This window comes from Pseudomonadota bacterium, from assembly GCA_016195085.1.
Classification (GTDB): domain Bacteria; phylum Pseudomonadota; class Alphaproteobacteria; order SHVZ01; family SHVZ01; genus JACQAG01.
In genome coordinates this window covers 1-57671 of record JACQAG010000012.1, presented here as the reverse complement: position 1 = coordinate 57671, position 57671 = coordinate 1, and the positions used below count along the sequence as shown (strand labels likewise).

Below are 57671 nucleotides of genomic sequence, written 5' to 3'. Positions count from 1 at the left end.
CTCACGCCGACCGCGGCACCCTACGACGGCATCGCCAACACCTACCCCTATGTCGGCGATACCGCCCCCTACTCCAACAACCCACCGTCGGGAGCGGCCGTCAGCGCCCGCGTGGCACCCAACACCGATCTCGGCTATACGCTTCGCGGCGACGATCCGGCGATCGCCGCTATCCAGCAGGGCCTCTATACCCTGGCTGCGACCCAGCTCCCGGCCGGCGCGTCGACCGCCACGGGGCAGAGCTTCTTGAGCTTGCTCGACGCCGCGAGCGTCCGCATCGATCAAGGATTGAACGCCGCCGCGGCCGCCCCCGCCGGGGTGCCGACCGTGGCGCCGCCGGCGACGGGCCTCAATGCGGTCATCGGCAGGCTCGCCATCGCGGAAGGCGGGCTGCAGACCCTCTCCAAGCAACAGAGCAGTACCGCGATCGCCGTCGACCAGCAGCTTGCGAGGACGCAAGAGGTCGACCCCGCCCAAGCCATCACCGACCTCAAGAACCAGGAAAGCCAGCTGAAGCTCGTCTACAAGGTTGAAGCCGAGCGTCGGGGCCTTACGCTCGATAAATTCCTCTGACATCACCATCCGCATCTCGAGCGTGCCCGCTCGGCACCGCAGAGGCGCGGACGTTGAAAACCATCGATCTGCGACCCAGGTCTTGGTCACCGAGAAACGTTTGAGGGCAGCGTCGCCAATGCATTCCCGCATGCCTCAGTTGTCCGCCATCGGGTTCGACGCCGATGACACGCTTTGGCACAATGAACGCTTCTTCAAATTGACCGAGGCGCGCTTTGCAACGCTGCTGGCCGAGCATGCGGAGGCGGACGACATCGCCCGCAAATTGCTGGAGTCGGAAAGGCGGAATCTGCAGTTCTATGGTTATGGCATCAAGGGCTTCACCCTTTCCATGATCGAGACCGCCATCGAGGTGACCCAAGGGCACGTGCCTGCGTCGGTCATCGGAGAGATCCTCGCCGTCGGTCGGGACATGCTTGGTCACCCCGTCGAAACCTTCCCCTATGTCAGAGAGACGCTCGAAGAATTGGCTGGGTCCTATCGAATTTTATTGATCACAAAGGGTGATCTCTTCGACCAAGAGCGAAAGCTGGCGCAATCGGGGCTCGGCGAGCTGTTCCATGCGGTGGAGATCGTCAGCGAAAAGAATGCATCCACCTATGAGCGGATATTCAATCGGCACGGCGATGGCCCAAGCCGAAGCATGATGGTGGGCAATTCGCTGAAGTCCGACATCGTTCCCGCCATCGAAGCGGGGAGCTGGGGCGTTCACGTACCGCACGCGCTCACCTGGGCACTCGAGCATTGCGAGGCGCCGGTTCAGGAGCCGCGTTTCCGGCGTCTGTCCCATCTGGGCGAGTTGGTCGACCTCGTCGCGGAGCTTTCCAGCTCATCCTGATCGTGGGCGCAGGCGCGTCAGGCACTCAGGCGGCGGCGACGCCCCTAGCCGAAAGCGGCGAGACGCTCAACCAGAAGCTCCAGGCCGTTGATGACCTCGAGCGTGGTGCCGTAGGGCCTGCCCTTGGCACGCAGGCGCACGATGGCGCGGAGCGTGGCAATCTGCAGGCGGATGACCTCGACCTGATCCGGGGCGAGGCCGGTCGTCTCATCCAGGACCTTGACGATCAGCGTCGCCACTTGGGAGACGGCGGGATAGCCGAAGCTGCCGCCTTCTCCGCGGAGGTCGTGGGCGATCTCATAGGCGCGTTTGGCGGCAAGCCTGTCGGCGGGATCGGCAATGAGAGAGCGAAGCTCCGCGCTCAATCGGTCGAGCGAGGATTGGGCGATCTTGGCGTAGTCCGACCGCTCCAAATGCCGCTTGGCCGCAGCTTCAGCCTCTCGCATGGCTTTGACCCCGCCGCCGGGAATGCCCTTGCCGACCTTGTCGCGCAAGGAGCTTGGCGGCATGACGAATTCCGCCATGGTCCATACATCCAAGCGGGGGACGTGGTGCGCCCCGAGCTCAGTCGAAGGCGCCGATCACTGACTGCATCTTCTGCTTCAGCGTCTCTGCGTTGAAGGGCTTGACGATGTAGTTGTTGACGCCCGCTTGCTTGGCGGCGACCACGTTCTCGGTCTTGCTCTCGGCCGTCACCATGATGAAGGGGACGCCGTTCAGCTTGCCGTCGGCGCGCACTTCCTTCAGGAGCTGGAGGCCCGTCATCGGCTCCATGTTCCAGTCGCTGATCACCAGGCCGGCGGGCTTCGCCCGGAGCTTGCCCAAGGCGGCGGCGCCGTCTTCTGCCTCGCTCACATTCTTGAAGCCGAGCTGGTTCAAGAGATTCTTGATGATACGGCGCATGGTCGCATAGTCGTCGACGACCAGGACTTCCATTTCCTTGCTGACTGTCATAGCACGTTGCTCCTTCTCGAAAACCGCTCGTCAGGTGAGTAAAATCGCTAACTTCAGGAGGTTACCCATTCGGGCGTCGGTGGCCCATCAGACAAAAGTATGAGGTGATGCGCCGTGCTGCCGTCTTGGCCCGCGGCAGTCGCCGCTTCCGGCCTTACGCCGCGGCGCGGATCGGCGTGGCGACGGAGAGGGCTTGACGGGTGAGGCAGTAAACGCCGCGCTCGCCGGGAACCGGCGCGAATTGATCGGTGATGCCGAAGACCGTCTCTGACCCGCCGAGATACAGCAAGCCGTCCATCGGCAGCCGGCGCGCGATCTGCTCCAGGATCTTCGCCTTGGTCGGCTGATCGAAGTAGATCAGCACATTGCGGCAGAACACCACATCGAATTGGCCGAGGGGCGCCGGATCGTCCAGGAGATTGAACTCGTGAAACCGGGTCATTGGACGCAGCGTCGAGGCAACCGACCACTTCTCGCCGTCTTGGACGAAATACTTCGCCAGCATCGGTGCCGGCATGCCGCGCTGCACCTCGAACTGCGAATAGACGCCGCCGCGGGCACGCTCGACCATGGCTTTCGAGAGATCGGTGCCGAGCACGTCGACTCTCCAGCCCTGCAATCGGTTCGCTTCCTCCGCCAGAACCATGGCCAGGCTGTAGGGCTCCTGGCCGCTCGAGCAGGCCGCACTCCAGATCTTGAGCTGCCGGGCTCCGGCGCGGGCCTCGATGAGCTTCGGCAGGGCCACGCGCCGAAACTGGTCGAAAGGCTTCACGTCGCGAAAGAACAGGGATTCGTTGGTCGTCATCGCTTCGACGATCTCGTCCAGAACACTCGGCACCTCACGAGAGCGGGCCCTGGCGACGAGGTCGTCGAGGCTCGCCTGCCCGAGTCTGCGGGCGATCGGCATCAGCCGGCTCTCCAGCAGATAGACCTTGTCCGGGGTGAGGACGATTCCGGAGCGATCCTTGACCAAACCGGCCAGGAATTGGAACGCATCGGTCTGCATGAAGCCTCGCTCCATTCAATTGCTGGGGCCGGTCGCGGCCCGACACTTGGATACCGCAAAAAGCTTACGGGCATGCGGCTCAGCCCGGTATCCAACGAAGGTATGAGGGAGCGCGACGGCGGATTGGAATCGATGAGACATCGGACGTATCGCCCGCGCTTCGTTCGCAGCCGCTCAGGCAGCCTCGAGCCCGGCGCGGCGGCGCATCCATGCGGAAAGCTCTGGAATCGGCAACACGGCGGTGCAGAGCCCCGCCGTCGCCACGGCCCCGGGCATGCCCCAGACCACGCTGGTCTTCTCGTCCTGGGCTGCGAGCGTAGCGCCGGCCTCGATCAGCGCGCGGCCACCGGCAAGTCCGTCCTGGCCCATCCCGGTGAGCACGATCGCCAGCGCCCGCGCGCCCCACGTCCTCGCCACGGCCCGAAACATCGGATCCACCGCCGGACGGCAGAAATTCTCCGGCGCATCCTTGACCAGGCGCAGCACGATGCCGTCCGCCCGCCGTTCGGCAAGCATGTGGAAGTCTCCCGGGGCGACGTAGATCCGCCCGGGGAGAATGCTCTCCCCGTCCACCGCCTCGGCCGCTGGAATTCCGCTCGAGCGGGCCAGATGCTGGGCCAAAATCGTGGTGAAGGTCGGGGGCATGTGCTGGGTGATGAGGATCGGCACCCGCAAATTCTGCGGCAGCCGCGCCAGCAGCGTCTGCAAGGCTTGCGGACCGCCGGTCGAGCTGCCGATGGCAATGATTTCCGGGGAGATCGTATTTGCTTGCCGGAGCGCGATCGGTGTCTTCGCCGGATGAGTCGTCGGACTGGAGCCCGGTCCGCCTCCCGGCCGCGGCGGCAGCTTCTGCCTCGTGGACGGATCACGCTCGGCTCGCGGCCGTGACCGGCCCTCGCCGTCGCGCCGTGCGCCGGCCAACGCCTTCACCTTGAGGATCAGCCCCTGCTTGAACTCGTCGGTGCCGCGGATGGCGCCGGCAGAGGTCGGTTTCGCCACATAGTCGGAGGCGCCTGCCGCCAATGCTTTCAAGCTGGCTTCGGCGTTTTGCAGGGTCAGCGTCGAGGCCATGACGATCTTCAGGTCCGGATCGATCTCCAGAAGCTTCGGAATCGCCGTCAATCCGTCCATGCGCGGCATCTCGATGTCGAGCACCAGAACTTCCGCCGAGGCACCGCCATCCCGTTGGTGGCGAAGCGTGCCGATCGCCATCAGACCATCGGCCGCAGAGGCGACCACCTTGATCTCGGGATCGGCCTCCAGGATGCGGGCGATCAGGCCGCGAATGACCGCGGAGTCGTCGACGATCATGACGCGATAGGGCTCAGTCATGGCGACGGAGGGCGGCATGGCGATTGTCTCTGCAGGTCTCACGCGGACAGGCCCTTCCATGAAAGCGCCATGGGCCCGCCATCGTCTGGCGCGCCCCATGCGCTTTGTAGGACCCGGTGCCAAGCGGCGATATCATACGTTCGTATAGATCACTCCGGCCGCATGCTTCGGCATCTTCGGTTCTCCGAATTCCACAATACGGAAGAGGCCCGCCATGCGCATGCTCGGTCAGCTCGGCATCAGCGCGAAGATCTGCAGCGCCGTCGGCATTCTGGCACTCATCGCGATCTCCGTCTGCGGCGTCGGTCTGCAGGCGATGCAGACCTATAATCATAAGGTCGCAGAGTTGGCCAACTTGTCGAGCCGCGCCCTGTTGGCCGACAAGATCAACGGCCTCATTCTGGCCGTGGTGATGGACTCCCGCGGGATGTACATGTCCCGCGATTTGCCGGAGCAGGATAAATACGCCAAGCCGCTGGTCGTCAATCTGAAGGCGATGGAAGAGCGCTTGGCCGAGCTCGAAGCGATCACTCCTGCCGTGGAGGGCTCGATCACCCTGCCGGCGATGCTCAAGGGTCGCGAGTTCATCAAATTCCGCCGCGAGATGGTGGCCATCGGGCGCGTACAGGGACCGGCCGTCACCCGTGAGATCGGCGACAACGAAGCGAACCGGACCAATCGTCAGGCATTGAACAAGGAGATGGAGAGTCTGGTCAACCACCTCGACGGGCAGATGCTGGTGGTGCCCGAGGCACTCGCAAGCTTCTATAACGGTCGCGTTATGCTGCTGATCGTGGTGTCGGCAACGGGCATCGGTCTCGGCCTTGCGCTTGCGATCTGGGTCGCTGCCGGCGCGGTGACGCGGCCGATTCGCCGGCTGAACCACTGCATGCGCACGCTGGCCGCCGGTAATACCGCGGACGAGATCCAGTTCACCCAGCGCGGCGACGAAGTGGGCGAGATGGCGCGTGCCGTCTTGGTCTTCCGGGAGAACATGATCAAAGCGACGTCTCTCGAGAGCGAACGCGCGAGCGAGCGGGAAGCCAAGGAGAAGCGGCGTCAGGCCGTCGACCGCATAGTGAACGGCTTCATTGAAGAGGTCGACCGGGTGACCAATCGGCTCTCCGGCTCCTCCGATACGCTGAAGGGAGCCGCCGCAACTATGGCCGGGACCGCCAAGGAGACGGCGAAGTGTTCGACGGTGGTGGCGGCCGCGGGCGAGGAAGCGACGCGAAATGTCGCGACCGTCGCCTCGGCGATCGAGGAACTCTCCGCATCGATCCGCGAGATCAGTGCCCGCGTGCAGGACACCGCCGCCAAGGCTGGAGAAGCGAGCGACCGGGTCAAACGCACGACCAGCACCGTTAGCAGCCTAAGCGAAGCCGCCCAGCGGATCGGCGAGGTCGTGAAGCTGATTGCCGATATTTCCAGCAAGACGAACCTGCTGGCGCTCAACGCGACGATCGAGGCTGCGCGCGCCGGCGAGGCCGGCAAGGGCTTCGCCGTGGTTGCGAGCGAGGTCAAGGCGTTGGCCACGCAAACGGCAAGAGCCACCGAGGAGATTTCCCAGCAGGTCGCCATGATCCAATCGGCGACCGGCGAGGCGAGCGCCGCGGTCACCGGCGTCGCCGAAACCGTCGATAACGTCAGCGGCATCTCGCAAGCGATCGCCTCGGCGGTCGAGCAGCAGGGGGCCGCCACCCAGGAGATCGCCAGCAACGTTCAGCAGGCTGCCACCGGCACCGGCGACGTTTCGCTCAACATCGCCGAGGTCGCCAAGGCGACCGAGGCGACGCGCGAATCGGCAGCGAAGGTCTTGGAGGCCGCCGAGAGCGTCGGCGAACAATCCACCGTCTTGCGTCGCCAGGTCGAGTCATTCCTGGTCGAGCTCAAAGCCGCTTAGCGCGACCACAAACGTCCCCACGCCCATCATCGGCGCCCGCGGCCGCACTGCCACCACGGTGAACCCGGCGCTTGCATGCGCCATGCGCGCACCGGAATTCGACGACGAAGGTCCGGTAACAATTCGCTCATACTTTCGACTGATGGCGAGTGTCGACGCGATCGACGATCTTGAAATCAACCTTGGTTTGGAGAGCATAGATGAGCCTCGCATTCGATCTCACGCCGGCGCAGGGTGGTTCCCCCACGGCACAGAACGCGGTTGTGTGTCAGGGACAACCGACTCCATTCGGCGCCGGATCTCTCGCCGAGGCGGACGACACGGGCGATATCCGGCAATCCATGTTGCGCCGGCTCGTCGTCCTCGATGACGAGTTGCTCATCTGCGACCTCGTTGCGGCGATCGCGGAGCTCTCCGGCTTCGAAACCGTCGCGACACAGACCGTCGATGAATTTTCTCATGTCATGACCGAGGGCGCGGCCCCCGATGTCGTCGTGCTGGATCTCAATCTCGGGATGACCGACGGCGTCAGCGTTCTGCGTCACCTTCGTGAAATTGCCTGCGAATCATCGATTCTGCTGTTGACCGGCTGCGAGGAGAGGGTGTTGCAGTCCGCCGTCGCCTTCGGACGTACCCTCGGCCTCACCATGCTGGCGCCGATGCGGAAGCCGTTCGATCCCGCCGAGCTGCAAGGCGCCCTGGACCAATACGCTTTGACCCATTCGGCCGTAACCGAGCCGGAGCTGAAGCAGGCGCTCGAGCGCGGCGAGCTCGTCGTCCACATGCAGCCGGTGGTCGAGATTGCCACCGGTCGGGTCGTCGGAGCCGAGGCGCTGGTCCGCTGGCGGCATCCGGTTCGCGGGCTGATCCATCCCGACAGGTTCATTCCGTTGGTCGAAGAGAGCGCGCTGATTCTCCCGCTTACGCTCCAGGTCGCGCAGCTCGCGATCGGGTCGATTTCGGTTCTGCCCGGCGAGCCCTCGGTCGCGATCAACGTACCGCCCACCTGCCTAGGCGATCAGCATTTTCCCGACCAGCTCGTGCAGATCGCCTTCCGCCATGGGATGAAGCCGTCGCGCGTGACCGTGGAGGTGACCGAGACGGCGGCGATGGCCGATCCCGCATTCACCACCTCGCAGGTGACACGGCTCAGAATCAAGGGCTTCCACGTGGCGCTCGACGATTTTGGCACGGGCTATTCCAGCTTGCGCGAGCTGCACCGCATGCCCGTCTCGCTGATCAAGGTCGACCGCTCATTCGTCGGCTCGATTCTCCGCGACAAGGCGGCGCAGGTTATCGTCAAGTCGATCATCGGCCTTGCCAACAATCTCGGCCTCGGCGTGATCGCCGAGGGGGTGGAGAACCGCGAGACGATGGAGATGCTGCGGTCATTCGACTGCAAGCTGGCCCAGGGCTACCACTTCGCGCGACCGATGGCCTCCGACGCCTTCGGCGGCTGGCTCAAGATCTGGGAGGCCCGGGGCGTCGAGCTGACGGTCGCCTGAACAATTCCGATCACCGCATCCGATCATGGCATTCACGACATGCTTGAAGACAGCGACATCGAAGTAACCGCGCTTAGGCACCGCAGGAGGGCCTTGAACGCGACGAACCGGGTCATCCTCAGGGCCTATTCCGCCATCGTGCTGCGGCTGCACCAACGCGGCCTCGCCGGGCCCGTCGCGCGCAAAAGCGCAATCCAAACGACCGCGGATGCCGTCTCGAGGATGACGGGTGTAACGATCAGTGCGAGCGATGTCGAAGAGGCGATCGCTCGGAATTGATGGAGAAGGCCTATCATGAGCGCCCTCGCCTTTGACCACAGCGCCGGGATCGGACCGCCGGCACCGGGCAAGATCCCGTTCCGCACCAAGCTCAAGGCCTGGTGGAACGGCTACGACCCCCTCGATCTTTGCCCGCGTCCCACGCCGCCACCCGCGATCACCATGGCGCCCGCCGCTCCCCCGGCGGCGCTGGCCAATGATGCAACGGAATCTGCGGCGGCGAAAGTCAGGGTGTGGACGGCCAGCCGCATCCACGTGGTCGAGCGGCTGTGGGGCGACGGCTTCCACACGCCTGGTGGCGGCGATCACATCCTCGAGCTGGTAAAGCCGATGGCGCTCAACGAGACCATGACGCTTCTCGACCTCGGCTGCGGTCTCGGCGGAGGGGCACGAACCATCGCCAAAACCTTCAATACCTGGGTTACCGGCATCGAGTGGTGGAAGGAGCTGGCGGTCGCCGGCGTCGAGCGTTCCACCAAGGCCGGCATGGAGAAGAAGGCAGCGGTGCAGTTTCACGCGGGCGACCGGCTGACGCTGAAACCGAAGAGCTTCAATGCCATCTACTCCAAGGAGGCGCTGTTCACGGTTCCGGACAAGGCGAATCTGCTGGAGGTGATCGCGGGCGCGCTGCGGCCTGGCGGCCAGCTCTGCTTCACCGACTACGTGTTGCCGACGAACGAGGATCCATCGCCGCGCATCGTGGAATGGCAGGATCGGGAGCTGGCCGGCGCCACACCCTGGTCGGTCGAAGGATACGCCATCGCGCTCCAGGCGCTCGGCCTCGACCTGCGCATCGCCGAAGACATGAGCGAGCGGCATCGCACGCTCATTCGAGAAGGCTGGGACCAGCTGCAGATCGCCACCGAGGGCATCGTCATCAGCCAGGAGACAATGCCCATCCTCATTCGCGAGGCGGAGATCTGGGCAAGACGCATGGCGCTCCTGCGCAAGGGCGAGCTCAAGCACTACCGGTTCTTCGCGATCAAGCCCGGCAGCTAGCCCCTATTTCTCCCCGGGATCGGCGCCTCGCCGGCGCTCAGGCGCGCATCGATGCCTTGATCAGGTCTGCGGCCTTCTCGGCGATCATGATGGTGGGCGCATTGGTATGCCCCGACATCATGCTGGGCATCACCGAGGCATCGACCACGCGCAAGCCGGCGATGCCGTGCAGCCTGAGCTCGGGGTCGACCACGGCCATCGGATCCAGCCCCATCCTGCAGGTGCAAGCGAGGTGACCGACGCTGAGCCCGGTCCGTCGCGCATAGTCGACGATCTCCGCATCGCTGTCGACGCCGGGTCCGGGGTTGGTCTCGGGGCCGCGAAATCCGTCGAGCTCGGATGCTTGGGCGATGCGTCGGCCGATGCGCACCGCTGCGACCAGCACGCGGCGATCGGTCTCGGCGGCAAGATAGTTCGGCAGGATCGCGGGCGGCACCGCCGGATCGGCGGCGGTGATGTGGATAGAGCCCCGGCTCTCCGGGCGAAGCTGGAAGGCCGCCATCGACATGCCGGGCTCGCGCTCGAGCCTGCCGATGCGTCCGCCGTCGAAGCTCCAGGGAGTCATTGTCAGCTCGAGATCGGGAGCGTCCAGCTCGGAGCGGGACCGGATGAAGGCGCAGAGCTGGGCGGCGCAGACATCGAGCACGCCGCGCCGGAAGACCAGATACTTCAGCGCCTCGCCGAACAGCCTGAGACCGCGGGTACGCTCGTTGAAGCTGACACGCCTGGTCAAGCGCCAGGTGAGACGCGCCAGATAGTGGTCCTGCAGGTTCTCGCCGACGCCGGGTAGATCATGGACGACGGCGAGGCCGAGGCTTCGCAGCCGATCGGCTTGACCGATGCCCGAAAGCTCCAGGAGCTGGGGCGAACCGACCGCGCCGGCGGCGAGAATGACCTGCCGCGAGACTCGCGCCTGACGCCGCTCGCTGCCCTGGCGATAGGCGACGCCGACCGCCCGTCTAGCCTCGAAGAGAACGCGTTCGGTGAGGGCACCGGTCTCGACCCTGAGATTTGAGCGGCCCCGCGCCGGCTTCAAGTAAGCCCTGGCGGTGCTGACGCGCCGGCCCCGGCTGATCGAGCGCTGGAAGTAGTCGATGCCCTCCTGGTCGGCCCCGTTCTGGTCCGAATTGCGTCGGACGCCGTGGCGCTCGGCGGCGGCGAGCAACGCCTCGCAAACGACCGGCCGATCCTTGACCCGGCTCACCCGGAACGGCCCGTCGCCGCCGCGATAGGCATCGGCTCCGCCCTCGAAGCATTCGAGCTTGCGGAAATACGGCAGCACCTCGTCAAAGGACCAGCCGCGATTGCCCATCTGCGCCCAGCTGTCGTAGTCGGAGGCCTGGCCGCGGGTGAAGCCGTGTCCATTGATGGAGCTGGAGCCGCCGAGCACGCGTCCCCGGGGTAAAGCCAGCGCCCGATTGTCTGTGCCCGGCTCTGGCGCGCTCGTGTACATCCAGTTGACGCTGGGGTCGCGAATGGTCTTGGCGTAGCCGAGCGGAATATGGATCCAGGGATTGCGATCCTCGGGGCCCGCCTCCAGGAGCAGGACCCGATGCGAGGGATCTTCGCTGAGACGCGCCGCCAGCACGCAGCCGGCCGAGCCCGCCCCGACGATGATGGTGTCGAAGTCCATGGTGGCCGGCGAGATCGGAGTCAGGCGGCGATCCCCTCCTTCAGCATCTCGCCGTGGATGTCGTCGAGCGCTTGCCGGAAGCGCCGGAACAGCTCGCCGAATTCGCTAGGCTGTATGATCAGCGGCGGCGAGAAGGCGATCGAGTCGCCGGCCGTGCTGGTCCGAACGATGGCGCCCAGCTCCTGCGCGCGCACCCTGACCCGGTTCTTGATCTTGAGCGCCGGCTCGAACGACCGCTTGGTCTTCTTGTCGGCGACCAGCTCGACCGCGCCCATGAGGCCGACGCCGCGGGTGTGGCCGACCAGCGGATGGTCGGCGAAGCTCGCGATCTGCCCTTGGAAATCCGGCGCGATCCGCCGCACATGGCCGAGGAGGTCGCGCGTCTCGAACACCTCCAGCACCTTGAGCGCGACCGCAACCGCAGCCGGGTGTCCGGTGGTGGTGTGAGCATGGGCAAAAAGGCCGAATTTGCGGCTCTGCGCCTCCATGGCCGCGTAGATCGGCTCGGAGACCAGGAGCGCCGAGAGCGGCAGATAGGAGGAGGTCAGGCCTTTGGCGACCGTCATCATGTCCGGGCGGATGGCGAAGGTCTCTGAGCCGAACATGTTGCCGGTGCGCCCGAAGCCGGTGATGACCTCGTCGGCCAGCATCAGCACGTCGTAGCGTTTGAGCACGGCCTGGATCTTCTCGAAATAGGTCCGCGGCGGTACGATGCAGCCGCCGCCGCCCAAGACCGGCTCGGCGATGAAGGCCGCGATCGTCTCGGGCCCCTCGCGCTGGATCATCGCCTCGAGATTGGCGGCCAAGCGGCTGGCATACTGCTCCTCGCTCTCTCCGGGCCTGCCGTCGCGGTAGTAGTGCGGCGTGTCGGTGTGGAGGAAGCCAGGCAGCGGCAGATCGAAACCTTGGTGCATGACCGGAATGCCGGTCATCGAGGCGGCAACGCCGGTGATGCCGTGGAAAGCATGATGGCGAGCGATGATCTTCTTCTTCTTCGGCCGGTCGACGGCGTTGTTGTAGTACCACACGAGCTTGGCCATGGCGTCGTTGGCCTCGCTGCCGGAATTGCCAAAGAAGACCCGCGCCATCGGCGCCGGCGCGATGGCCTTCAGCTTCTCGGCGAGCTCGCCCAGGATCGGCAGCCCCTTGTCGAACAGGTTGTGATACCAGGGCAACTCCCTCAGCTGCGCGCAGGCCGCTTCGATCAGCTCCTGATCGGAGAAGCCCAAGGCCGCGCACCACATGCCGGCCGCACCCTCGATGTATTCCTTGCCTTCGTCGTCATAGACGTAGACGCCTTTGGCTTTGGTCACCATGACCGGCGGCTGACGCTTCAACCCATCGAGATCGCCATAGGCCTGCAGCACATGGCGTGCGTAGCGGGCGCCGAGGGAATTCACCTGATCCGTCATGGACGCCATGGCCGGTCGCACTCCTCTCTTTCAAGATCGAGACGAAACGAGCGGCGGGCATTCTAGCCGGTCTTCGCCAAAGGGGCTCGCCCGAGAAACGGGCTTGGCGAGAAAGGCTTCGACGCCGAAGGAGCGCGCCTTCAGGACGTTGTCCTTGACCGGATTGGCAGTGAGGATGATCACCGGGGTGTTTTGCATGCCCAGCTGCGGGTCGGTGCGGATAAACTCGACCAATTCCAGCCCGCTGACCGGCGCCATCTTGATGTCGCAGACTTCGGCGGATCGACAGTGCTCCGCCTTGGCGGAAGCGGAGGATCAGGAGCCGTGTCTGGTCGAGGATCCACGCATGTAGTGGCGTTCAGGCTGGTAGGAGCGCAGGAAACCCAACCGGATCCACACCATCAACCGACGCCCGAGCCGAACCATGTTCCCCTCCTGCCATCACCCGGCCCGATGAGCCTGACCCGACGCGCCGTCCCAATGCTGTGACCGGCATCACACCCCTTCAGAATGCCGGGCGAAGCAGGCAGATTTGCGGCAACGCCAGGGCAGACGGATGAAACAGTTCATTATCGGCAAGACCTCGCGGAACCCTGGCCCTCAGGGCTACGCCGGGCCATCTTGCGAGCGCGCCGGGTCGAGCCGGGAAAGATCTATGGCAGCCTCGAGGAGGCCCGGGCCGATGCTCGGAAGCTCGCTTCCGTCAACCCCGTCGGGTTCGTCGTCTATCGGGTCAAAGGCCGGAGATATTTCCCGCAGCCGAGCTAGAGCGCGACCATCGGCAAAAAATCACCGACCGCGGCGGGCTCGACCGGATCGACCTTCCGGCCGATCGAGGCCGACCCCTGACCGGGTCCTGTCGACGGACGCTCCCTGAGGGCATGCTATGTCTAGGGCATCGGCGTCCCGTTCATTGAAGGCGACCGAGATTGCCAGGAGCGACCCGGACGGCCTATGTTTTGCCAGAAACACGGGTTCATCTGGGGAATCCCGGATAATCAAATTGGATGCGTGAGGCGCCGCCGACCGAGCCCCTTCGGCGGAGCGGCGATTGGGAACCGAATGACTGCTGCTGGGGGGCCAATGCTTGGAATCGGCGTCGTTGGCGCCGGAATCGTCGGACAAGTGGCGCATATCGCCAATTACCGGCAGTTCAACGATTGTCAGATCGTCGCCTTGGCCGACCTCAGAGCCGAGCTGTGCAGACGCGTCGGCGAGCGCTTCGGCATCCCGCGGCTCTACCGGTCGCATCTCGAGCTCTTGCAGGATCCGGCGGTCGAAGCGGTCGTTGTCGTTACGAATCGACCCGCGACCGGCCCGGTGGTCCTGGACGCGCTCGAAGCCAGCAAGCAGGTGTTCTCCGAGAAACCGATGGCCCACACGCTGGCCCAGGCAACGCGGCTGGTCGAGGCGGCCGAGGCGCGCAACCTCCGCTATGCCGTCGGCTTCATGAAGCGTCACGATGCTGGCCTGCAGACCGGCAAACGTCTCTTCGACGCGCTTCTCGCAGATGGCTCGCTCGGCAAGCTCGTCTTCGCCCGCTGCTACTGCTTCACGGGCGATTTCGCGGCCAATGTCGACGACTACGTCATGACCGCCGAGCAACGGCCCGAGGGGCTCAAGATCTGGCCAATCGCGCCGGACTGGATGCCTGAGGCGTGGGTTCGGCCCTATGCGCAGTTCCTCAATGTGTTCGTCCATGACGTGAACACCTTTCGCTACGTCATGGGACGCACGCCTGAATTGCTCGACGTCCGATTGGGCCAACCTACCGGCCATATCGTGACCTTTGATTTCGGCACATGCCTTGGCGTCATGGAGCTCGGTGAAACGAGCGTTCCCGGCTGGCATGAAGGACTCGAGATCTTCTTCGAGAAGGGGCGGCTGCTCATCGAGTTCGCGGCCCCGCTGCTGCGCAACGCTTCCGCGCAGGTGACGTTGGAGCGCGCCGGCGGCGCACGGGAAACGATCATGCCAGCCATCGACTGGAGCTGGGCCTTTCGTCGGCAGACGGAAGCCTTCGTAAAGGACGTTCGAACCGGGAGCCTGCCGCTTGGCAACGGTCGCGACGCGCTCGAGGACCTCCGCCTGATCGAGGAAATCTGGCGCCGCCACCTGGCCGCGGAGGGCAAGCCCACCCCGAGTCTGCCACTTGCTGGCGTCAGCGCACCAGACGTGAGCCGCTTAAGAAGTGCCTGATCGGCCGCGCTGCCGACCTAAGGGCATCGACGCGCACGCCTCATTACGGCCTGGCCGCGCCCCAACCCATGGCGAGGTCGAGCATTGCGCCGAGCAGCGTCAAGCGCCCGGAAAACGACAGTCGATCTCGGCAGCTTCCACCGTCAGTGGCAAAGGGGCCATCTGGTTTGCGACCTATAAGGGCGGGATGAGTGCGGATTTATTTGTCGCAATGCTCAAGCAGGTTGCCTCAAGCGAATTGCTCCAAGAACGTTTCGAGGCCGACCTCATCGGTATCCAGAACAACCGAGCCCTCGTCCGATCGTTCTTCAAGGCTCCGTATTTCGCCTATATTGCTGACCGGTGAGTAATTCGCATCGCCTCGGCGTTCGAGGCTCACAAGAAAGCCGGGTTCTTCCACCCCTGAATGCCATCGCAGAAGTACATATCACCATAGCTCGTGCCGTGCATCTTGTGCCATGGCATATCCCAGACGTTCACCCATCGGTTCTGGACGAAGGTCGCTTTGATTGCGCGCTCGATGTCCTCGCCATGGGTGCCGACATGGACGCGCTTCACTTTGCGATTGAGCATGTCCATGCTGTCGGCGATGATCGCCAACTCCGCGCCTTGGACATCCATGTCGAGCAAATCCACGCGCGAGCGGTCGCCGAGAAGGTGAGACAGCGGCGTGGTCGGGACTCGAATGAACACCTGCCCCTCTGCCGCAGGACTCTCATAGTATTCGAGGTCGGGGAAGAGCTGGTTCAGGTCGGTCTTGAGATTGACACGCTGGAAGCCGGAGCCGTCCGGCTTCTTCAGGCGTGCACCATAGTCGTGATCCTGATTGCCAGGCCAATTGGCGTTGTAGATGGGGAACATCACTGGTTCGGCGCCGTCGGAAACCGCGCCCCAGAGTAATCTATGGGTGGCGGTGTCGAGGCCATTGTCCTTGAAGTTCTGCTCCAGCCAACGGAAGCGGGTCGGGCTCGCCTCGACCGCAGTGAAATGCGCCGCAAGGCCCGACTTGGTCTTATGACGTCGGATCGCCGCGGCCGCATTGACCAACCATCGGCCATAGCCGGCGCCGAGCTCCATCATGACGAAATCGCCCTCGGCCTGATCGATCGCCTCCAAGGTGTCGATCCATTCGAAATAATCTTCGCTCAGCATCTGCGGCAACGACGGATCCGGGTCGGTCTTGAGCGCTCGACCGCTGACACTGAAATTCAATGTCTGCAGTTTTGGAATCGGCGGCATAGCCGCCTCATACTCGTTTCTGGTCTTCGCGCCGACGAAGTTATCGACGAACGTCCCATCGGTCTTTTGCGGCGTCCGCACGAATCGTTCGAAGATCGGATGATGGGCCGGGGCCAACGCTTAGATCCTTCGCCGCCTGAAACGAACTACCGAGACGCGTGCGCCAATATGCCAAACGTTGTCCTAATCTGCTATAATCTATAACAAATGGAGTGTGTTGTCGTCGCCGAGGCGACTTCGGCGGAGCCACGCGACCGAGAATGGGATTGCTGCCTCAGGGGACGATTGCTCGGTGACAACCCGCGATGCGCTTCGGCAGCGGTTGTCATTGGAGCCCAGCCATCTCGATGCCATCGTCGCCTACTGCTTGAGCACCTTGAATGCGGGACGTTTCTCTGACTGCCGGACGATGGCCGAGCGCGCCCTCGCGATCTCTCCAGATAATTATCTGGCGTTGTTTTCGCTGTTTCACGCCCTTTCTCAACAGAACCATACCGAGACTCTATTCTTGGTGGCGAAGAAATTGTTTGCCCTGGACCCGGCCTCAGAATCGTCATTTTATTCAGTAATACAATATCATATAGTAAAAATATCCAAGCATAGCTTGAGCAAGCTGGAGTTAGCGGTATTTTTCGCTTGGACGATGCGGTCCGTTTCCACCTATGGGCTGCGCGATTACAGCGCCCATTGCCTTACCTCCTGGTTTCGGGACCGCATCGATGCACGCCGCCTAGCGGACATTTTTCATATTTTGGGCACGACGTCTAACAGGACCCTCGAAACGGCAAGATCAAAAAACGGCACGATCAAATATCTAATTACCGATGACTCAACCCGCTACATCGGAGAAATGGCCGCGCTGTTCGACTATCTTCATAAAATGTTCCGCTTGGGTCGTCTGCCGAAAGGGGACATCCACGTCCTCGCCGACGCGGCGCCGATCTCGAATCCAGCGGCTTTCGACCTTTGGTCTGCATCGGTGAAGCCGATAACCGCGGCGGGAATTGCCGCTGCCGGCGAGGAGAACTTCGTGCGGCTCAACACGACTTATCTTCCCTACGGCAAGAGGTATTATCTCAAGACAGTTGTGTATTGCATCATTCAGAGAGAGTGGGAAAGGAAGGGTCTTCGTGGTCTACTAAACAAGAATGCAAATATCCGTGGTGAAGACGAATTTTCTAAGCTCCTGGCCGAGAGAGGATGGACGCGCGACGACAAAATCGTCTGCCTTCACATCCGCGAGGATGTCTTTAATCGAGACACGGTCAACCGGGAAACTCAAAGATTTCGCAACTCCGATCCGAGAAAAATTCAATCATCGCTGCTGTATCTGACACGGCAGGGCTACAAGATTATTAGGATCGGAGCTCAAAATACGTTTGTGTACGAGGCGATGGACGGTTTTTTTGACTACGCCAATAGCGGAAAGAGATCACCCGAATTGGACGTGGAGATTCTTCGAATTTGTAGCTTTTACTTTGGCAGCGAGTCAGGCCCATTCTCCCTCGCCATCGCCTTCGACAAGCCCTGTTGCACCATCAACCTTGCGCAGCTGTCCTACGGGGTGATGCCGGGACGATGCGTCTATTCGACAAAACTATTCCTGAATAGGATCAGCAATAGAATTGTGCCAATGTCTTATCTATTGCACGCGCCATTCCGTTACATCAGCGATCAGAGAGTATTGGACGACCACAATATTATTGCAATCGAGAATAGTGCGGAAGAGGTGTTGATGACGGTCAAGGAATTTCTTCGCAGGTTGGCACGGGACGATTTTCATGACCCTTCGTCCTTTGGTCAGCAGCAAAGACAAGCGTGCAAAATATTTAAAAGAAACAGAGTAGTCTCCAATGGTCTGCTCTGCGAGGATTTCCTTCGGAAATATCAATATTTTGTTGCATAAAGTGACCGTGATAACAGCAAGGCGCCTTTGACGACTGGTTCAAGCCAGCGGCGAAGAGAAGATGGAATTTACCCAAGGCGTTCTCGATGAATTGTCTTCCCGTAGAGACTACTATCTCTCGGCTTTGGCTGTTTTTGTGAATTTTGGCGTTCTTATTTGGATGTATTGCGACGGTATCGGGCTCGGCCAGCGCCGCATCCTGACCGGTTGAAAGGCGGCGAATACGTGCCGAACGCATCATCAGGCGATCGCCCAACTGAGGAGCCCGCGTCGAGTCCGCATGCAAGCATTGCGGATTATGAGAAGGATTCCCTGCATTTCCTGCCGCTGGCCTCCTTGCCCCTGAAAACCATCGGCTTGCGGAAGTGGCGATTGACCAAGAATGTTCGTCTCGAGACCGTGATCGAGGTGTTCAGCGTCGACAACAAGGTCAGCGGGCAGATCACGGTCGAGGACCTTCCTACGTACTTCGACAGCAGCGCACAGCTGCTCGACGATCTGAGCGTCCTCAGGCGGCTCGCCGTGATGGCCAGCTTCGATGTCTACACCATGCGCATTCAGCTGCGCCGGCTTGGCATCGCGGTGACGTCGACCGAACATCTCCAGCTGTCGAACGCCAAGAAGCAGAAGCTCGTGGAGTTCATGCGCGTATTCACCTTGCCGCTGATTCAGAAGGTGTATGGCGGCGGCGACCACAAGATTACGGATTTCGACCAGCTCGTGGGCTTGTTTTCGCACCCCGACCGGACCGAGGCGTTGCACAATTTGCAGATCCTGGCACAACGGATGCGCATTGGCTTGGCGGAGATCCCGACGTTCCTCGAGGAATACGGCGACGTCTTTCTCTCGATGGCCTACTACCGGAGCATCTTCGAGCATATCAAGCCGAAGCTGACGGATTTCGTCGCATGGACGCGGGAGACCGCGGAAGGATCGCGGTTTCGCGTCGACACCGGCTTCCAGCAGAAATGCGAGGAAATGCTCGACGCGCTGGACCGTATCGGCAAAGCCACAAGCGGCTTGCTCGACAGCTTCGATGCGACCGCGAAGGTGTTTTGGGATGACATCAACATGAACGCCTTCGGCGATCTTCGCGATGCGGTGACGCGGCAGCATGACATCATCGGCGGCATCCTCTGCGGCCTCGACGTGAAGACCCTGACCTGGCAGGAGCAGTTCGTCGGCAGGCGCACCAGCCTGGAGAAGCGGGCGAATTTCATTCTTTCGGATATGATGCCGGGGCTGGACACGATCATGCGACTGGCCAGCCTGCATCCACGTCCGTCCGTCGAGCCGCCGCCCGCGCCAATCGTGTCTGGCTGAGATCCGGTCGGCCGCCATCAATCCCGGCCGCGACGGCTGCACCGCGCTCCAGATCGCCAACGTCTCGGGGCACAAATCCGCGACCGTGACCCGGATCCTCGAGGTCTATCTTCCCTGGGATTCCACCCTGGCGCGGGCCGCCATCACCAGGCTGGACGCCTGGCGCCGGGAGACAGGGCGGCAACGAAAGTCTGAAAAGTGAAGCTAACCCGTTCCCGCTAAAGTCTGAAAAGTGGTGGGCTGTGCAGGACTCGAACCTGCGACCCGCTGATTAAGAGTCAGCTGCTCTACCAACTGAGCTAACAGCCCGTCCGCTCGGGAGGGCGGGGGTATAGCAAAGCCTCACCGCCTTGTCGAGGGCGGGCGCCCCACGCTGCGTCATCCTTTCGTGGTCGACGCTCCGGCGAGCCTATCGACGGGTCCACGACGCAAGATGTCGCGGGTCTGCGCTTCCAGCAGAATATCGCGGGCGATCGGCGCTGCTGCGCTGGCGCCGCCCATGCCGTGCTCGACTACCACGGAGCAGCAATAGGCCGGCGCCTGCACCGGCGCAAAGGCGATGAAGAGCGCGTGGTGGCGGTCCTTCCAGGGCCATTTCTTCTGGTCGAAGAGCTTGTGGTCGCGCTCATACTGGGTGATGCGCTTCACCTGGGCGCTGCCGGTCTTGCCGGCCATGTGCATCGAAGGTTCGGCGATACGCTGATCCTTGTTGCGCGCCGTGCCATGCACGATGTCGTTGGAGACGGCGTCCATGCCGGCGCGGATCACGGCGAGGCTGGCCGGGGAGATGCCGAGATCGGGCGCTTCCTCGATGACCTTTTCGGCCACCCGATCGCTGCCGATGAGCTCGCGGGTGAGGCGCGGTACCACCGCACGGCCGCTGGCAATCCGGGCCGCCATCGTCGCCAGCTGCAACGGCGTCACCGTGATGTAGCCCTGGCCAATGCCGAGGTTGACCGTGTCGCCGGGCTGCCAGGCCTCGCCGGTCGACGCCCGCTTCCATTCATTGCTGGGTATAAGCCCCGTGCGCACGCCGGGAAGATCGAAGCCGAGATCGCTCCCGAGCCCGAACCGGCGGGACATGGCCGAGATGCGCTCCATGCCGACCCGCCGCGCCACATCGTAAAAGTACACGTCGCAGGATTGGCAGATGCCTTGCAGCATGTCGAGGCTGCCGTGACCTTCGTGCTTCCAGCAATGGAAACGCGTCGTGCCGAGCTCGAAATGCCCGGGACAAGAGACCCGGTGCGAGGGCGTGAGCAGGCCGCTCTCGAGCGCCGCCAGCGCGGTCATCGTCTTGAAGGTGGAGCCCGGGGGATACTGTCCGGCGATCGCCTTGTTGTTGAGCGCCTGGCGGGGATGGTTGAGCAGGTCTTGCCATTCCTGGCCAGTCAAGCCGCGGGCGAAGGCAGCGGGATCGTAGCTGGGATGCGAGGCCAGTGCCAACACTTCGCCGTCGGCGACGCTCATCACCACCGCCGATGCGCTCTCCTGTTTGGCGAGCCGGGCCATGACCAGGTTCTGCAGGCCGATATCGAGGGTGAGGCCGATGGTGCGTCCGGGCTTGCCTTCGTCCCGGCTCAGCTCTCTGATCACCCGGCCGAGCGCATTGACCTCGACCTGGCTGGTGCCGGCGTTGCCGCGAAGATCGAGATCGTGGAAGCGTTCAACGCCACTCTTGCCGATGCGGAGCTCCGGCAGCTCCAGAAGCGGGTCGCCGGTCAGCTCCTGCTCGGAGACCGGGGCGACATAGCCAACGACATGGGTCGTCGTCTCGCCATAAGGGTAGCTGCGCGTGAGACCCGCTTCGATCGAGAGCCCAGGCAGCTTGAGCGCGTTCACCTCGATCCGGCTCACTTCCTCCCAGGAGAGATTGTCGCGCACCAGCACCGGCACGAACGACCGCTTGCGCTTGGCCTCGCGCAAGATGCGCCTGCGGTCCCGCTCGGCGAGCGGAATCAGCTCCGAGAGCGCATCCAAGCTGAGATTGATGTCGGCGGTCTCTTCGGCCACCAGCACCACGCGGTAGTTCTGCTGATTGGATGCGATCGGCGTGCCATGGCGATCGAGGATGAGGCCGCGTGGCGGCGCCAGCAGCCTGAGATTGATGCGGTTGTCCTCGGCCAGCTTCTGGTAGCGGTCGCTCTGCAAGATCTGCAGGTAGTACATGCGCCCGACCAGCGTGGCCAGCAGTGCCAGCTTGCCGCCGGCAATCAGGCTGGCGCGGCGGGTGAACAGCCGCGAGCGATCCTGCTCCTTGTCGTTCCACTTCATCGGACTAATGCACCAGGTAGCGGTGGACGCGCACCAGCGCCCAGGCAAGGCATGGAAACAGCACGATCGTCGCCAAGGTCTGGAAGATGAGGGCGCGCGGCGGCACCAGCGCGCTCAAGAGGATCGAGTTGAGCAGCCAGGCGATCGCGGCGGCACCCAGCCCGATCACCAGAAGCACCATCCAAGCCAGCACGAAGGGCTTGCCGAGGAGCGCCCGCCTCTGGCTCAAGGATGTGCCGTAGACGAAGAGATAGACAAGCGAGCTGACGCCGATCGGCGTGCCCGCGAGCACGTCCTCAGCCAGGCCGAGGGCGAAGACGGCGACCGCCGGCAAGAGGTCGGGGCGATAGACCGCCCAATAGAAGACCGCGATCATCGGCCCGGCCGGTGCCACCAGAGGCAGGCCGGGGACGGAGAAGGGAACGACGCCGATGAGCACGAGCATGAGGATGGTAAGGACCGGTGTCGATCGCCTGCCCCAGACGTCGAGCCAATGGGCGATCGCCGGCGTCATCGCTTCGGCCGGCCGCGCGGCACCTCGGTGGTCACGCTCGGCGCGTCCAGCTTGAAATCGACCAGCCGCACATATTCGAGCCGGGTGAAGTCCACATAGGGCTGCACCCGGATGCCGCTGTCCGGGGAGTCGATCACCACGCCCACGGGAATCCCCGGCGGGAAGGCGCCCCCGTCGCCCGAGGTGACGATGCGGTCGCCCGGAACCGCCCGCGCCGTGGCCGGCAGGTACATGAGCCTCGGATGTTCGCCGTTGTCGCCGGTGAGCATCGCCCGGTCGCGGCTGGCCTCGATCAAGACCGGGATGCGGCTGTTGAGATCGGTCAGCAGGATCACCCTGGCCGCGCGCTCGCCCACCTCGGAGACCCGGCCGACCAGCCCTTCGGCGGTCAAGACCGCCTGGCCGCGCTCGGCGCCGGCGCGCCGTCCGGCATCGACCAGGAGCGAACGCACGAACACGCCGCCGCCATCGGCCACCACGCGGCCGGTGATGAAATGCGCCGGCGGATCGATGACCAGGCGCGAGAGCTGCCGCAAGGCGTTGTTCTCGGCTTCCATGCGCCTGGCCACGAACTGCCACTGGTTCAGCCGCTCGTTCTCGACCTTGAGCTCATGGTTCTGCTGGCGCAGCTCACCCAGCTCGCGCATGGTCTGCAGCACGTCGGCCACCCTGGCCGCCGGCTCGGAGAGGAATGCCAGGATCGGCGCCACGCCGTCGGCGACGGCCGCGCGCAACCGATCGATGAGGATGATGTCGGCCTTGCCGACGACCATCAGGCCGAAGGTGCCCAGCACCAGAAGCAGGAAGGCAAAGCGCTGCGCCAAGCCGCGCAGCGGCTCGGCGATGCGGGTGAACGAACGTCGGACCGGCGGCTGCACCTTCGCTCCCCCGTCAGCGAGGGGAAGGAGACGGTGCCTGTTCCTGGATCACCCCCGCCCCTCCTTGGTTAGTACGAACCGATGAGGACGCTGCGCAGCGTCTTCATCTCCTCGAGACAGCGCCCGGTGCCGAGCGCCGAGCCGATTTCCTTCTTGATGCGCTCGGCCGAGCCTTCGCCGACGAGCAGATTATGGTTGCGGCGGATATAGGCGATGATCGCCTCGTCCATCTTGTCGCCGCCGACGCGCACCGAGCGCGAATAGACGATGCCGCCCAAGGACAGGACCGCGACCTCGGTGGTGCCGCCGCCGATATCGACCACCATCGATCCCGTCGGCTCGGTCACCGGCAGCCCGGCGCCGATCGCGGCCGCCATCGGCTCCTCGATCAGGTACACCCGCCTGGCGCCGGCGCTCTCGGCCGATTCCTGGATGGCGCGGCGCTCGACCGCGGTCGAGCCCGAGGGCACGCAGACGATGATCTGCGGATTAGCGAAGGAGCGTCGATTGTGCACCTTGCGGATGAAGTGCTTGATCATCTCCTCCGCCACCTCGAAGTCGGCGATGACGCCGTCGCGCAAGGGACGGATGGCGGAGATGTTGCCCGGCGTTCGCCCGAGCATGAGCTTCGCCTCGTCGCCGACCGCGAGCACGGTCTTCTTGCCGCGCACCGTGGCGATGGCGACGACGGAGGGCTCGTTCAGCACGATCCCTCTTCCCTTGACGTAGACCAGCGTGTTGGCGGTGCCGAGATCGATTGCCATGTCCGCGGACAGCATTCCCAAGAGCCTGGAAAACATGTTCTTCTAGTTAGTCCTTCCTCGTTTCGTCCGACCCTCGGCCGCTGTCTGCCCCCGCCCCCTAGCCTTGGAGACGCGTCGGCTCAGGCGGTGAGCGCCTCCGGCTTGTGCTTCTGGCGCTTGACCAGGAGCTTGTTGAGCGCATGCACGTAGGCGCGGGCGGCGGCGACGAGCGTGTCGACGTCGGCGCCCTGGCCGTTCACGGATTTGCCGTTCTCCTCCATGCGCACGGTCACCTGCGCCTGGGCATCGGTGCCTTCGGTCACCGCATGCACCTGGAACAGGGTCAGCCGCGCTTCATGCGGGTAGAGCTGCTTGATGGCGTTGAAGGTGGCATCGACCGGCCCGTCGCCGGCGGCCTTGGTCGCTTTGAGCGCGCCGTCGACCATGAGCTCGAGCTCGGCGGTTTGCGGTCCCTTGGAGCCGCAGACGACCTGCAGGCTGACGAAGCGAATGCGATCGTTCGTCCGCACCACCTCGTCGTCGACCAAGGCCACGATGTCCTCGTCGAACACATGGCGCTTCTTGTCGGCCAGGTCCTTGAAGCGCGCGAAGGCTTCCTTCAGCGCATTGTCGCCCAGCTCGAAGCCCAGCTCCTTCAGCTTGGACCTGAAGGCGGTGCGGCCCGAGAGCTTGCCCAAGACCAGTTTCGAGCGGTTGAGGCCGATGGACTCCGGCGTCATGATCTCGTAGGTCTGGGCGTTCTTCAGCATCCCGTCCTGGTGGATGCCGCTCTCGTGCGCGAAGGCGTTGGCGCCGACGATCGCCTTGTTCGGCTGCACCACGAAGCCGGTGATGGTGGAGACCAGGCGCGAGGCCTTGGTGATGAGCTCGGTCTTGACGCCGGTCGTATAGGGCATGGCGTCGGCGCGGGTGCGCAGCGCCATGACGATCTCTTCCAGCGCCGCATTGCCTGCGCGCTCGCCCAGCCCGTTGATCGTGCATTCGACCTGGCGCGCGCCGGCGTTGACGGCGGCCAGGGAATTTGCGACCGCGAGCCCCAGATCGTTGTGGCAATGCACCGAGATGATCGCCTTGTCGATGTTGGGTACGCGGTTCTTCAGCATGGCGATGAGGCCGCCGAACTCCTCGGGCACGGCATAGCCGACGGTGTCGGGGATGTTGATGGTGCGCGCACCCGCCTTGATCGCGCTCTCGACGCAGCGGCAGAGGAAGTCATGCTCGGTGCGCGAACCGTCTTCCGGGCTCCATTCCACATCGTCGGTGTAGCGGCGCGCGTGGCTCACGCTGTCGATGACCGCCTGGTGCACCTGCTGGGGCTCCATCTGCAGCTTGAACTTCATGTGCAGAGGGCTGGTCGAGATGAAGGTGTGGATGCGCTTGCGCCGGGCCTGCTTGAGCGCCTCCGCGGCGCGGTCGATGTCGCCGCGCGCGGCGCGCGCGAGACCGGCGACGGTCGAGGCCTTGATCGTTTCTGCGATGCGCCTGACCGCCTCGAAGTCGCCGTTGGAGGAGATCGGGAAACCGGCCTCGATCACATCGACGCCCATCTCTTCCAAGACGAGGGCGATGCGCAGCTTCTCATCGAGATTCATCGAGGCACCGGGCGATTGCTCGCCGTCGCGCAAGGTCGTGTCGAAGATGACGACGCGGTCTTTGTCTGGCGTCGCGGAGATCATTGCGGGAGGTCCTTGGGCCGATTGGGGTTGCTGTTCACGCTAGCCATCACACCCCTGAACACCTGTCGCATCGCATGGCGAACGGTGGCGCTCAGGGGCGGCTAAGTCGCAGCAGCCCGAGCCCGAAGAGACGACGGCACCGCAGGGTTGCAGGGGCAAACCGACACACGGCGCGGCGATCGGCCCGCACCGCGTCCACGCTACTCCCTTCGAACCCATAGGTTCGCACCGTCCATCCCCTTTCAAAGCCGCCGAGACCGGCGGACCGGAGCCACCGCAGCGGCTCGGGTCTCGAAGCGCGAGACCATGCCCCCCGAAGGACACTGCCCGACGCGCGGCGCGGCAAGCACATGTGTACGCTTTTCGTGCCTGCGCTCGCAACGTTTTTGTGTGGTGTATCCGCTACTTTGCGCGTTTTTTTCATGCAGACGCGAAGGGTGGTGCGCGAATTCCGTTTGGCGCTCGCGCCACACCCCGGCGGCCGGCGAATCACCACAGCCGCATCCTCGCCACCGGCGACGGCCGCTGCGGCGAGGGCGATAGGCGCCCAGCGGCTAGTTGCGCGTGCGGTCGACCAGGCGGTTCTGCTTCAGCCAGGGCATCATGGCGCGGAGCTTCTCGCCGACCTTCTCGATGTCATGCTCGGCGGAGCGCCGGCGCATCGCTTTGAAGCTGGGTTGGCCGGCATTGTTCTCGAGCACCCATTCCCGGGCGAACTTGCCGGATTGGATCTCGCCGAGCACCCGCTTCATCTCGGCTTTGACCGCGTCGTTGATGATGCGCGGGCCGCGGCTGTAGTCGCCGTATTCGGCGGTGTTGGAGACGGAATAGCGCATATTGGCGATGCCGCCCTCATAGATGAGGTCGACGATCAGCTTCACCTCGTGCAGACACTCGAAATACGCCATTTCCGGCGCATATCCGGCCTCGACCAGGGTCTCGTAGCCGGCCATGATCAGGGCCGTCAACCCGCCGCACAGAACGGTCTGTTCACCGAATAGATCGGTCTCGCATTCCTCCTTGAAGGTGGTCTCGATGACCCCGGCGCGGCCGCCGCCGATGGCAGACGCGTAGGAGAGACCGATCTCCTGGGCATTGCCGGAGGCATCCTGGGCGACCGCGAGCAGGCAGGGAACGCCGCCGCCGCGCGCATATTCCGCGCGCACGGTGTGGCCCGGGCCTTTCGGCGCCACCATGAAGACGTCGAGATCGGGCCGGGGCTCGACCAGGTTGAAATGGATGTTGAAGCCATGGGCGAAGGCAATCGCCGCACCCTTGCGCATGTTTGGCTTCAGGTCGTCGCGCCAGAGCTGCGCCTGGTGCTCGTCCGGCGTCACCACCATCATGACGTCGGCCCATTTCGCCGCTTCGGCAGGCGTCAGCACCTTGAAGCTCGCCGCCTCCGCCTTCTTGGCGCTGGCCGAGCCGGGCTTAAGCGCGATCTGCACCTCCTTGACGCCGGAGTCGCGCAGATTGAGGGCGTGCGCATGCCCCTGGCTGCCATAGCCGATGATCGCGACCTTCTTGGTCTTGATCAGGTTTACATCCGCATCGCGATCGTAATAGACGCGCATGGTGGTCTCCTTCCTATCGATTCAGATCGGCTTTGGGCCGCGGCTGATGGCGACGATGCCGGTGCGGCTCACATCGACCAGGCCCAATGGCTGCATGAGGTTGATGAAGGCATTCAGCTTCTCGGTCGAGCCCGTCATCTCGAAGACGAAGCTCTCGGTGGTGGAATCGACCACGCGGGCGCGGAAGACGTCGGCGATGCGGAGCGATTCCACCCGCTTCTCGCCGGTCCCCGCCACTTTGATGAGCGCCATCTCGCGCGCCACATGCGGGCCTTCGATGGTCAGGTCGCGCACCGCATGCACCGGCACCAGCCGATCGAGCTGCGCCTTGATCTGCTCGATGATCATCGGCGTGCCGGAGGTGACGACGGTGATGCGCGACAGCCGCTTGGCGGCTTCGACCTCGGCCACCGTAAGGCTCTCGATGTTGTAGCCGCGGCCGGAGAACAGCCCGATGACGCGCGCCAGCACGCCCGGCTCGTTGTCCACGAGCACGGCAAGCACGTGCGTGTCGATCTTCACTTGGGTCATCGTCGCGAACCGAGGGACGGTTCCGGCCAGGCGTTTCCGCCTAGACCAGGACCATCCCTTCCTCGGAGGTGGGTGTCACAGTCTGCTCATCGGGCCCGAGGATCATCTCGTTGTGGGCGGCACCCGAGGGGATCATCGGGAAGCAGTTCTCGCGCTGGTCGACCTGGACGTCGACGATGCACGGCCGCTTCGCCTTCAGCATCTCGGCGATGACGTCGTCGACCTCGCTGGGCTTGGTCGCGCGCAAGCCGACACCGCCGAAGGCCTCGGCCAGCTTGACGAAGTCCGGCAGCGCCTCGGTGTAGCTCTCGCTGTAGCGGCCGCCATGGATCAGCTCCTGCCACTGGCGGACCATGCCCATCCATTGGTTGTTGAGGATGAAGACCTTGACCGGCAGCCGGTACTGCACGGCCGTCGACATCTCCTGGATGTTCATGAGGATCGAGGCCTCGCCGGCGACGTCGATCACCAGCGCGTCGGGATGGGCCATCTGCACGCCGATGGCGGCCGGCAGGCCGTAACCCATGGTGCCGAGCCCGCCCGAGGTCATCCACCGGTTCGGCTTCTCGAACTTGTAGAACTGCGCCGCCCACATCTGATGCTGGCCCACCTCGGTGGTGATGTAGGTGTCGAGATCCTTGGTCGCCGCATAGAGGCGCTGGAGGGCGTATTGCGGTTTGATGATCGTCTTCGAGCCGCGGTAGCTGAGGCAGTTGCGCGCCCGCCAGCCGTCGATGGACTTCCACCAGTCGGCGATGGCGCCGCCGTCGGAAGCGGCCTTGGTCCGCTTCCAGCACTGGATCATCGCCTCCAGGGTCTCGGCCACGTCGCCCACCACCGCCACGTCGACGCGGACGTTCTTGTTGATCGAGGAAGGGTCGATGTCGATGTGGATCTTCTTCGAATTGGGAGCAAAGGCGCTGAGCTTGCCGGTGACGCGATCGTCGAAGCGGGCGCCGACCGCCAGCATGACGTCGCAGTGGTGCATGGCGAGGTTGGCCTCGTAGGTGCCGTGCATGCCGAGCATGCCGAGAAACAGCGGGTCGGACGCGGGCAGACCGCCCAGCCCCATCAAGGTCAAGGTGGTGGGAAAGCCAGTGAGATGCGCGAACTGGCTGAGCAGCTCGCTCGCCCGCGGGCCGGAATTGATGACGCCGCCGCCGGCATAGATGATCGGCCGCTTGGCCCGGCTGAGCAACGCCACCGCCTCGGCCACGCGGTCGGCCTCGGGCTGGCGCCGGGGCCGATAGCTCCTGTGCTCGATCGCCTCGGGGCCGACATAGGGCCCCTTCGCCAGTTGAATGTCCTTCGGCAGGTCCACCACCACCGGGCCCGGGCGGCCGGAGCGCGCCACATAGAAGGCCTCGTGCATGGTGCGGGCGAGGTCGTTGATGTCTTTGACGAGGTAGTTGTGCTTGGTGCAGGGCCGGGTGATGCCGGTGGTGTCGGCTTCCTGGAAGGCATCGTTGCCGATGAGATGCGTGGGCACCTGGCCGGTGAGGCAGACGACCGGGATCGAATCCATGAGCGCGTCGGTCAGCCCGGTCACCGCATTGGTCGCACCCGGCCCGGAAGTCACCAGCACCACGCCGACCCGGCCGGTCGAGCGCGCATAGCCCTCGGCCGAATGCACGGCACCCTGCTCGTGGCGCACCAGGACATGGCGGACCGAGTTGGTCTTAAAGAGCGCGTCGTAGATCGGCAGCACCGCCCCGCCGGGATAGCCGAACATGACCTCGACGCCCTGGTCGACCAGCGCCTTGAGAACGATGTCGGCACCCGACATCGGCTCGTTGGAAGCGGTCACTTTTGGGGCGGGGCGATCGGCCATGGCACGGAGTTCCTGCGGAATTGCCCCGTCGACTGGGCCGAAAATCGGCCGGAGTCCGGGACTTTTGGCTGCGCAAGCGCGGCCCTAGGGAGGGCGAACCTAGTAGCTCAATCCCCTGGGGTCAACAGAAACTGACGAATTTTCGCAAAGATTTCCGGGGGCAGACTTTCGTAATATTGCTCCAAGAGGATCGTGGCCGGGAGGGGCTGGTGGCGGAACCAGGTGACCTGCCGCTTGGCATAGCGGCGCGTCGCTGCCTGGGAAGCGGCCAGCGCCGCATCCAGCGAGACCTCGCCGGCAAGGTGCCGGCCGAGATCCGCCACGCCCAAGGCCTTCAAGGCCGGCATCGCCGGGCTCAAGCCCAATGCCATCAGGTCGCGCACCTCTTCGAGCGCGCCCTCTTCCAGCATGCGGGCGAGCCTGGCATTCGCGGCCGCGTACAAGGCGGCGCGGGGCGGCATGATGAGAAGCGTCATGAAGGCGTGCTCGCCAGGCGCCTGCCCTGCCTCGCTCTGCCAATCGGCGAGCGAGCGGCCGGTCGCCTCCAGGACCTCGGCCGCCCGTATCTGCCGCTGGCGATCGCCCGGGCGAATCCGGCCGCCCATCACCGGGTCGCGGGCGGCGAGCTCAGCTTGGAACGCGGCGGCGCCGATCGCCTCGTAGCGCCGGCGCACGCGGTCTCTGACCTCGGCCGGGATCGGAGGGATCGGCGCCAGGCCCTGGGTCAGCGCCCGGAGATAGAGCCCGGTGCCGCCGGTCACGATCGGAAGCTGCCCGGCCGCCTCGGCTGCGGCAATCTCGGCCAGCGCCAGCCTCCGCCAGCTTCCGGCCGAGCAGAGCTCGCGCGCCGAGAGCACGCCATAGAGACGGTGCGGGGCGCGGGCGAGCATCGCTTCCGTCGGCCGCGCCGTCAGCACACTCAGCTCGCGGTAGACCTGCATGCTGTCGGCGTTGATCACGGTACCGCCCAGGGACACGGCCAGCGCGACCGCGAGACCGGACTTGCCGCTCGCCGTCGGCCCGGCAACGATGAGGATCGGCCGTCGCCCCGCCGATGGCGGGGTGGACTTGCGGTCGGGCTCTCGGCTATCCCTCGCCATGCCTTCGATCCTCAGCCTCATCGCCAATCCGGCCAAGCCCGTTGTCGATTCCCATCTGGCCGAAGCCGCCCGCGAAGCCCTCGCGGCAGCCGGCAGCCGCCCTGGCGAGGCGCGTTGGCTCGCCCCCGGCATCGCGCTCGATCTGCCCTTCGCCGCCGCTGCGCCGGAGCGGAGCCTGGCGGCGGTGCGCGCAGCGCTCGGCGAGACCCCGGTCGATGCGAACCTGATCGAGGCCGCCGGAAGGCGCAAGCGCCTGCTCATCGCCGACATGGATTCGACCATCGTCACCACCGAGACCCTGGATGAGATGGCGGCCTTCGCGGGCTTGAAGGAGAAGATCGCGGCGATCACCAGGCGCTCGATGAACGGCGAGATCGATTTCGCTGCGGCGCTCCGCGAGCGCGTGGCGATGCTGGCGGGCCTGCCGGTGACCGCCCTGGAGAAGACCCTGGCAGCGACCGAGCTCACTCCCGGCGCGCGCGCGTTGGTGCAGACCATGCGCCAGCACGGCGCCTTCACCGCCTTGATCTCCGGCGGGTTCACCTTCTTCACCGGCGCCATCCGCCAGCGCTGCGGTTTCCATGTCGATCGCTCGAACGTGCTCGACATAGCCGACGGCAAGCTCACCGGCCGTCTCGCCGCCCCGATCGTCGATCGCGACGCCAAGCTTGCCGCGCTCCAGGAGTTCACCCTCGCGCACGGACTGGCCGGCGATGCGAGCCTTGCGGTCGGCGACGGCGCCAACGACCTCGCCATGCTCGGCGCCGCCGGCTTCGGCGTCGCCTTCCGCGCCAAGCCCATCGTCGCCGCCGAAGCCCGGCTCGCCATCAACCACGGCGACCTGACCGCGCTTCTCTATCTGCAGGGCTACAGGCAGGACGAGTTCAGGGAGTGAGGCCGAAAGGCGATATGCGCCTTTCGTCTCCGTCGTCCGCTTGCCATGTCACCGCCGCACGGGGAATGATCGCCCAGCGGTTGCAACTGTGGCGGGTGGCATCATGGCGTTCGATCTGACGACGCTCGATCTGGTCGCGCTCGCCTGGCTGGTGCTCGGCTGGAGCGGCTATACGATCCTGACCGACCATAGTCTTGACCCGGGCGCTCACTAGCTTCAACGGCGGCTTGCGCGCCTATTACTTCGCGCTCGCCGCCATCGGCTGGTTCGTGCACCCGGCGTTGTCGATCCTCGCCACCACGGTGATGCTGGCCGTCCTCATGCTCCGCCAGCACGGCAGCCGCGCCGCGCGGTCGATCAAGCAGCTCGCCGACACGCTCGAAGGCGACAAGGCGCCACCGCGTTGAGCTCCTAGTCTTACTGTGCCATAAAATTCGCATCGGCGGGCCCGTTCCAACCCTAAGATCGGCGCGGCGCGCGGGTCGCGGCGCGCTCACGACGGGTTGCCGTCGCGATCCGGCCAAGGTCGGCCGCCTCGCGATATTGGGGAATCTTCCCACGGACTGCCGTGTCGACGGACCAGGAAAGTATCGCCATGACGGCAAAGCTCGGGGTCGGACTTCTGGGAGCTCATACTTGGGCGGAAAAGGCGCACCTTCCCGGGTACGCGGCGGATGATCGCGTCGATCTCGTTGCGATCTGCGACATCGAAGTCGAACGGGCGAAGGCAATGGCCGCTCGCTTTGGTGCCAAGCGCGTGTACAGCGACCACAGGGAACTGCTGGCCGATCCGGGCGTGCAGATGGTCGACGTATGCACCCCGACGCATACCCATTTGCAGCTGAGTCTCGATGCGATCGCCGCGGGCAAGCACGTGCTATCGGAAAAACCGCTGGCAACCGAGGCCGACGCGGCGTTCGGAGCCTGGCGCGCCGGCGATGCCAAGGGCGTGCGGACCAAGCTCGGCTTCACCTTCCGCTACTCGCCGGCGATGCGCCAGGTCAAGGAGTGGGTGGCGGACGGTACCCTCGGCGAGATCTTCCACATCCACGGCTTCGAGCAGAATTCGCAGTTTCTCGACCCGCAGTTCCCGTTGCGCCAGGTCCCGCCCAATGCGCCGGGCGACAAATTGATACCCGCCTCGGTCATCGGCTACGGATCGCATCTCGTCGATCTCATGCGCTGGATCGGCGGCGAATTCCAATCCGTCGCCAGCACGATGCGGAACTTCATACCAGAGCGACAGGTGCGCGGCAGGGCAGGGCTGCAACGAATCCCCGTCGAAGACGGCACCGTTGCGATCATCGAGTACGCGAACGGCGCGCAAGGCTTGCTGCAATCGAGCTACATCGCCGTCGGAAACTACCCCGGCGTCGAAATCCGCGTATACGGCTCGAAGGGTGCGGCCATTGCCCGGCTGATCACCGAATTCGGCGTCGCGGAGACGCTGCACTTCGCCCGTTCAGACGCGGTCGAGTTTCGCCCCATCGCGGTGGCGCCCGAGCGTTTCCCGCCGGGAACGACGATCAATACGCCATGGCGAGAGCTCTACTATCGCAACCTGATCCGCCATTTCGTCGCCGAGATTCTCGATCGCAAACCGGCGGAGTGCACCTTCTTCGACGGAGCGAAGAGCCAGGAGATCGTAGACACGATCATCCAAGCGCATTTCGAGCGGCGCTGGGTAGAGATCCCGAGGATGCGCGGGTGAGCGAGAGCGACGTCCGCGGGGCAATTGACGCCTTCCTCGAATTCCACCTTGCCTTCCATCCGACGAACGCGACGTTCATGGGCGTCGAGGGCCACGACGGCCGCCTGCCCCGAGCCGATGCCTCGGCGATGGCCGATGAGCGCAAATGTCTCGCCGACCTCGCCCGGAAGATCGGATCGCTTGCCGAGAGCCCGTCGGTTGCGGACCGCCTGGACGTCAAGCTCGCTCGGGCCGAGATCATCATGGCGCAGGCGGCTCTCGATCGCCGCCCGCGGTTCCGCAATCCCGCATGGTACTCGGGCGAGGCCGCCTTCGGTATCATCGGCTTGTTGCTGCCGCAGTCGATGCCGGTCGCGGCCGAATCGCTCAAAGCCAGATTGGAGCTGATTCCCGACTTTCTCGCCGCCGGAAGGGCAAGCTTGCCTGACGCGGCGCCGCGCGGCTGGGTCGAGCGTGCGAAGCGCGAGACGCTCGCCTTCGCGGCGTTTCTCGAAGGCGATGTTCGGTTGCATCCGCGTTGGCGGGATGAGTGGCTGCAGCCGGCGGAGGCGGCGGCAAGGGCGCTCGAAGAATTCGCCGGGGCGCTCGCCAACATGCCCGACACCTCGCCCGCTTGCGGAGAGGCTTATCTCGACATGCTCATGCGCGACGTGCACGGTCTTGGGCTCGGCCCCCATGAGGGGTTGCGCTTGGCTGAATCCGCATTCGATGAGCTGACCCAGGAGCTCGATCGGATGGCGGCCGGCATCGACCCGTCGCGGTCCTGGCGGCAGCAATTGGACGACCTCGCGACGATCTGCCCGACCCGGGAGGGGGTGCTTGCCTCCTATCGCCATTGGCAAGGCCGCGCGGTCGAGCTGGGCCAAACGCTGGTGAGCCCGGCCATGGACTACGACCTCGACTACCGGGCGCTCGACCCGGCGTTCCGGAAGATTGCCAAGGCGCTCTATTTCCTCTCATACCGCTCGCCGCCGGCCATGCATGCGGGCACGGGCAGCGTCTATTGGGTGGCAACGCCGGCGGCGGACGCGGCGGTCGATCTCAGCGCCCATAACACGGCGCTCGTCAAGTCCGTGCATGCGGCGCATCACGGCAGCATCGGGCATCACACCCAGAACGCGCGCGCGCGCGCCTCCCCGTCGCGGCTGGCGCGGATCGGCGGTACGGATTGCGCAAGCGGCATCGCCCTTCTCTCCGGCGGCACCATGGTCGAGGGATGGGCCTGCCACGCGGCCGAGCTCTTGCTCGAGGCTCCAGGATACTACTCGCCGGCCGAGGCCCTCATGCTGAAGCACATGGAACGCCGGAACGCCGCCAGTGCAATCCTCGATATTCGGCTGCATCTGGGGCAGTGGTCGCTCGACGAAGCCAAGCGCTTCTACCGAGAGAAGGCCGGCTTCGCGCCGGCACGCATCGAGGCGGAAGTGACGCGCAACTCGATGTTTCCGGCGTCTCGGCTGATGTATTGGTTCGGCGTCCGCGCCATCCGGTCGCTCAGGAAGGCTTGGAGCGGCGGCACCCGCGCGTTCCACGACGCGCTCATCGGATTCGGGCATGTACCCGTGGCCTTTGCAAGGGACGAGATGGCGCGCGCAGGCCGCGTCGGCCGATGAGATCGGCCCGGTAGCTCAGGCGGACTTTCGGCTCCTCGGCTCGACGGCATCGCGCAATCCGTCGCCAAGGAAGTTGACGGCCAGCACCGTCGCGAAGATGCACAAGCCCGGCGCCACCGCGAGCCAAGGCGCCAGGCCGAGCCATGGGCTGGCAGTGTTCAGCAGATTGCCCCAGGTTGGCGTCGGCTGCTGGACGCCGAAACCGAAGAACGACATGGCGGATTCGAGCATGATCGATCGCCCGACGGCGAGCGTGGCGGAGACCGTGATCGGGCCGACGGCGTTGGGCAAGATATGACGCAGGATCAGGCGCGAGCCTCGCGCGCCGAGCGCCCGCGCCGCCTCGACGAACTCGCGCTCGCGGAGTGCCAGAAACTGCCCGCGCACGAGCCTGGCGGTGCTCATCCAGGTGAGGGCCCCGATCAGTCCGATGAGCAGCGGCACGTTCGGACGCAAGAGGCCCGATATGAGCAGGACGAGCGGCAGGAGCGGAATCGACAGCATGACGTCGGTCGCGCGCATCAGCGCCGTATCGGCCAGGCCGCGATAGAAGCCCGAGACGGCTCCTACCAGCGTGCCGAGGAGCGTTGCGATCAAGGCGCTCGCCAGGCCGACCGATAGCGAGATGCGGCCGCCATGGACGAGACGGGTCAACGCGTCGCGGCCGAGTTGGTCGGTTCCGAGCCAATGCGCCGCGGTCATCCCGCCGGGCTGGCCGATGAGCTGGAAGTCCTGCTCGTCATACTCGTAAGGCAGAAGCTGCGGCGCCAGGGTGGTGATCAGCGCCATGGCGGCGAGCAGCGCCAGCGCCGCAACCGCGGGCCGATGGGCCAAGAGCCGGCCGAGACCCGCCCGCAAGGGGCCATGGTCGAGGATGGCGACCGCGCCGGGTCGGCTCGCCGCAGCCTCAGTCATAGCGGATCCTGGGATCGATGGCCGCATAGACCAGATCCGCCATCAGGTTCGCCAGAATGAGCGCCATCGAACCCATCAGCATGAGGCCCATGAGCACCGGGTAGTCGCGCCCATCCATGCTTTCGATGAACAGTCGGCCGATGCCCGGCCAGGCGAAGACCGTCTCGGTGATCACCGCCCCGGAGATCACGCTCGCGAAATCGAGGGCGATGATCGTCACCGCCGGCAGCAACGCGTTCCGCAACGCGTGATGGACAAGAACGCCCCACTCGGTCTGGCCTTTGGCATAGGCGGTGCGGATGTATTCCTGATGCAGGACGTCGAGCATGCCGGCGCGCACATACCGGCTCCAGCTGGCGATGGTGGCCAGCGAGAGCACCGTGACCGGCATCGCGATATGGGCGAGGCGATCGCCGAAGGAGCCGTCCCCGATCGACTGGTAGCCCGCCGAGGGCAGCCATCCCAGGACGATGCTGAACAGGAGCTGCAGCAGCAGAGCCAGCCAGAACACCGGTATGGAGATTCCGGAGAAGGACAAGAGGGTGAGGGCGTGGTCGCGGGGCGAGTTCTGCCGGGCGGCGCCGATGACGCCGAGCGGCAGCGCCAATGAAAGGGAGATTGCCAGCGACAGCCCGCCCAGCTCGAAGGTCGGCCCGAGCCGCTCGACGACGTCCTGGAAGACCGGGCGTCCGGTTCGGATCGAGTAGCCCCAATCGCCGCGCAGCATCGAGCCGAACCAGAGCGCGTATTGCGCCCAGATCGGCCGGTCCAGGCCGTAGGCCGTCCTGATCTGCTCGAGGGCTTCCTTGGTGACCGAGGGATTGTCGGCGTAGACGTCGGTCGGTCCGCCCGGAGCCAGATGGATGACGCCGAAGAGGACGATCGATGTCCCGATGATCAGCGGGACCGCGCCGATCACCCGCATGAGAATGTACTTCAAGTTCATCCGGCCGAGCCCGGCCCCGCCGCGGCCGTGCTAGGTCTCCAGATACCACCGGCTGGTGTCGACGAAGTTCGTCATGTTCGTCGGGTTGGGGATGAAGTTCTTCAGCTTCCTGGTCTTGGCGATCACACCGACATTGGTCGTAAGCGGTATCGTGGGCAGATCCGCCGCCAGAATGGCCTGCATCTCCTTCGCGCTCTGCCGCCGCTGCTCGGGATCGAGGGTGCTCTCCATGCGCCGCATGACCTCATCCAGCCTCGGATTGGAGTAGCCCTGCCCGTTGTTGGCCCCCTTGGTGCCGAAGAAGACGCTGTAGACCGGATCGGCGGAGGTGATCCAGCGGGCATACAGGAGATCGTAGTTGCCCTTGTAGCGGGCCTCCCTGAAGGCGACGCCGGCCTTGTTGTCCGGCTTGACCTCGATGCCGATCGCCTTCAGCTGCGCGATGAGGACCTGCTCCGTGATCTCGTCGTCGACCAGGCCGGCGAGGCAGACGATCCGGTACGACAGCCGCTCGCCGTCCTTCACGCGCACGCCGTCGGCGCCCTTCGCGTATCCGGCGTCGTCGAGGAGCTTGTTGGCCTTCGCCGGATCGAGATCGTAGCTCGGCGTGTTCGGATCATGGAAGTCGAAGATGGGCACCACCACCGACTTGATCGATACCGGAAAGCCGCCGAGCGCGCGGACGATGGTGTCGCGGTTGATCGCGTGCGCGATCGCCTTCCGCACAGTCAGGTCCTGCAGCGACTTGGGTCCGCGGAAATTGAAGTCGAGATGCTGCCAGGAGAGCAGCGGGCCCTTCAGCAGCTCGAGGCTGCCGACGGTCTCAAGCTGCTTTGCTTGCGAGTAGGGGACGCGGTAGGCGAACGCGACCTCGCCCGATTTCAGCTGGGTCATCAGCGTATTCGAGTCCGGAATGATCTTGAAGATGATCCGCTCGATATAGGGCAAGGCCTGCCCCTTCTCGTCCTTCCTCCAGTAGTTCGGGTTGCGCTCGACCACCACATGCTGGCCGTGCCTGAACTCGGTGACCACGAAGGGGCCGGTGCCGAGAGGCTTGTCGTTGTAGGGGTCCTTGTTGAGGTCTTTGCCCTCCAAGGCGTGCTTGGGCAGAATGCCGAAGGTGAAGAGCGTCGAGGCAAAGGTCGGCGACACGCTCTTATAGTTGACGATCGCGGTGAGCTCGTCCGGCGTTTCGATCGACGCGACATCTGCCGTGCCATCCTTCGACTCGGCGATGAATTTTGGGTCGCTGACCGCTTCCCAGGTGAACTTGACGTCGGCCGAGGTGAAGGGTTTCCCATCGTGCCATTTCACGTTGGGCCGGAGCTTGTATTTGATTCGCATCTTGGAGCCGCCATCGAGCAGCTCGATGCCGCCGTTTTGCACGGTGGGAACTTCGGTTGCTAGAACCGGGACGTATTTGGCGTTCTCGTTCGGCGCGAGCAGGCCTTCGACGACGGCGGCCTCCACGTCACCGAGGAATCCCGTGGTGTACACGTTCAACGTATCCACGTCGTAGGGCAGCCCGACTGTCAGCGTTCCGCCGCGAACCTGGGCGAATGCCGCCTTGCTCAGGAGAGACCCGGGTGCCGCCGCTCCGAACGCCGCCAGCAACCCACTCCCAAGCACCTGCCTGCGCGATGGTTTCCAATTCATGACGTCTGCCTCCCGATCTGGCTGCGCATCTCACCCTCTCTTCCAGGCACCTCGAGCGTATTCAAGGGGGATTGCGACCAACCGATCCGAGCCGGACGCAACCCCTTGGGAATGCGCCGTTTTCGCCCGATCGCTTGACCGCAGGAGTTGAGCGATGCACGAGCCATCGCCGCCTCGCGGCCACGCCTATGGCTCAGACAGGCTCTTAGCTCGCCGCGGCCGCCTTCGGCGCGTGGTCCTCGATCACCTTGTCCGCGAGCCGCCCGGTCAGCTCGGCCAGATGGTCGAACTTCCAGATATAGCTCGCCACGCCGAGGGTGAGCGAACGGATATCGATGATGAGATCGTGGATCTCCGATTGCGGCATATAGGCGGTCACCTCGTCCCAACCCTTCCAGCCGGGCTTGGCATCGAAGCCCAGGATCTGTCCGCGCCGCCCGGTGATGACGCGCTGCACCTTCGAGGTGTGGTCGTTCGGCACCGAGATGGTGACATGGGCGATCGGCTCGAGCAGCACCGGGTCGCATTTCGGCATGCCCTCGCTCATGGCGATGCGCGCCGCGGTCTTGAATGCCATGTCGGAGGAGTCGACGGCGTGGTACTGGCCGTCGAGCAAGGTCACCGAGAAATCCACCAGGTGGAAGCCGAGCGGCCCCCGAACCATGAATTCGCGGACGCCCTCTTCGACCGACGGGATGTACTGGCGCGGGATCGAGCCGCCGACGACCTTGTCGATGAAGACGAAGCCCTCGCCGCGGGGCAGCGGCTTGATCTCCACCTTGATGTCGCCGAACTGCCCGTGGCCGCCGCTCTGCCGCTTGTGCCGCCCATGCTGGGCGACACCCTTGCGGATGGTTTCCTTGTAAGGCACCCGCGGACGGCGCGAGCGGACTTTCAGATTGTACTTGCTCTTGAGCCGGTCCATGGCGATCTGCAGATGGATGTCGCCCTGCCCCTGCAGCACCAGCTCGCCGGTGTCGTGCTCATGGGCGAAGTTGAGGGCCGGATCCTCCTCGGTCAGCTTCGCCATGGCGCCCGACAGCTTGACCTCGTCGTTGCGGTTCTCGGCAGTGATGGCGAGGGAGAATTGCGGTGGCAACGGTGGCGGAAATGGCTGCAGGCCGACGGGGCGCGCGCCGGAAGGCGTCAGCGCGGCACCGGTGTGGATGCCTTCCATCCGGCCGAAGGCGACGACGTCGCCGGCCTTCGCCTCCGCCAGCTTGGCGAAGGCGACGCCGTTCATGCGGTAGAGACCGCTGACACGCGTGCCGCTCAGGGTCTGGCCGTCCTTGACGCTGCCGCGCCAAACCCGCGCCAGAGTGAGCTTGCCGGTATGCGCCGCATGGTAGGTCTTGAACACCTCGGCCGCCGCCTCGCCGTCGCCCTTGAGGCCGCGCCGCGCCGCGGCGGCTTCCGGCCCGGGCGTCTCGTGGCGCAAGGCCTTCAACAGGCGCCTGACGCCGTTTTCGAACTCGGCCGCGCCCAGGAACACCGGAACGATCTTGTCGGCCTGCAGATCCTTGGTGAGCTGCTTGTAGATCTCCTTCGGCGGCGGCACCGTGTCCTCGAGCAAGGCTTCGAGCAGGCCGTCGTCGAAATCGGCGAGCGCCTCCAAAAGCCCGGTGCGCGCCGACTTCTCCGCATCGAGCGCGGTCTCCGGCAGCTTGATGAGATCGGAGGGTTGGCCCGGCCGGTAGCGATAGGCGCGCTCGCTCACCAGGTCGACATAGCCGGTCAAGGTCTCGCCATCGTAGATCGGCACTTGCCGCAGCACCAGCGGGTGCTCGCTCAACCCTTGCAAGGCTTCCAGCAACGGCTTCGGGGCCACCGTCGCCTGGTCCATCTTGTTGATGAACAGCATGTGCGGGATCGCCTGCTCGTCGAGGAAGCGCATGATCGGCGCCAGGGTCTGCACGCGATCGATCAACGGCTCGCACACGACCACGGCCACGTCGGCGACCATGAGCGCGTTGCGCACCTCTTGCGCGAGCTCGATCGAGCCCGGCGTATCGATGAAGGTCCAGGGGTCGCCGAGATAGGTGGCGCTCGCCGCCGAGGCTTCGACGCTCATCTTGCGGGCGCGGGCTTCCGGCGCGCCGTCGCCGACGCTGGTCGCGTCCTTGACCGAGCCGCGTTTGGGAATCGCCTCGCAGGCGAACAGCAGGCTCTCGAGCAGCGTGGTTTTACCGGAAAGATACGGTCCGACCAGCACGGCGGTCCGGGGTCTGGCAGGGTCTCCCATTCGTGAGCGCCTCCCTCGCGCGGTTCGCTTCATTGCGCCGCCGGGGGTGGGCCCCACCGGCCGACCTTGGAGCGATAGCTTGCGCCGGGGCGAATTCGCCGCGCAAGGGGAAAAGCCGGCGGGGGGAGTTAGGCTAGATTTCGACCGCCCGGAGAATCGGCGCCGCCGCGGCAGGCGCCGATCGCCCCGGCCTCAGGTGAGGCTGGCGCAGGCGCGCTGGATGCGTCGGCAAGCCTCTTCCATGACTTCGGTCGCGGTCGCGTAGGAGATGCGGAAATAGGGGGTGAGGCCGAAGGCCTCGCCCTGCACCACCGCCACGCCCTCGCTCTCCAAGAGGTAGGTCACGAAGTCGCCGTCGGTGCGGATCGTCGCCCCGGCCGGCGTCTTCTTGCCGATCGCCCCGGCGCAGGAGGGATACACGTAGAAGGCACCCTCGGGCCGATGGCACTTCAATCCCTTTGCCTGGTTCAGCATGCCGACCACCAGGTCGCGCCGCTCGCGGAAGATCTTGTTGTGCTCAGCGATGAAGTCCTGCGGGCCGGAGAGACCGGCCGCGGCCGCCTCCTGGCTGACCGAGGAGGGATTGGAGGTCGACTGCGACTGCAGGACCGCCATCGCCTTGATCAGCTTTTCCGGACCCCCGCCATAGCCGATGCGCCAACCGGTCATGCAATAGGCCTTGGACACGCCGTTCATGGTGAGAGTGCGCTCGTACAGCGACGGCTCGACCTCGGCCGGAGTGCAGAACTTGAAGTCGTCATACACCAGGTGCTCGTACATGTCGTCGGTGAGCACATGCACCTGCGGGTGCCGCACGAGCACGTCGGTCAGCGCCTTCATCTCCGCCCAGGTGTAGGCGGCACCGGTGGGATTGGAGGGGCTGTTGAGGATGAGCCACTTGGTCTTGGCCGTGATCGCGCGCTCGAGATCCGCCGGCTTGAGCTTGAAGCCGTTCTTCTCCTCGCAGATGACGAACACCGGCACGCCCTCGGCGAGCACGACGATGTCGGGATAGCTCACCCAATAGGGTGCGGGGATGACGACCTCGTCGCCGGGATTGAGGGAGGCCATCAGCGCGTTGTACAGCACCTGCTTGCCGCCGGTGCCGACGGTGATCTGCGAGGGCTTGTAGTCGAGCCGGTTCTCGCGCTTGAACTTGGCGACGATGGCGGCCTTGAGCTCCGGCGTGCCGTCGACATTGGTGTATTTGGTCTCGCCGCGGCGGATGGCGGCGATGGCCGCCTCCTTGATCGAATCCGGCGTGTCAAAGTCGGGTTCGCCGGCGCCAAGGCCGATGACGTCGCGCCCGGCCGCTTTGAGCGAGCGCGCCTTATCGGAAACCGCGATGGTCGGGGATGGCTTGATACGGTCGAGCCGGTCGGCGACTAAGCCCATTCTATGCCTCTACGGATCTGCAAGTTGCTGGCGCGGAGCGGCACCCTACTTGTGTCGGTCGGCACCTTCAAGGGCCTGGCGCGCCCGAGATCGGCGAGGCGGTCAGCGGGGCCGGTCGCCCTTGACCTGGGTGCGCAGCATGATGCGGCGCGCCTCGGGATCGAAAGCGTCGCGGCGATGCACCAGCGCGCGATTGTCCCAGACCAGGAGGTCGCCCAGCCGCCAGTGGTGGCGATAGGTGAATTGCAGCTGGGTGGCGAAGCGCCAGACCTCGTCCAAGACCGCCTCGCTCTCATCCAGCGGCAGCTCGACGATGAGCCCGTTGCGCCGGCGGCCGAGATAGATCGCCTTCCGGCCGGTCTCGGGATGGGTGCGGATGATCGGGTGGACGCCGCCCGGCGCGGTCTCCGCATTCACGTCGGCGCTGGCACCCCGTCTCAGCTCGCCGGCGCTGGTGTAGGAAGAATCATGCTTCGCCCGCCGCCCCTCGATGGCGGCGCGGAGCACCAGCGGCATCGCCTCCAGGGCGGCATGCATGCTGGCGAAGGCGGTGTCGCCGCCTGCGGGCGGAATCTCGCGGGCATAGAGCAGGCTCGCCGAGGGCGGCTCCTCGATATAGGACATGTCGGTGTGCCATTCCGCCTCGCCGGCGCCGAGCCCGCCGATCGGCTTGCCGTTCTCGATCACGTTCGAAATCACCCAGATTTCCGGGCAGATGCTGCCGCCATCGGCCCATACACGCTCGGCGCTGGCCGGCGGCGATTCCAGCGTCCCGAAGCCGCGGCTGAAGCGGACCAGCGCCGTCTCGTCCAGGCTCTGCCCACGGATCAGCAGGAGCGACTGGGCATGCCAGATCTCGCGCAGGCCTCGAAAGGCGTCCGCAGCCAGCGGCTCCGCCACATCGAGGCCGATGATCTCGGCGCCGAAGACCGGGGTCAGCGCCCTGACCTGCATCGCCATCTCCCCTCCGTCCCCTTCCGCGGGCTCTACTCCGCCGCCTTCTTTGCCGGACGGCTCCAGCGCTCGGCCGCGTCGTCATCGCTCGCCTTGGCCGCGACCCATTCGGCGCCGGCGCCGGTCTCCTCCAGCTTCCAGAACGGCGCCTTGGTCTTCAGCCAATCGACCAGGAACATGCAGCTTTCGAACGCCGCTTGCCGATGCGCCGATGCGGTCGCGACGAAGACGATGCGGTCGCCGGGCTCGAGCCTGCCATAACGGTGGATCACCAGGCTCGCCTGCAGCGGCCAGCGCGCCCGTGCGTCCGCCTCGATGCGCTTCAGCTCGCGTTCGGTCATCGCCGGATAATGCTCGAGGGTCATGGCCCGGATCCGCTGGCCTCCGGCCATATCGCGAACCAGACCGATGAAGCTGGCGATGCCGCCGATCGACCGATCGCCGCCGCCGAGCCCGTCGATCTCGGCGCCGACATCGAAGTCCTGCTCTTGAACTCTGATCACGTTACCCGCCCGTGACCGGCGGAAACAGCGCCACCTCGTCGCCCGGGGCCAAGCGGCGGTCGCTGCCGGCATACTCCTGGTTGACCGCGACCTTGACCACGCCCTTGGCGCCCAGCGCCTCGGCATAGCTGGGGCCGCGGGTCTCGAGCCAGGCCAAGAGGTCGCCGACGGTTGCCACCGCGTCCGGCAGCTCGACCGTCTCCTCGGCCATGCCCACACGCTGACGGACCCAGGCGAAATACAAGAGCTTCAAGGGGCGCCTCAACTCAAGACCGCGCTGTACGGCAGGAAATCCACCATGCTGCCGGATGTAAGCGTGGTCAACGCCTCCGGCAACTCCACCAGCCCGTCGGACTCGACCATCGAGGACAGGATCCCGGCGCCATCCCGGGGGAACCGGCGGGCGACGAGCCCGGCCTCGCCGGGCTCCAGCCGCGCCCGCAAGTATTCGCGCCGGTTGGCTTTCTTCGCGTATTCGAACCCCGCGGCCACGCGAAAGCGCAGCCCCGGCTCCACCGCCGCCCCGGCCAGCTTGAGGAGCAGAGGGCGCGCCAGGATGAGGAATGTCACCATCACCGCGACCGGATTGCCGGGGAGCCCGATGAACGGCACGGCGCCGATCTGCCCCAGGGCCACCGGCCGGCCGGGCTTGATCGCCAGCCGCCAGAGATAGAGCGATCCCAGCTCCTGAACGACCGCCTTGACGTGATCCTCCTCGCCCGTCGACACCCCGCCCGAGGTGACGATCGCATCATGGCCGGCAACGGCGCCGGCAAGCGCCGCGCGGATCGCCTCGGCACGATCGGGAAGAATGCCGAGATCGCTCACCTCGGCGCCGAAGGCGGCGAGCAGGGCCTGGATGGTGAAGCGGTTGGAATCGTAGATGCGCCCCGACGCCAGCGGGCGTCCGGGCTCGACCAGCTCGTCGCCGGTGGAGAAGAGCGCCAGCTTCAGCCGGCGCCGCACCGAAAGCTGGGTCAGGCCCAGCGCCGCGGCGAGGCCGATATCCTGGGGCCGCAGGCGCCTTCCGCCGGCGAGTGCCACTTGGCCGCAGCGCAAATCCTCGCCCGCCCGGCGCCGATTGGATCCAGGCTTGATGCCCGCACGCAGCAGCACGGTATCGCCCTCGCGCGTGCAATCCTCCTGCATCATCACCGTATCGGGTCCGGCATCGGCAGCACCCTTCGGCATCGCCGCACCGGTGAAGATGCGCACCGCCGTGCCGCGCCGCATCGGCATCGCCAAGGGATGCCCGGCGGCGATCCGGGCCACGACCGGCAGGCGCGTGGGCTCATCGGGACGGAGATCGGCGGCATAGACCGCATACCCGTCGACGGCGGAATTGTCCGCCGGCGGCACGTCGATGGCGGCCCTCACCTCGGCGGTCAGCACGCGGTTGAGGGCGGCCGCCAGCGGCACCGTCTCGGGCTCGACGATCGGCTCCACGGCACGGTCCAAGAGCGCCAGCGCATCGGCGACGGTGATCAAGGCGCCGTCCTGGGCGAAGCAATCGTTGCTGAGCTGCGCCATGGCTCAGGCGAGCCCGGTGTGGCGGATGACGAAGCGGGCGATCGCCGGTACGTCGTTCAAATCGAGGATCGGCAGGGCCACTTCGGGCACCGCCCCGTCGGAAGCGACGGCGACGACGCGATCATCCTCAGGCGCCAGCAACGGCTTGCCGTTCGCCCGGCGGAACACTTCGAGCTTGTCGTGGCCGTCGCGCTTGAAGCCTTCGACCAGCAGGAGATCGACCGGGCTCATGCGCGCCACCAGCTCGCCCATGCTCGGCTCCGCCGCCCCGCGCAGCTCATGCATGAGCGCCCAACGGTTGGCCGAGCCCACCATCACCTCGGTGGCGCCGGCCATCCGGTGCACGTAGGAGTCCTTGCCCGGACGGTCGATGTCGAAGGCGTGATGGGCGTGCTTCAGGGTCGAGACCCTGAGCCCGGCGGCGATCAGCTCCGGCAACAGCTTTGCGACGAGGGTGGTCTTGCCGCTCCCGCTCCAGCCGGCGATGCCCAGGATCTTCATTCGCCGGCCCGGGCTCAGCCGAGCCGGGGCGCGGTCTTGCCTGGCGGAACGGCGGCCTCGCTGCGGCGCGACGGCTCGTCCATGTGCTGCAGCCCGGCGCGAAGATAGTCGTAGCCCGTGATCAGGGTGAGACCGGCGGCGATCCACAGCCCGACCCAGCCGATCTGCTGGATCGGCACCGGCTCCCAGCCGGAATCGCCGACAATGAGGAAGCCGATCGCCAGCATCTGCAGGGCGGTCTTCCATTTGGCGAGCCGGCTCACCGGCATGCCGACACGCAGCTCTGCCAGGTATTCGCGCAAGCCCGAGACCAGGATCTCGCGACAGAGGATGACCAGGGCTGGCAGCAGCCCGAACGGGCCCAGCCGATCGAAGGCGGTGAGCAGCAGCAAGGCCGCGGCGACCAAGAGCTTGTCGGCGATGGGATCCAGCCAGCGGCCGAGCTCGGAGCGCTGGTTCAGGCTGCGGGCGAGATAGCCATCGACATAATCGGTGACGCCGGCCAGCGAGAACACCACGCAGGCGAGCCAGCGCGCCCAGTCGCCGGGCACGTAGAACAGCGCCAGCAGCACGGGCACGGCGGCGATGCGCGACAACGTCAATAGGTTCGGCAGATTGCCTGGCATGGTCTCATGGGCCGGTACAGGGGAGGCGATGCAAGTCTACTCCGGGCTCGGCGGAAACGCATCTGCCTCTCACCCGTCCTCATGAAAATGGGAATAGATTCTCGCCGCAACAGCCCTGGAGATGCCGCTCACGCGCTCGAGATCGGCGAGGCCGGCGCGCTTGATCTCCCGGACCGAACCGAAATGCAGGAGCAAGGCCTTCTTGCGGCGAGCGCCGATACCGGCGACCTCGTCCAGCTCCGAGCGGCCCAAGGCCTTGGCGCGCTTGGCCCGGTGCGTCTCGATGGCGAAGCGATGCGCCTCGTCGCGCAGCCGCTGCAGGAAATAGAGCACGGGATCGCGCGGCTCGAGCTGGAACTCGTTGCGACCCGGCTGGAAGAACCGCTCGCGGCCGGCATCCCGGTCCGGCCCCTTGGCGATCGCCACCAGCGGCACGTCGGTGACGCCGAGCTCGGTCAGCACGCCCTGCGCGGCGGCGAGCTGGCCTTGGCCGCCATCGATCAGCACCAGATCGGGCCAGGTGCCCCGCGCGCGCTCCGGATCCTCCTTGAGCGCGCGGCCGAAGTGCCGGGACAGGACCTCGCGCATCATCGCGTAGTCGTCGCCCGGAGCGAGCTCGGGGCTGCGGATGGTGAATTTGCGGTAGGCGCTCTTCATCGAACCCTCCGGCCCTGCGACCACCATCGCGCCGGTCGCATTGGTTCCGGAGATATGACTGTTGTCGTAGATCTCGATGCGCCGCGGCGGCGCTTCCAGGCCGAACACGGCGGCGACGCCGTCCAGCAGGCGGCGCTGGGAGGCGCTTTCGGCCAGGCGCCGCGCCAGCGCCTCGGCGGCGTTGGCGAGCGCATGCTCTATCAGCTTGCGCTTGGCGCCGCGCTGCGGCGCCGAGAGCTCGACCCGGCGACCGGCTCTCAGCGAGAGCGCTTCGGCGATGAGATCCTGCTCCGCCGGCACATGGCTGGTCAGCACCAAGGGTGGCGGCGGCTTGTTGTCGTAGAACTGCCCGAGGAAGGCGGCCAGCACGTCGGCCGGCTCCATGCCCTTTTCGTGGCTGGGGAAATAGGCGCGGTTGCCATAGTTGCTGGAGCCGCGGAAGAAGAACACCTGCACGCAGGTCTGCCCGGCCTCTTGCGCCAGTGCCACCACGTCGGCGTCGGCGACGCCTTCGACGTTGATGTCCTGATGGGAGCGGACATGGGCAAGCGCGCGGATGCGGTCGCGGGAGCGGGCGGCGCGCTCGAAATCCAAGGCGTCGCTCGCCTGCTGCATCTCTTGGGCGAGCTCGGCTTGCACCTCGCCGCTCTTGCCGGTGAGGAAGTCCTTGGCCTGGCGCACCAGAGCGCCATAGTCCGCCTCGCTGATATGGCCGACGCAGGGCGCCGAGCAGCGCTTGATCTGGTACTGCAGGCAGGGCCGGGTGCGCTGGGCGAACACCGCATCGGAGCAATTGCGCAGGAGAAAGGCGCGCTGAAGGGCGGTGATGGTGCGGGCGACCGCTCCGGCCGAGGCGAAGGGGCCGAAATAGTCGCCGGCCCGGGCCTTGGCGCCGCGATGCTTCAGGATCTGCGGGTAGGGGTGGTCGCCGGTCACCAGGATGTTGGGAAAGCTCTTGTCGTCCCTGAGCAGCACGTTGTAGCGGGGCATCAGCCGCTTGATCAGATTGATCTCGAGCAGCAGCGCCTCGACCTCGGTGTGGGTGGTGACGAATTCGAGCGACGCCGTCTCGGCGATCATGCGTCGGATCCGATTGGAGAGCTTCGCCGGGTGGGCATAGCTCGCCACCCGCTTCTTGAGGCTGCGGGCCTTGCCGACGTAAAGCGCATTGCCGTCGGCATCGAGCATCCGGTAGACGCCCGGCCCCGGCGACAGGTTCTTGAGCTCAGCCTGGATCAGCGCCACGCCGTGTTCGATCGAGCTCGCATGGCGACGGCGGCGCGGCGCCTTCGGTTCCTCCGCCCGAGGCGCCTCCTCCGGCGGGTCTTCCGGCGGCTTGACCTCGTTCCGTTCCGGCATGGGCGGACTATCCTTCTGCGGCCATTCGCCCGTCAATCGAAGTGCCGAAACCCCTTGGAGTCGCCCGTCGCGCCGCGGATTCCCGCCGCTTTCGCGGATATCCACGATTCCTGTGGATAACTCTGTGTGGAAGCCGACCGCGCTTTTGGCTGAATCCAGCCATTCTGGCCGATTCCGGTTGTTGCCCATAATTTGGGCATTTTCGTGAATGCATTGAAGAAGAAAGATAAATTAGATTCGATCGAATTGCCGGCTCGGCAAATCTAGATTCATCTTGACACTTCCGTGGCACCGCCGCAGGCCGTGACCCATTGTGCACAACTTTCTTACCCGCAGCCGCTCACAGCCACTCCCTTAGGGTGTTTTGGCGGAGAAACCCTGAGTTTTTTGCCCCAAGGGCGGGCGCCGGAACGGGGTATGGGCGACCCTGCCGGAAGGCTCCAAGAGGGCGGCGGCGCCGGCCGGAAATGATCTCGGCGCGGACCGATTCGCAGCCGGCAGCACGCCCCCGCCCTCATTCCGGGACGACCCAGCCCTTGCGGGGCGATGCCCAAGACAGATGCTGGCCGCCATCGAGGGCGATCATTTGTCCGGTCATCGCCGGCGCGGCCAGAATGAAGCGCAGTGCCCGGCAGATCTCCTCCGGCGTGGTGCCGATGCCGAGCGGGGTGCTGGCGGATTGCTCGGCGAAGTGCTCGGCCGACTGGCGCGGGCTGGGCAGGGTCGGCCCGGGGCCGATGCCGTTGACGCGAATGCGCGGCGCCAGCGCCAGGGCCATGGTCTGGGTCAAGGTCCACAGCCCGGCCTTGCTGAGGGTGTAGGAGACGAAGGCAGGGGTCAGGTTCCAGACGCGCTGGTCCAGGATATTGACGACGTTGCCTTGCGCCGCCTCCGGCAGCTGCCGGGCAAAGCTTTGAATCAGCACGAAGGGGGCGCGGAGATTGGTCTCCAGATGCGCATCCCACGAGGCCCGGGTGGCGGTGAGCGCGCCGTCGCGCTCGAAGCGCGAGGCGTTGTTGACGACGAGGCCCAGCGGGCCGAGCGCCGCTACCGCCTCGGGCACCAGCGAGGCGGTTTCGCTCTCCGCCGCGAGATCGGCCGGGAGTGCCACCGCCCGGCGGCCGAGCCCGCGGATTTCGGCCGCAACCGCTTCCGCCTCGGCGGCGGAGCTCTGATAGTGCAGGGCCACGTCCCACCCCTCCCGGGCGAGGTCGAGGGCGAGCGCGCGGCCGATGCGCCGGGCAGCGCCGGTGACCAGCGCGGCGCGAGGCGTGGCGGGAGCGGTCATCGGTTAGGAGGACGTCGGGCGGCGGTTGGTCAGCACATGCTCGATGCGCGACAGCAGGCTTTCCCGCGACACCGGCTTGACCAGGAAGGCGTCCACGCCATAGGCGCGGGCCTTCAGCACGTTGTCCTTGATCGGGTTGGCGGTGAGGATGATGACCGGCGTGTTGCGCTTGCGCAGCTCCGAATCGTTGCGGATGAACTCGACGAATTCCAGCCCGTTGATCGGCGCCATCTGGATGTCGCAGATGATGAAATCCGGAACCATGCCCTGGCGCAGCAGCCGGATGGCCGACTTCCCGTCCTGGGCCTCGGCGACCTCCTGCAGCTTTTCGCCGCGCAGCATCTTGACGATGACGCCGCGAATGAACTCGTTGTCCTCGATCACCATGGCTCGGAGCTTGTCGTATTCGATGGCCATCGCTTCCTCTTACGGCTCCGTGCTCAGGCGCTGGATACGCTGGCGGACCGCCTCGAAGGCTTGCGCCAGGTCCGGGCGCCGCCGCGCCGCTTCCGCCCAGTCGCCGCGCTCGATCGCATTTTCCACCTCTTCAGCCGCCTGGCCCAGCAGGAAGGCGCCTGCCGTCCGCGCCGCACCCTTCAGCGAGTGCACGGCGCCGTGCGCCGTGCGCCCCGCCTGCTGGGCCAATCCTCGGTCGAGGGTCGCCAGCAGCTCCGATGACGAGCTTACGAACTCCTCCAGCGCTTCCGCCAGGATCGCGCGATTGTCGCCCAGCATGTCGGCGAGATGCGCGAGGTCGAGCACGGCGCGCTCGCCCTCGGATCCGGCAGCCGGCTCGGCCTCCGCACCCGCCGACGCCTCGGCCGCTGCCGCCGCCGGGTCGGGGCCGAGCCAGCGCTCGAGCACTTCGGCCAGCTGTGTCAAGGTCACCGGCTTCGCCAGGAAATCGTCCATCCCCGCCGCTTCGCAAAGCCCGCGCTGCTCGGCCGTGGCGTTGGCGGTGATCGCGATGATCGGCAGCCGGCCCTTGCCGTTGGTCGAGGGCTGGGCGGCTTCGCGGCGCCGGATCGTGCGCGTCGCCTCGTAGCCGTCCACCTCGGGCATGTGGCAGTCCATGAGCACGAGATCGTAGCGGGCGCGTTCCAGCGCATCGAGCGCCACCTGGCCGTCGACGGCGACATCGGCGGCGAAGCCGAGCCGCCCGAGCTGATAGAGCGCGACCATGCGGTTGGTGGCGTTGTCCTCGACCAGGAGAATGCGTTCGGGCCGGAGCGGCCGGTCCGCCGCGGCGCTGCTCGATGGCTCCAGCCGGCGCGGTGCGTCGGTGGGCGCCGGCTCCGCCTCGCCGCGTCGGGTCACCGCCGCGACGGCGGCGGCGAGGCGGGCGCGGCGGACCGGCTTGTTGAGCTGCATGCGGATGCCGATCTTGGCGGCGCGGGCGCGAATCTGGTCGTCGTCATAGGCGGTGAGCAGAACCAGCCCGGTGCCCTTGAGGCGGCGGTCGGCCAGGATGCGCTCGGCCAGGTCCAGCCCATCGGGGCCCGGCAGCCGCACGTCGAGAATGGCGGCATCATAGGGCGTCTCGGCGCGGCGCAGCGCATCGAGCGCCTCGCTGGCGTCGCGGGCTTGGCCGACGCGGGCTCCCATCGACCCGAGATAGCTGCCGAGGATGGTGCAAACCGACGGATTGTCGTCGACGACGAGCACGGCGAGGCCGGCAAGCGACGGTAGCGGCGGCGGCGGCGCTGCGACTTTCGGCATGCTGAGCGGAATCCGAAACCAGAAGCTCGAGCCCTCCGCCGGGCGGCTGGCGACGCCGATATCGCCGCCCATGAGCTCGACCAGCCGCTTGCAGATCGACAGGCCGAGGCCGGTTCCCCCGAACCGCCTGGTGGTCGAGCCGTCGGCCTGGACGAAGGGCCGAAACAGCCGGTCGCACTGCTCGGGCGACAGCCCGATGCCGGTGTCGTTCACCCGGATCCTGAGGATGACGTGCTCGGGCGTCGACTCCTCGATATCCGCCTCGACCACCACGCCGCCCATGTCCGTGAACTTGATGGCGTTGCCAACGAGGTTGAGCAGCACCTGGCGAAGGCGCCCGGGATCGCCCATCAGCGTCGTCGGTACCGCGGGATGCACATAGGTCATCAAAGACAGGCGCTTCTTGTGCGCGGCCGGCGCCATGGTCTCGCCGACCCCCTCGACGATCTGCGCCGGCGACAGCTCCGTGCGCTCGACCTCGAGCTTGCCCGCCTCGATCTTGGAGAAGTCGAGGATGCTGTCGATGATGGTCAGCAGCGCCTCCGCCGACTGGAAGGCGACCTGCACGAATTCCTGCTGCTCGTCGTCGAGCGAGGTGTGCTCGAGCGCCTCCAAGAGGCCGAGCACGCCGTTCATCGGCGTGCGGATCTCGTGGCTCATCGCCGCGACGAAGGCCGACTTCGCCTGGTTGGCCGCCTCCGCCGCCTCCTTGGATTGGCGCAGCTCCTCCTCGCGCCGTTTGGCCGCGGTCACGTCGGTGTAGGTGCGGGCCGAGCCGCCATCGGGCAGGCGAACGGTGCGAACCTCGATGGTCGTGCCGTTGGGCCGCATGCGCTCATAGGTCGAAAAGTATTCCGGCGAGCGCGCCCGCTCGGCGAACCCCCGGGAGAGCTCCTCGGGGGTTCCGGGCATCCCGACGAACTCGCCGAGCCGAACCTGGTAGTCGCCGATCTCGAACAGCGTCGGCTGACCTTCGAAGAAGTCCATCGGCAGGCCGAGGAGCTCCGCGGCGCGCTGATTGATCTTGATCGTGCGGAACGCCGGATCGAACACCGCGATCCCCTGCTGGATGTTGTCGAAGGTCACCTGCAGGATCGCCCGTTCGCGCTCCAGCTCGGCCTGCTGGCGGCGGCGCGCGGTGACGTCGGTGAAGGTCCGGGCCGAGCCGCCGTCGGGTAACGACACGGTGCGGACCTCGAGCACCATGCCGTTGGGCCGCACCCGCTCGTAGACGCCGTAGAAGTTCCGGTCGCGCAGCCGTTCCTCGGCATCGCGCAGGTAGTTCTGCTCCATCTCAGGCGTGTTGGCGAATTCCCCGTGCTCGCCCTGATAGCGGATGATGTCGAACAGGGTCGGCTGCCGGTCCAGGAGCTGCATGGGCAGATCGAGGAGGTGCGAGAGCCGCTGATTGGCCTTGATGATGCGGTTCTCGGCATCGAACACCGCGATGCCCTGGTCGATGTTGTCGAAGGTGACCTGCAGGATCGAGCGCTCGCGCTCCAGCTCCACCTCCTGGCGCCGGCGCGCGGTGATGTCGGTGAAGGTGCGCGCCGAGCCGCCGCCGGGCAGCGGCACGGTGCGGATCTCCAGCACCGTGCCGTTGGGCCGCGTGCGCTCGTAGACGCGGTAGAAGAAGGCATCGTCGATCCCGGTCTGAGGATCGCGGAGGGCCGCCTCCGAGCTGCGGAGATACGCTTCGGCCGCCTCCGGCGTATCGGAGAATTCTCCCCGATCGGTCTGATATTTGACCAGCTCGAACATCGAGGGCTGCCGCTCGAGGAATTCCGCCGGCATGTCCAGGAGCTCGGTGATGCGCTTATTGGCCTTGATCAGGCGAAGCTCGGCGTCGAACACGGCGATGCCCTGCTCGATATTGTCGAAAGTCGCCTTCAGGATCGCCCGCTCGCGCTCCAGCTCCAGCTCCTGGCGACGGCGCGCGGTGATGTCGGTGTAGGTGCGCGCCGAGCCGCCATTGGGCAGCGGCACGGTGCGGACTTCGAGCACGGTCCCGTTGGGCCGGGTCCGCTCGTAGATGTCGAAGAAGTGCTCACCGCGGCCACGCACCTCGGCGTCGCGCAGATAGCCCGGGATCTCCTCGGGCTTGTCCGCGTATTCGCCGTGCTCGATCTGATAGTGGAGCACGTCGAGGAGCGTCGGCTGCCGCTCCAGGAACTCCATCGGCAGGTCGAGCAATTCCGACATTCGGCGACTGGCCTTGATGATGCGGTGCTCCGCGTCGAACACGGCGATGCCTTGATCGATGCTGTCGAAGGTGATCTTGAGGATCGCCCGCTCCTGCGCCAGCTCCTCTTCCTGGCGCTTGCGGTCGGAGATGTCGACGGCGACGACGTAGATCGCCGGATCGCCGTCATAGTCGAGGGTCGCGGCCGAGAGCAACGCCCAGAACGGCTCGCCTTCGCCGTTGCGCACATGCGCCTCGAAATCGGTGACGCGGCCGAGCTCGCGCACCGCGCCGATGAAGCGCCGGTTCTGGCCTGGATCGACCCACAGGCGGTCGATGTTGTCGGCCATGGAGACGCCGATGGCCAGGCGATAGTCCTGCTGGCCGCGCTGGTTGACGTAGACCAGCTTGTTGTCGGCGACCCTGACCACGAAGACCGGGTGGGGCATGTTGTCGAGAACCGCGCGCAGCCGATCGCTGCCGGCCTTCAGCACCTCTTCCGCCTGCTTGCGCGGCGTGATGTCGGTCAAAGCCACCATCACCGCCGCCGCGCCGTCGAAGGGCATGCCGATCGCCGACAGGCTGACCCAGAACCGCTCGCCGCTGCGCTTCTTCTGGACGATCTCCAGGTCGCTCACGCGTCCATGGGCTTCCAGCCCGGCCAAGAGCCGCTTGCGATCCGCCGGGTCGCCGTAGAAATCCATGGCGCGGCGCCCGACCAGGCTCTCTCCGGCGTAGCCCAGAAGCTCCGACGCCTGCGGGTTGTGGAAGACCACGATGCCGCTGTCGGCGCGGGTGATGACCACCGGGCAGGGCAAGGCTTGGATGATGGTTTCCAGTCGCGCCTGGGCGGCCTTCACCTCCCGCGCGCTCGCCTCCGCCACCTCCAGCGCTCGGCTCAGCTCGGCGGTGCGCAGGGCGACCGACTCCTCGAGCCGCTCCGAGCCGCGCTTGAGCTGGGTGATGTCGGTATAGGTGATGACGAAGCCGCCGCCGGGCGTGGGGTTGCCGCGGATGTCGAGCACGGTGCCGTCGGGCCGCATGCGCTCGGTCAAGATCGGCTTGCCGAGCCGGGCTTGGGCGGCATATTGGGCGACCACCTGCTCGGGATCGACCCCGGGCCCGTATTCGCCGCGCATGGCGTTGTCGCGGATGAAATCGTCGCGCGTGGCGCCGGCGCGCAGCACCTCGGGCGAGACGCCCAGCAGCTCGACCAGCCGATCGTTGTAGGCGACCAGCTTCATCTTGCTATCGAAGGCGATGACGCCCTGGGAGATGCTGTCGAGCAGCACCTCGGCAAGGCCGTTCGAGCCGGCCGCGCCGGCCTTCTTACGTCCGGACGTCACCAGCGGCACGGGCCCCGGTCCCTTCGTGAAAGCTCCCCTGCCCTCAGTCTAACGATATCCGCCGGACTGTAAAACCGGCGGGCGAGGCCGCCTAAGTGATGCCCCCACCCCAGCCCTCCCCCGCCTTCGGCGAGGGAGGGAGCTAGAGCGGCATGCTCTCTTGCTCCCTCCTCCAGCTTTAGCTGGGGGAGGGTTGGGGTGGGCTCCCCCAAACGCAGTCGCCATGCATCGGCCGGTCTCGCTATAGTCCGGGCTTCCCCTCGCCTTCGGGAGCCCCCATGCCGACCGTTCCGCGCATTAACGATTTTCAAAAGGATCTCGTCGCGATTCGCCACGACATCCACGCCCACCCCGAAATCGCCTTCGAGGAGAACCGCACCTCCGACATCGTCGCCGCCAGGCTGAAGGAGTATGGGTGCGAGGTGCATCGCGGGCTCGCCAAGACCGGCGTGGTCGGCACGCTCAGGACCAGCAACAGCCCGCGCTCGATCGGGCTCAGGGCCGACATGGACGCGCTGCCGATCCAGGAGAAGAACAGCTTCGCCCATGCCTCCACGCATGCGGGCAAGATGCATGCCTGCGGCCATGACGGGCACACGACCATGCTGCTCGGCGCCGCGCGCTATCTGGCCGAGACCCGCAACTTCGACGGCACGGTGCATTTCATCTTCCAGCCGGCCGAGGAGGGCCAGGGCGGCGGCCGGGTGATGGTGGAGGAAGGGCTCTTCCAGAAGTTTCCCTGCGACAAGGTCTTCGCCATGCACAACCTGCCGGGACTCCCGGTCGGCACCATGGCGGTGAAGGCCGGACCGCTGCTCGCCGCCTCCGACTCCTGGCACATCACCGTCAAGGGCCGCGGCGGCCACGGCGCCATGCCGCATCAGGGCATCGACCCCTTCGTCGTCGCCGCGCACATCGTGCTGGCGCTGCAGACCATCGGCAGCCGCAACGTCGACCCGCTGGATTCCTTCGTCGTCAGCGTCGGCTACATGAAGGGCGGCGACACCCACAACGTCATCCCGGACGAGGTGGAGATCGGCGGCACGGCGCGCGCGCTGGTTCCCGAGGTGCAGGATCTGATCGAGAAGCGCATGGGCGAGATCGCCCGCAACACCGCCGCCGCCTTCGGCGCCACCGTCGACCACAAATACATGCGGCGCTATCCGCCGACCATCAACAATGCCGACGAGGTCGCCTTCGCCGCCAAGGTGGCCGAGGAGGTGTGCGGGAAAGGCAAGCTCGAGCGCAACATCCGCCCGCTCATGGCCGGCGAAGACTTCTCCTTCATGCTGCAGCAGGTGCCGGGTGCGATGTTCTGGCTCGGCAACGGCGCCGGCGAAGGCGGCTGCATCATCCACAACCCGCATTACGACTTCAACAACGAGATCCTGCCCTACGGCGCCAGCTTCTTCGCCCGGCTGGTGGAGACTTATCTGGAGAAGAAGGCGGCGTGAGGACCTTCATCCGGGCCGCCGGGTTGCTGATCATCGACCAGGCGGTCCTGTTGGAGAACCCGCTCGGCACCGAGCTCTGGTATCTCCCCGGCGGCCGCCTCGAGGATGGCGAGACCCTGGAGATCGCGCTCCGCCGGGAGTTCCGCGAAGAGTTCGACGTGGCGGTGACCACCGGCGCGCTCGTCTTCGTCGTCGAGAACTTCTTCCCGCTGGCCGACGACGTCATCCGGGAATACGGCTTCTATTTCCGCATCCAGGCCGAGGACCGGCGGCTGGCACCCACGGCGCCGATCCCGAGCCGGGAGACCGACCAGTTCCGTCACGCCTGGATCGATCTGGAGCGGTTGCCGTCATTGAGCTTCAAGCCGGCCGTGCTGGTCAGCCACCTCTTCGACCTGCCCCAGAGCACGCTCTTCCTCAAGGCGCGCGACGGTGGGCTCAAATTGCATATGTGATGAGCGCTGATCGTCAAGCGCGGGTTCGGTCCGCGGCTTTCCGGTTGCGCATTTCGCTCGGTCACGCGACGCATTCGCAGTCCACCTAAAATTTTAATACCGTCATACGCGGGCTTGACCCGCGTATCCATCGTGCTTTGCACGAGCCCGAAGATAGATACGCGGATCAAAGCACTCGATTAAGGGCGGGGATAGCGCCGGGCTGCTGCAGCTTTTGCGGCTGCTGCGAGGCAAAGCCGAGCAAAGGACCGGCGGCTCGGTTGGAGTGGTGGCGATCCAGGAAGCGGGTCTGGATGGCTTCTGGCTGCACCGGCTGCTGCAAGAGCAGGGCATCGAAAGCCACGTCGTCGATGCCGCTTCGGTTGCGGTATCGCGCCGGCGCCGACGGGCGAAGACCGATCGGATCGACGGCGAGGCGCTGCTGCGCACGCTGTTGGCGTGGCGGCGGGGCGAGCCGCGGGTGTGCTCGATGGTGGTGCCGCCGAGCGTTGCCGAGGAGGATCGTCGCCGGATCGTGCGTGAGCGCGAGACGTTGCTCACCCAGCGCGTGCGGGAAAGCAATCGCATCCTCGGCCTGCTGGCGGCCCAGGGCATCCATGACTACGATCCGCTGCGCCGGGATCGCCGCAAGCGCCTGGAAGGGCTGCACACCGGGGACGGCCGCGCGCTGCCCCCGCATCTCAAGGGCGAGCTCGCCAGAGCGCTCGATCGTCTCGAGCTGCTGCTGGCCCAGATCACAGCGGTTGAAGCCGACCGCGACCGCCTGCTCGCGAGCGAACTGGAAGCCGACGCTGCCGGCCCGATGCTGCTGCGGCTCAGGAGCCTCGGCCCGCAGTTCGCCGCCGCCCTCCACCTCGAATGCCTGTTCCGATCCTTCACCAATCGGCGCCAGATCGCAGCCTTCAGCGGCTTGGCGCCAAGCCCCTGGCGCAGCGGCAGCATCGAATACGACCAGGGCATCTCCAAGGCCGGCAATCCACGGCTGCGCAAGACCGCCATCGAGCTCGCCTGGCTGTGGCTCAAATACCAGCCCGGCTCCGCGCTCAGCCGCTGGTTCCATGAGCGGGTCGGCCAGCAAAAGGGCCGGATCCGGCGGATCGCCATCGTCGCGCTCGCCCGCAAGCTCCTGATCGCGCTCTGGCGCTATGCCACCCAGGGCGTGGTGCCGGAAGGCGCCGTCTTCAAACCCGTTTGACCGGCAGATCACAAGGACCACAACGAAGTTCGGCCGAGCCTGATCAGCTCGACCGGATCCGGAGAGGGCGGACCGTATGCGCGGAGGGCTTCCAAAGCCGTGGTCAAGATTGGTGCCGCCTGCCGAGCCGATGACCTGTCCATGAGGGATTGTGGTGCCAGCCGCAAACAGCGGCGACCGGATGTGAGGTTCCACGGCATCGACGCCGTGGCTGACAACAGGCTCGCTCCAGGATCTAAAAGACGGAGAGCCAAATGACCCCTTGACGACAACACCCTCATGTGAG

General features: G+C 65.7%; 50 protein-coding genes and 1 tRNA gene (1 of these 51 running past the window's edge). 18 read left to right on the top strand and 33 right to left on the bottom strand.

Annotation, left to right across the window (positions count from 1 at the left end):
- A protein-coding gene (locus HY058_03455) for a hypothetical protein (GenBank protein MBI3496343.1) crosses the window boundary here: on the top strand, window positions 1-573 show its 3' end. The gene continues 573 nt to the left of window position 1, outside the view; 573 of the gene's 1146 nt are visible here — the last part of the coding sequence; its start codon lies off the left edge, out of view; the stop codon is at window positions 571-573.
- Between the two features lie 130 nt (window positions 574-703).
- Window positions 704-1411, top strand: a complete 708-nt coding sequence (locus tag HY058_03450; protein ID MBI3496342.1) for an HAD family hydrolase — start codon at window positions 704-706, stop codon at window positions 1409-1411.
- A gap of 44 nt (window positions 1412-1455) precedes the next feature.
- Here HY058_03450 and HY058_03445 read toward each other — a convergent pair whose 3' ends face one another.
- The 4 genes from HY058_03445 to HY058_03430 form a co-directional block, all read right to left on the bottom strand.
- Entirely contained in the window at window positions 1456-1935 is a 480-nt protein-coding gene (locus HY058_03445; protein ID MBI3496341.1) for an Hpt domain-containing protein, read from the bottom strand.
- 40 nt (window positions 1936-1975) lie between these two features.
- On the bottom strand, window positions 1976-2365 hold the full coding sequence (locus HY058_03440) for a response regulator (GenBank protein MBI3496340.1): 390 nt from the start codon (window positions 2363-2365) through the stop codon (window positions 1976-1978).
- 154 nt (window positions 2366-2519) lie between these two features.
- Window positions 2520-3371, bottom strand: a complete 852-nt coding sequence (locus tag HY058_03435) for a protein-glutamate O-methyltransferase (GenBank protein MBI3496339.1) — start codon at window positions 3369-3371, stop codon at window positions 2520-2522.
- 174 nt (window positions 3372-3545) lie between these two features.
- Window positions 3546-4682, bottom strand: coding sequence for a chemotaxis response regulator protein-glutamate methylesterase (locus HY058_03430; protein MBI3496338.1), 1137 nt, complete (start codon window positions 4680-4682; stop codon window positions 3546-3548).
- Window positions 4683-4917: 235 nt separating this feature from the next.
- On the opposite strand from HY058_03430, the gene HY058_03425 reads away from it, so the two are divergent.
- The 4 genes from HY058_03425 (at window position 4918) to HY058_03410 (ending at window position 9389) form a co-directional block, all read left to right on the top strand.
- Window positions 4918-6606, top strand: a complete 1689-nt coding sequence (locus HY058_03425) for a HAMP domain-containing protein (GenBank protein ID MBI3496337.1) — start codon at window positions 4918-4920, stop codon at window positions 6604-6606.
- A gap of 200 nt (window positions 6607-6806) precedes the next feature.
- A complete protein-coding gene (locus tag HY058_03420) occupies window positions 6807-8111 on the top strand; it encodes an EAL domain-containing response regulator (protein MBI3496336.1) in 1305 nt (434 codons plus the stop codon).
- A gap of 39 nt (window positions 8112-8150) precedes the next feature.
- Window positions 8151-8390 carry a hypothetical protein gene (locus HY058_03415; protein MBI3496335.1) on the top strand — a complete coding sequence of 80 codons (240 nt, stop codon included), beginning with the start codon at window positions 8151-8153 and terminating at the stop codon, window positions 8388-8390.
- Window positions 8391-8405: 15 nt separating this feature from the next.
- Window positions 8406-9389, top strand: coding sequence for a methyltransferase domain-containing protein (locus tag HY058_03410; protein ID MBI3496334.1), 984 nt, complete (start codon window positions 8406-8408; stop codon window positions 9387-9389).
- A 37-nt stretch (window positions 9390-9426) separates the two neighbouring features.
- On the opposite strand, the gene HY058_03405 is transcribed toward HY058_03410, so the two are convergent.
- The 3 genes from HY058_03405 to HY058_03395 are packed head-to-tail and all read right to left on the bottom strand — an operon-like array spanning window position 9427 to window position 12692.
- A complete protein-coding gene (locus HY058_03405; protein MBI3496333.1) occupies window positions 9427-11022 on the bottom strand; it encodes a GMC family oxidoreductase N-terminal domain-containing protein in 1596 nt (531 codons plus the stop codon).
- 20 nt (window positions 11023-11042) lie between these two features.
- Entirely contained in the window at window positions 11043-12434 is a 1392-nt protein-coding gene (locus tag HY058_03400) for an aminotransferase class III-fold pyridoxal phosphate-dependent enzyme (protein MBI3496332.1), read from the bottom strand.
- 30 nt (window positions 12435-12464) lie between these two features.
- Complete coding sequence (locus HY058_03395) at window positions 12465-12692, bottom strand: hypothetical protein (protein ID MBI3496331.1); 228 nt, start codon at window positions 12690-12692, stop codon at window positions 12465-12467.
- 825 nt (window positions 12693-13517) lie between these two features.
- Between HY058_03395 and HY058_03390 the strand changes: the two genes are divergently transcribed.
- Window positions 13518-14633 carry a Gfo/Idh/MocA family oxidoreductase gene (locus HY058_03390; protein MBI3496330.1) on the top strand — a complete coding sequence of 372 codons (1116 nt, stop codon included), beginning with the start codon at window positions 13518-13520 and terminating at the stop codon, window positions 14631-14633.
- Window positions 14626-14979 (top strand): hypothetical protein, encoded by a 354-nt coding sequence (locus tag HY058_03385; GenBank protein ID MBI3496329.1) that lies wholly within the window; start codon window positions 14626-14628, stop codon window positions 14977-14979. Before HY058_03390 ends, HY058_03385 begins: the two co-directional genes overlap by 8 nt.
- 29 nt (window positions 14980-15008) lie before the next feature.
- Here HY058_03385 and HY058_03380 read toward each other — a convergent pair whose 3' ends face one another.
- Window positions 15009-15989 (bottom strand): FkbM family methyltransferase, encoded by a 981-nt coding sequence (locus tag HY058_03380; protein ID MBI3496328.1) that lies wholly within the window; start codon window positions 15987-15989, stop codon window positions 15009-15011.
- A gap of 175 nt (window positions 15990-16164) precedes the next feature.
- On the opposite strand from HY058_03380, the gene HY058_03375 reads away from it, so the two are divergent.
- The 3 genes from HY058_03375 to HY058_03365 all read left to right on the top strand — a co-directional run bounded on the left by HY058_03375 (window position 16165) and on the right by HY058_03365 (window position 19101).
- Window positions 16165-17778 (top strand): TIGR04372 family glycosyltransferase, encoded by a 1614-nt coding sequence (locus HY058_03375; protein MBI3496327.1) that lies wholly within the window; start codon window positions 16165-16167, stop codon window positions 17776-17778.
- A 61-nt stretch (window positions 17779-17839) separates the two neighbouring features.
- Window positions 17840-17989 carry a hypothetical protein gene (locus tag HY058_03370; GenBank protein ID MBI3496326.1) on the top strand — a complete coding sequence of 50 codons (150 nt, stop codon included), beginning with the start codon at window positions 17840-17842 and terminating at the stop codon, window positions 17987-17989.
- Window positions 17986-19101, top strand: a complete 1116-nt coding sequence (locus HY058_03365) for a hypothetical protein (GenBank protein MBI3496325.1) — start codon at window positions 17986-17988, stop codon at window positions 19099-19101. Before HY058_03370 ends, HY058_03365 begins: the two co-directional genes overlap by 4 nt.
- Window positions 19102-19334: 233 nt before the next feature.
- Here HY058_03365 and HY058_03360 read toward each other — a convergent pair.
- From HY058_03360 to miaA, 10 genes are all read right to left on the bottom strand, one after another.
- Window positions 19335-19410, bottom strand: a tRNA-Lys gene (locus tag HY058_03360).
- Window positions 19411-19479: 69 nt separating this feature from the next.
- Window positions 19480-21375 (bottom strand): penicillin-binding protein 2, encoded by a 1896-nt coding sequence (mrdA, locus tag HY058_03355; GenBank protein ID MBI3496324.1) that lies wholly within the window; start codon window positions 21373-21375, stop codon window positions 19480-19482.
- Window positions 21376-21379: 4 nt separating this feature from the next.
- A complete protein-coding gene (gene mreD, locus HY058_03350; protein MBI3496323.1) occupies window positions 21380-21889 on the bottom strand; it encodes a rod shape-determining protein MreD in 510 nt (169 codons plus the stop codon).
- A complete protein-coding gene (gene mreC, locus HY058_03345) occupies window positions 21886-22767 on the bottom strand; it encodes a rod shape-determining protein MreC (protein MBI3496322.1) in 882 nt (293 codons plus the stop codon). The genes mreD and mreC overlap by 4 nt, the downstream gene beginning before the upstream one ends.
- Window positions 22768-22835: 68 nt before the next feature.
- A complete protein-coding gene (locus tag HY058_03340; GenBank protein MBI3496321.1) occupies window positions 22836-23567 on the bottom strand; it encodes a rod shape-determining protein in 732 nt (243 codons plus the stop codon).
- 83 nt (window positions 23568-23650) lie between these two features.
- Window positions 23651-25207 (bottom strand): 2-isopropylmalate synthase, encoded by a 1557-nt coding sequence (locus HY058_03335; GenBank protein MBI3496320.1) that lies wholly within the window; start codon window positions 25205-25207, stop codon window positions 23651-23653.
- A gap of 554 nt (window positions 25208-25761) precedes the next feature.
- Entirely contained in the window at window positions 25762-26781 is a 1020-nt protein-coding gene (ilvC, locus tag HY058_03330) for a ketol-acid reductoisomerase (GenBank protein ID MBI3496319.1), read from the bottom strand.
- Window positions 26782-26802: 21 nt separating this feature from the next.
- The gene (gene ilvN, locus HY058_03325; GenBank protein MBI3496318.1) at window positions 26803-27312 is read right to left on the bottom strand and encodes an acetolactate synthase small subunit; all 510 of its coding nucleotides are present in this window, start codon (window positions 27310-27312) and stop codon (window positions 26803-26805) included.
- A gap of 40 nt (window positions 27313-27352) precedes the next feature.
- Entirely contained in the window at window positions 27353-29098 is a 1746-nt protein-coding gene (locus HY058_03320; GenBank protein ID MBI3496317.1) for an acetolactate synthase 3 large subunit, read from the bottom strand.
- A 152-nt stretch (window positions 29099-29250) separates the two neighbouring features.
- Window positions 29251-30243 (bottom strand): tRNA (adenosine(37)-N6)-dimethylallyltransferase MiaA, encoded by a 993-nt coding sequence (gene miaA / locus HY058_03315; protein MBI3496316.1) that lies wholly within the window; start codon window positions 30241-30243, stop codon window positions 29251-29253.
- Between miaA and serB the strand changes: the two genes are divergently transcribed.
- From serB to HY058_03295, 4 genes are all read left to right on the top strand, one after another.
- Window positions 30242-31138: a phosphoserine phosphatase SerB gene (gene serB / locus HY058_03310; protein ID MBI3496315.1), complete on the top strand. Its 897-nt coding sequence runs from the start codon at window positions 30242-30244 to the stop codon at window positions 31136-31138. The two genes, miaA and serB, sit on opposite strands and share 2 nt — an antisense overlap.
- Before the next feature lie 194 nt (window positions 31139-31332).
- Window positions 31333-31545 (top strand): DUF599 family protein, encoded by a 213-nt coding sequence (locus tag HY058_03305; GenBank protein MBI3496314.1) that lies wholly within the window; start codon window positions 31333-31335, stop codon window positions 31543-31545.
- A gap of 188 nt (window positions 31546-31733) precedes the next feature.
- The gene (locus HY058_03300; protein MBI3496313.1) at window positions 31734-32849 is read left to right on the top strand and encodes a Gfo/Idh/MocA family oxidoreductase; all 1116 of its coding nucleotides are present in this window, start codon (window positions 31734-31736) and stop codon (window positions 32847-32849) included.
- A 77-nt stretch (window positions 32850-32926) separates the two neighbouring features.
- The gene (locus HY058_03295) at window positions 32927-34462 is read left to right on the top strand and encodes a DUF885 family protein (GenBank protein MBI3496312.1); all 1536 of its coding nucleotides are present in this window, start codon (window positions 32927-32929) and stop codon (window positions 34460-34462) included.
- A 15-nt stretch (window positions 34463-34477) separates the two neighbouring features.
- Here the strand turns inward: HY058_03295 and HY058_03290 are convergent, their stop codons facing one another.
- The 15 genes from HY058_03290 to HY058_03220 form a co-directional block, all read right to left on the bottom strand.
- On the bottom strand, window positions 34478-35377 hold the full coding sequence (locus HY058_03290; GenBank protein ID MBI3496311.1) for an ABC transporter permease: 900 nt from the start codon (window positions 35375-35377) through the stop codon (window positions 34478-34480).
- Window positions 35370-36323, bottom strand: a complete 954-nt coding sequence (locus HY058_03285; protein ID MBI3496310.1) for an ABC transporter permease — start codon at window positions 36321-36323, stop codon at window positions 35370-35372. Before HY058_03285 ends, HY058_03290 begins: the two co-directional genes overlap by 8 nt.
- A gap of 30 nt (window positions 36324-36353) precedes the next feature.
- The gene (locus HY058_03280) at window positions 36354-37979 is read right to left on the bottom strand and encodes a peptide ABC transporter substrate-binding protein (protein ID MBI3496309.1); all 1626 of its coding nucleotides are present in this window, start codon (window positions 37977-37979) and stop codon (window positions 36354-36356) included.
- A 205-nt stretch (window positions 37980-38184) separates the two neighbouring features.
- On the bottom strand, window positions 38185-40221 hold the full coding sequence (locus HY058_03275; GenBank protein ID MBI3496308.1) for an elongation factor G: 2037 nt from the start codon (window positions 40219-40221) through the stop codon (window positions 38185-38187).
- A gap of 192 nt (window positions 40222-40413) precedes the next feature.
- The gene (locus HY058_03270) at window positions 40414-41616 is read right to left on the bottom strand and encodes a pyridoxal phosphate-dependent aminotransferase (protein ID MBI3496307.1); all 1203 of its coding nucleotides are present in this window, start codon (window positions 41614-41616) and stop codon (window positions 40414-40416) included.
- A 102-nt stretch (window positions 41617-41718) separates the two neighbouring features.
- Window positions 41719-42576 (bottom strand): TauD/TfdA family dioxygenase, encoded by an 858-nt coding sequence (locus tag HY058_03265; protein MBI3496306.1) that lies wholly within the window; start codon window positions 42574-42576, stop codon window positions 41719-41721.
- 26 nt (window positions 42577-42602) lie between these two features.
- On the bottom strand, window positions 42603-43145 hold the full coding sequence (locus HY058_03260; protein ID MBI3496305.1) for a molybdenum cofactor biosynthesis protein MoaE: 543 nt from the start codon (window positions 43143-43145) through the stop codon (window positions 42603-42605).
- Complete coding sequence (gene moaD, locus HY058_03255) at window positions 43075-43326, bottom strand: molybdopterin converting factor subunit 1 (protein MBI3496304.1); 252 nt, start codon at window positions 43324-43326, stop codon at window positions 43075-43077. The genes HY058_03260 and moaD overlap by 71 nt, the downstream gene beginning before the upstream one ends.
- A gap of 8 nt (window positions 43327-43334) precedes the next feature.
- Window positions 43335-44603: a molybdopterin molybdotransferase MoeA gene (locus HY058_03250; protein MBI3496303.1), complete on the bottom strand. Its 1269-nt coding sequence runs from the start codon at window positions 44601-44603 to the stop codon at window positions 43335-43337.
- Window positions 44604-44606: 3 nt separating this feature from the next.
- The gene (gene mobB, locus HY058_03245) at window positions 44607-45104 is read right to left on the bottom strand and encodes a molybdopterin-guanine dinucleotide biosynthesis protein B (protein ID MBI3496302.1); all 498 of its coding nucleotides are present in this window, start codon (window positions 45102-45104) and stop codon (window positions 44607-44609) included.
- Between the two features lie 14 nt (window positions 45105-45118).
- The gene (gene pgsA / locus HY058_03240; protein MBI3496301.1) at window positions 45119-45730 is read right to left on the bottom strand and encodes a CDP-diacylglycerol--glycerol-3-phosphate 3-phosphatidyltransferase; all 612 of its coding nucleotides are present in this window, start codon (window positions 45728-45730) and stop codon (window positions 45119-45121) included.
- A 69-nt stretch (window positions 45731-45799) separates the two neighbouring features.
- The gene (gene uvrC, locus HY058_03235; GenBank protein ID MBI3496300.1) at window positions 45800-47746 is read right to left on the bottom strand and encodes an excinuclease ABC subunit UvrC; all 1947 of its coding nucleotides are present in this window, start codon (window positions 47744-47746) and stop codon (window positions 45800-45802) included.
- A 514-nt stretch (window positions 47747-48260) separates the two neighbouring features.
- On the bottom strand, window positions 48261-49034 hold the full coding sequence (locus HY058_03230; protein MBI3496299.1) for an SDR family oxidoreductase: 774 nt from the start codon (window positions 49032-49034) through the stop codon (window positions 48261-48263).
- A gap of 3 nt (window positions 49035-49037) precedes the next feature.
- Window positions 49038-49451 (bottom strand): response regulator, encoded by a 414-nt coding sequence (locus HY058_03225; GenBank protein ID MBI3496298.1) that lies wholly within the window; start codon window positions 49449-49451, stop codon window positions 49038-49040.
- A gap of 9 nt (window positions 49452-49460) precedes the next feature.
- Window positions 49461-54290: a PAS-domain containing protein gene (locus HY058_03220; protein MBI3496297.1), complete on the bottom strand. Its 4830-nt coding sequence runs from the start codon at window positions 54288-54290 to the stop codon at window positions 49461-49463.
- A gap of 269 nt (window positions 54291-54559) precedes the next feature.
- On the opposite strand from HY058_03220, the gene HY058_03215 reads away from it, so the two are divergent.
- The 3 genes from HY058_03215 to HY058_03205 all read left to right on the top strand — a co-directional run bounded on the left by HY058_03215 (window position 54560) and on the right by HY058_03205 (window position 57385).
- Window positions 54560-55735 (top strand): amidohydrolase, encoded by a 1176-nt coding sequence (locus HY058_03215; GenBank protein MBI3496296.1) that lies wholly within the window; start codon window positions 54560-54562, stop codon window positions 55733-55735.
- Window positions 55732-56190, top strand: coding sequence for an NUDIX domain-containing protein (locus tag HY058_03210; protein ID MBI3496295.1), 459 nt, complete (start codon window positions 55732-55734; stop codon window positions 56188-56190). The genes HY058_03215 and HY058_03210 overlap by 4 nt, the downstream gene beginning before the upstream one ends.
- Window positions 56191-56395: 205 nt before the next feature.
- Window positions 56396-57385 (top strand): IS110 family transposase, encoded by a 990-nt coding sequence (locus HY058_03205; GenBank protein ID MBI3496294.1) that lies wholly within the window; start codon window positions 56396-56398, stop codon window positions 57383-57385.
- The last annotated feature ends 286 nt before the right edge of the window (window positions 57386-57671 follow it).

Coding starts and splice junctions, on each gene's coding strand:
- HY058_03450 (MBI3496342.1), top strand. CDS start 704: ATGCCTCAGTTGTCCGCCATCGGGTTCGACGCCGATGACACGCTTTGG.
- HY058_03445 (MBI3496341.1), bottom strand. CDS start 1,935: ATGGCGGAATTCGTCATGCCGCCAAGCTCCTTGCGCGACAAGGTCGGC.
- HY058_03440 (MBI3496340.1), bottom strand. CDS start 2,365: ATGACAGTCAGCAAGGAAATGGAAGTCCTGGTCGTCGACGACTATGCG.
- HY058_03435 (MBI3496339.1), bottom strand. CDS start 3,371: ATGCAGACCGATGCGTTCCAATTCCTGGCCGGTTTGGTCAAGGATCGC.
- HY058_03430 (MBI3496338.1), bottom strand. CDS start 4,682: ATGATCGTCGACGACTCCGCGGTCATTCGCGGCCTGATCGCCCGCATC.
- HY058_03425 (MBI3496337.1), top strand. CDS start 4,918: ATGCGCATGCTCGGTCAGCTCGGCATCAGCGCGAAGATCTGCAGCGCC.
- HY058_03420 (MBI3496336.1), top strand. CDS start 6,807: ATGAGCCTCGCATTCGATCTCACGCCGGCGCAGGGTGGTTCCCCCACG.
- HY058_03415 (MBI3496335.1), top strand. CDS start 8,151: ATGCTTGAAGACAGCGACATCGAAGTAACCGCGCTTAGGCACCGCAGG.
- HY058_03410 (MBI3496334.1), top strand. CDS start 8,406: ATGAGCGCCCTCGCCTTTGACCACAGCGCCGGGATCGGACCGCCGGCA.
- HY058_03405 (MBI3496333.1), bottom strand. CDS start 11,022: ATGGACTTCGACACCATCATCGTCGGGGCGGGCTCGGCCGGCTGCGTG.
- HY058_03400 (MBI3496332.1), bottom strand. CDS start 12,434: ATGACGGATCAGGTGAATTCCCTCGGCGCCCGCTACGCACGCCATGTG.
- HY058_03395 (MBI3496331.1), bottom strand. CDS start 12,692: ATGGCGCCGGTCAGCGGGCTGGAATTGGTCGAGTTTATCCGCACCGAC.
- HY058_03390 (MBI3496330.1), top strand. CDS start 13,518: ATGCTTGGAATCGGCGTCGTTGGCGCCGGAATCGTCGGACAAGTGGCG.
- HY058_03370 (MBI3496326.1), top strand. CDS start 17,840: ATGGAATTTACCCAAGGCGTTCTCGATGAATTGTCTTCCCGTAGAGAC.
- mrdA (MBI3496324.1), bottom strand. CDS start 21,375: ATGAAGTGGAACGACAAGGAGCAGGATCGCTCGCGGCTGTTCACCCGC.
- mreD (MBI3496323.1), bottom strand. CDS start 21,889: ATGACGCCGGCGATCGCCCATTGGCTCGACGTCTGGGGCAGGCGATCG.
- HY058_03340 (MBI3496321.1), bottom strand. CDS start 23,567: ATGTTTTCCAGGCTCTTGGGAATGCTGTCCGCGGACATGGCAATCGAT.
- HY058_03335 (MBI3496320.1), bottom strand. CDS start 25,207: ATGATCTCCGCGACGCCAGACAAAGACCGCGTCGTCATCTTCGACACG.
- ilvC (MBI3496319.1), bottom strand. CDS start 26,781: ATGCGCGTCTATTACGATCGCGATGCGGATGTAAACCTGATCAAGACC.
- ilvN (MBI3496318.1), bottom strand. CDS start 27,312: ATGACCCAAGTGAAGATCGACACGCACGTGCTTGCCGTGCTCGTGGAC.
- HY058_03320 (MBI3496317.1), bottom strand. CDS start 29,098: ATGTCGGGTGCCGACATCGTTCTCAAGGCGCTGGTCGACCAGGGCGTC.
- serB (MBI3496315.1), top strand. CDS start 30,242: ATGCCTTCGATCCTCAGCCTCATCGCCAATCCGGCCAAGCCCGTTGTC.
- miaA (MBI3496316.1), bottom strand. CDS start 30,243: ATGGCGAGGGATAGCCGAGAGCCCGACCGCAAGTCCACCCCGCCATCG.
- HY058_03300 (MBI3496313.1), top strand. CDS start 31,734: ATGACGGCAAAGCTCGGGGTCGGACTTCTGGGAGCTCATACTTGGGCG.
- HY058_03295 (MBI3496312.1), top strand. CDS start 32,927: ATGGGCGTCGAGGGCCACGACGGCCGCCTGCCCCGAGCCGATGCCTCG.
- HY058_03290 (MBI3496311.1), bottom strand. CDS start 35,377: ATGACTGAGGCTGCGGCGAGCCGACCCGGCGCGGTCGCCATCCTCGAC.
- HY058_03285 (MBI3496310.1), bottom strand. CDS start 36,323: ATGAACTTGAAGTACATTCTCATGCGGGTGATCGGCGCGGTCCCGCTG.
- HY058_03280 (MBI3496309.1), bottom strand. CDS start 37,979: ATGAATTGGAAACCATCGCGCAGGCAGGTGCTTGGGAGTGGGTTGCTG.
- HY058_03275 (MBI3496308.1), bottom strand. CDS start 40,221: ATGGGAGACCCTGCCAGACCCCGGACCGCCGTGCTGGTCGGACCGTAT.
- HY058_03270 (MBI3496307.1), bottom strand. CDS start 41,616: ATGGGCTTAGTCGCCGACCGGCTCGACCGTATCAAGCCATCCCCGACC.
- HY058_03265 (MBI3496306.1), bottom strand. CDS start 42,576: ATGGCGATGCAGGTCAGGGCGCTGACCCCGGTCTTCGGCGCCGAGATC.
- HY058_03260 (MBI3496305.1), bottom strand. CDS start 43,145: ATGCCGGCAGCGACCGCCGCTTGGCCCCGGGCGACGAGGTGGCGCTGT.
- HY058_03250 (MBI3496303.1), bottom strand. CDS start 44,603: ATGGCGCAGCTCAGCAACGATTGCTTCGCCCAGGACGGCGCCTTGATC.
- mobB (MBI3496302.1), bottom strand. CDS start 45,104: ATGAAGATCCTGGGCATCGCCGGCTGGAGCGGGAGCGGCAAGACCACC.
- pgsA (MBI3496301.1), bottom strand. CDS start 45,730: ATGCCAGGCAATCTGCCGAACCTATTGACGTTGTCGCGCATCGCCGCC.
- uvrC (MBI3496300.1), bottom strand. CDS start 47,746: ATGCCGGAACGGAACGAGGTCAAGCCGCCGGAAGACCCGCCGGAGGAG.
- HY058_03230 (MBI3496299.1), bottom strand. CDS start 49,034: ATGACCGCTCCCGCCACGCCTCGCGCCGCGCTGGTCACCGGCGCTGCC.
- HY058_03225 (MBI3496298.1), bottom strand. CDS start 49,451: ATGGCCATCGAATACGACAAGCTCCGAGCCATGGTGATCGAGGACAAC.
- HY058_03215 (MBI3496296.1), top strand. CDS start 54,560: ATGCCGACCGTTCCGCGCATTAACGATTTTCAAAAGGATCTCGTCGCG.